Genomic DNA, 52,704 nt, shown 5'->3' with positions numbered 1-52,704 from the left:
TCCATAAATTCATATTTACATAAATCATGTAATCTAATAGAATGTTTGCGTCAAGCCTATGACGGCGGCATGGATTTGCGGATGAAAGACTATGGCTATGAGTGAGACAATCGACACCGGCGAACGGCCGCTACGCATCGGGGAGACTGCGCCATCCTTCAGCGCGCGCTCGACCAAGGGGCCAGTGAAGCTCGCCGACTATCGCGGGCGGTGGCTGGTGTTCTTCTCGCACCCGGCCGATTTCACGCCGGTCTGCACGACCGAGTTTATCGCTTTCGCCAAACGGCAGGCCGACTTCGATGCGCTCGATTGCGCGCTGCTCGGATTGTCGGTCGATAGCCTTTATTCGCATCTGGCGTGGGTGCGGGCGATCGAGGCGCAGTTCGGCGTCGCGATCGATTTCCCGATCGTCGAAGATCCAAGCATGGCGGTCGGCCGCGCCTATGGCATGATCGATGCGGCGGCGGAGGACAGCTCGGCGGTGCGCGCGACCTATATCATCGACCCCGAGGGCATTGTTCGCGCGATCAATGTCTATCCGCACACGGTCGGCCGCTCGGTCGACGAAATATTGCGCACGGTTGCGGCGCTCCAGCGCACCGCCGACGGCAGCGTGCTGGCCCCCGAAGGCTGGCAACCGGGCCAGCCGCTGCTCGCCCCGGCGCCCGAGCGGATGATGGAAGGCGGCGACCTTGGCTGGTTCTGCCGCACCGTCGAGGCGTCATGACCGCGATTTACGAAGACCGCGCGCTGGCCGACAAGGCGGTCGAAAAGCTGCGCGTCTATGCCCAGCCGCAGCGGCTGATGATCCTCTCGTGCCTGCTGCGCGGTGGCCGGACCGTCGGCGAAATCGAAGCGGCGACCGGCATCGGGCAGCCGGCGCTCAGCCAGCAGCTCGCCGAATTGCGCCGCGCCGAGATGGTCGTCACGCGGCGCGCGGCGAAGCAGGTCCATTACGACCTGGCCGACGAGGGCGTCGGATTGTGCGTCCGCAGCATGGAAGCCATTTTCGCCGGTGCCGCGACGACCGGGGAATTGCTGGCAGCGGCGATCGGTGCGCAGGATACCCCGAGGAAACCTCATGGAAGTTTATCGGGCACCGCGGCTTTTGCACGCATTGAGTAAGTCGCCATTATAGGCGGTACGACTGCCGGGATCTTGGGGCATCGCAAACAAGCCGGTCCGATGTTGCGATCAGAAAGGGCGACCTAATCTACCTCGAACAATGGCATCGAACTGCGCGGCGCTATTGCGCGTGCTTGATCGGAAGTTCGCGATCGATGGTGGGTGTTGGCCAGCGTGCTATGTCCGGTCGGTGATCGCCGGATTGGAAACGCGGTTCGGCTCAGCCGACTACCGCGTTGCCGCTCGATCAAATTGCGGAGGCTTTCAGTGAGGACGAGCGTGGCGGCGCCCATCTTGACGATCTCGACCTCTCCCCTAGCGATAAGCAGATAGAGTGAGCTGCGACTGATCCCGGTGAACCGGCAAGCATCGGGAATGCGCATGCTGATTGGCTCGATCGCCAAGGGCGACGAAGGCGGCGGGGAAGACGGCAGAGCGGGCATAGACACCAACTTTCGTTGAGAGTGGTGACAGGATGGCCGAGAAAGAGAGGGCAGCCACCCCGTCGCATACGATTATCTGAAATTGCGTCGCAAGTTACCACCCGACGTTTCTTACCCAACGTAGCCGTTTCTACGACTGCAGCCCGTTTGCCGTTCGGTCGGACGTCGCCAGACCGTTGAGGATGCATCCGAATGTTTCGAGACGCGCGGCGATCCGACCTCCTCCTTACCGTTTGATGACTCGACAATAGGCGACTGACTACCTTTCCACCGGCCGTCATATGCCGTCTGAGAAACCAATATTTACAAGCGGCTGATCGGCGGCTCGCGATAAGTCCGTCCGCCATATTCGCGTCCGACGAGAGTACGATGCGCAGCCGCCAAACGTCGCAGAAAACCGTTCTTTTGCACCCACCGAGGCAGCGGTGTAGTCGGATCGCACCCTCGAAAAGTGGCAGAAAAGCGTTATGCACCCGTGCGTAGGGTGTGTGATTATAATATGTGGGGCCGATGCGAAGCATCGCGTCCCGGCAACATCGCGGTTTCAGGCAGCGTGTCAGACGGGCGCTGACCGGTGTCAACGATCGGTGGGAAGCCTCTCGCAAGAAATGCTAACCGCTCATGCTAGGAGTCAATGCGGCACCATCCCGATCTCCACGCCGGTTTTGTCATGCAACGCGAACTTATCGATAATATCAGCACTTGCGCGGTTATACCCCACGACCTCAACGCTTCGGCCTTCGCGCCTGAGCTTTGCGACGATTTTATCGAGCGCACCGACGCCTGAAATATCCCAGAAATGCGCTGCCGAGACATCGATAAGGATGTTGCTGACTTGATCCTCTGTTTGGAAAGCGCGCGTGAAGCGATCCACCGAAGCGAAGAAAATCTGCCCGGTGACTCGATAGGTTGCCGTTCTCCCATCTGCCGTGACGTCGCGCTCGACGCCAAACATGCTACGCACCTTCCCGGCAAAAAACACCCCCGACAGCAGCACGCCCGCCAAGATTCCCAGCGAAAGGTCATGCGTCGCCACGACGACAATCACGGTCGTCAGCATGACGATGGACGATGTCGGCGGATGACGGCGCAAATTGGGAATCGAATTCCAGCTGAACGTCCCGATCGACACCATGATCATCACGGCAACAAGCGCGGGCATCGGCACCTGACCGACGAAGGGGCCGAGAACTGCCAACAGGAACAAAAGGAATGCCCCTGCGGTGAAGGTCGATAAACGCCCCCGTCCGCCTGACGTCACGTTGATCACCGATTGCCCGATCATCGCGCAGCCGCCCATGCCGCCAAAGAAGGCCGCGACGATATTGGCTCCGCCCTGTCCGGCGCACTCGCGCTGCTTGTCGCTGTCCGTATCGGTCATGTCATCGACGATCTGCGCCGTGAGCAGACTTTCGAGCAGCCCGACTGCCGCCATGGTGAGCGAATAGGGCAGGATGATCTGAAGCGTTTCCCACGTCAGCGGCACATTCGGCAACGCGAAGGTCGGCAGCCCCTCGGGCAATTTGCCCATGTCGCCCACCGTATTGACCGGCAAGCCGAAACCGATGCTGATCGCCGACAGGATCAGGATTGCGACCAGCGGCGACGGCACCGCTTTGGTCAGGCGCGGTAACAGATAGATGATTGCCAGCCCGCCCGCGACCATCGCATAGGTTTCCCAGCCGACGTTGGTCAGCTGCGGCAACTGCGCCATGAAGATCAGGATGGCCAGTGCGTTGACGAAACCGGTAATCACCGACCGCGACACGAACTGCATCAACAGGTCGAGCCGGAGCAGCCCCGCGACGATCTGGATTAGCCCCATTAGTATGGTCGCCGCGAACAGATATTCGACGCCATGATCGCGCACCAGCGGGATCACCAGCACCGCGACCGCAGCCGTAGCGGCAGAGATCATGCCCGTGCGGCCGCCGGTAAAGGCAACGACCATCGCGATCGCGACCGACGCGTACAACCCGACGCGCGGATCGACCCCGGCGATGATCGAAAAGCCGATCGCTTCAGGAATCAGCGCCAGCGCGACGACGATCCCGGCGAGGATCTCGCGGCGCAGCGACGCGCCGTCGGTGAACCACTGTTGGCGATAGGAAGACAGGGAAACTGACATTGGAATTCCACAACAAGGCACATGGCGCCAGCTTGGGCGCGAACAGGATTTCATGTGTGATGTCGTCCGGCGGATCGGCGGCCGGAATAGCCACCCGGATTTGCACCGGGTCCATGCGAGTAGAGCGCGCCCTAGCTATTTGTCACTAGCAAGGCAAGCGAGGCAGAGGGAAGCAGAAAGAACAAACCTCAGAACTCGGCAATTCGCCGTTTACTGACGTTCGCTCCAGCGGCGAGCAGTGGCCCAATGCTTCCCATGAAGGAGGGGTGGCATTGGGAAATACTTCGAAAATCAGGGAGCCAAATAAGAGGGCAAGATAAAAGCCGTGCCAGCTTCGGGCACGCGATGGTCGGTTTTCTGCGGCTTTGAGCGTATGGCACGTCGCAAAATTGCCATACAGGGCGAGTGAACGCCGCGCGTAACCGCACAGTTTTCGTATGGCTTTGGGATAATTAGGGGTGGACCGATGCTTTGGCTTCGAGTTCGGCGATCCGCTCCGAGCAGATAGCGTGGACGGCGCGACCGAGTTCCTCGACGCAACCGCCGAGCCAGCTCAGTTCGTCCTCGGTGATACGGTAGTGTTTCGAATAGCGGGCCTTCACATAAGCCTCTTTCAGCTTCTCGAACCGCGCCCGATCCTCGCGACGCTCACGCGGCCAAGCGTCAACGAGACGCATGTCGATCCGCTCGGCCTGGGTCCGCAGGAAGGCAAGGTTATGGACGTGCGGGGTGTAGAAGGTGCTGACGAGAAGAACGGTATGGTACAAACGCTCAGCGGATTGATGAAGATCGAACGCGGCCTTTTTTAGGTCGCCGTCATCGACCGCGTGTTTGTAGCCACGATGAAAGCTTTGGGCGCTCGGCAGCCATTCCTCGAAATATTCTCGCGCCATCGCGAGCGCTTGCTCGAGCGTTTTCGGCTTTGGCGTGTGCAGTGGTTTCTCGTCAAACTCGTGCAGCGCGATTCCGTCTTTGGCGACGTCCATGAAGAAATATCGGCCATGCGCCAGTCCGTCGTTAACCTCTTGCAAGGTGTGGACGATGAAATTGACCGGCGTGTGGAGCGTCTTGTCGATCGCCAGCTCACGAATGAGCCGGTCGTCCAGCTTGCCCCAGAAATCGACCTTCTCGGTAAGCCGCTTGTCATTGACGATGATGAGAAGATCGAAGTCCGACCGATAACCTTTGGCGGTGTGCGGCTCATCGACCCAGCCGCCGCGCGCATAGCTGCCGTACAGGATGATTTTGTCGATCCGGCCCTTCTTCTTCCAGCCCATCGTGCCAAGTGCGATGGCATCCTCGAACTCTTCGAAGACGATGGCTTTCACGCGTTCGAGTTCGCGTTGCTTGTTGGCCGGAAGATGATCGAGGTCGGTTTTCATCGCTGGCGGCACCCTGTCGTCGCGGCGGCTGATTGGCAAGATCGAAGCGGCTTCATCGCCGCCAGAATTGCCACCGCCTGCGGTTCTTTCTATCGACCGTTTGCGCAATCACGCGCAGGCTGCGGATCATCGCCTGCTCGATCTCGTGGACGCTCACGCCATGCCGCTTGGCAAGCTGGCGATAGCTCAGCTCTTCCACCCGATGGCCGAGAAAGACCTGGCGGTCGAACTTGTCCAGTCGATCGACGGCGCGCTCGTAGAGGCGTAGCAGTTGGCGCCTGGCGCGGGTGAAGCGGTTCACCGCTTTTTCCCTTCGCAGAAGTTGGCCCAATCCTCCATCATCACGCGGCGCTTTTCGAGCAGATTGCCGCGGCGGTAGGCGGCCTCCGTCTTGTTCGCGACCGTGTGGGCGAGGGCTGCTTCGGCGACATCGCTTTGATGATCGGTTTCTTCGCTCACCCAATCGCGGAATGATGAACGGAATCCGTGCGCCGTAAACGGCTCCCCCAACTCTTTGACCAGCTTCGAAAGCGTCATGTCGGACAGCGCCCGGTTTCTGCGGATGCCGGGGAATACCAACTCGCAGCCCGCGATACGGAGCCGCGCGCAGCGCTGAACGATGCGGAGCGGGCGACGGCTGAGCGGGACGACATGCTCGCGGAAGGCCTTCATGCGATCCTTCGATAGCGTCCACAGGCCTTTCTCAAGGTCGAACTCATCCCAAGTCGCGCCGCGCACTTCGCCGGATCGTGCAGCAGTGAAGATCGCGAACTCCAGCGCCAGCCGACTGAAAGATTCCTTCTCGCGCAGCGTCTGGACGAACGCTGGCACGTCTTCATAGGGCATGGCGGCAAAATGATTGTCGCGGCGTGGCTGGCGCGGCAATCCCTTTGTGATCGCTCGCATGGGCGCTTCGGTGTCGCGGTAACCCGACGCATAAGCCCAATCGAGAACGGCGCCGACCCGCTGCCGCACGCGGCGTGCCGTCTCTGGCTTCTCAAGCCAGATTTCTTCAAGCAGGTCGCGGATCATCGGACCTGTGATCTGATCGACCCGGAACTTCCCGATGTGCGGGAAAGCGTAAAGCTCAAGCGTCCGGGTCCATTGCGCATGGTGCTTGCCGTTGCGCCACGTTTTCGAATGGACCTCGTAGACCCTCGCTGCCGCGTCCTTGAAGGTCGGCACCGCCTGCCGCTTGCGCCGTTCGAATTGCGGATCGATCCCCAACTCGATCTGGCTGCGAATTTCGCGTGCCAGCTCGCGCGCTTGCGCCAAGCTCACCTTCTGACAGCTACCCAGGCCGAAGTCGCGGCGGTTGCCGTGCTTCTGCACCCGGCACACCCAACTGCTTGTGCCTCCCGGCCGATCCAATCGGACGAGCCCGTCACCGTAGCTAACCCGGCTCGACTTGCCCTTGGACTTCGCAGCCTCGTTTTGAGCATTTTTCATCGTGGTAATCATAATTTTCCGTCCCACATTGGCAAAAATGTCGGGCTGGATCCTGTGGGACACACAGGGACCCGAATCGTCTCTCAAACCCGCAGCAAAGCTGGGATGTGAAAAACGGATCGGGAGAATGTGGGATTAGAACTTGGCGGAGCGGGTGCCTGTTGAATTGGACCCCTTCGCACCTTGAAAAATAACGATTAAATTTCCGCGCTTCTGGATTATACCATGGATTATACCATGGCGTTAATTTCTGCCCCCTGATTGGCGCGTCCGACGCCCTTGCGATACCATATCCAGCCGCGCCGCAAAACGATTTGGCTCCCGATCTATCGGCGAGCTGAACCCGCCTTGCGCGCTTGTTCTCATAATGTTCTAATACGGCGCGATGCGAATCGGGAAGGATCAGCTGATCGTAAAAGCGCTTCATGCCATCGAGGATGTTTGCTGGGCAGCGCAGAGCGGGCCGGTGGCGCCGACCTATGCGCTGCGCTTCGTCCTGGCCTTCCTGTTCGAGCATGGCGACGGCCGGCGAGAGGCGTTCGACGAGTTTTGGCGCGTCGTGACCGACGCCGTTGATCGTCCGCACACCAGCGAAAGCATTGCCAACACCGTCCGCGGGAACAATGCCAACCGGGAAGCATATCGGATTTACCGGGCCGTCGGCGTCAATCGATCGACCGAAATGATGTTCTTCCCCGCCGTGCGCGGGAAGCTGGGAGCGAAGAAGCAATGAACCGAGAGCCGATCCGGTGGCAGCGTCGCAACGCGCTCGAATATCGCTGGCGGTGCGGCTTGCGCTCCGGAAACTGGCGCGCGACCCATGCCGAGGCCGGGGAGGCGGCGGTGCGCGCCGGACTGGCGAGCTGGGAAGGCAAAACGCTCTTTCTGGGGCCGCTTGTCGAGATCGAGACCCGGCGCGCGCGGAACACAAAAAAAGCGGGGCAGGCCTAGGCCCACCCCGCTTCCAGTCACCCCCACGGTGAGACGGTGTCAGTCGCCGCGCAGCCCCGCGATCGTGTCGTCGAAATGCTCGAGGATCTTGGCGCGGATCGCTTCGCGGGTTTCGGCGCTTGCGGACTGGTCGCCGGGCGTGCCGATATCCTTGGCCGCGTCGAGCGCGTCGACAATGCCCTTGCCGATCTGGATTGCCACGGCGGCGCCGGGGACGATCGCGGGCAGGATTGACTTGCCCGCCTCGATCAGAAGTTTGAGGGTATCGTTCATGGCCTAGCGCTCCAATGCTTTGAGAATGAGGGAATAGGCGGCCGCTGCCTTGTTGTACGCGCCGTCGGCCTTCAGCACATCGCCCGCGCGCTGCGCCGTGTCGGCGACGACAAGCCAGCCCTTCAGCTTCTCGGCGGCGTCGGCCAGGGCGATGGCCTTGGGGCTGCCGTCGGTGATCCAGCCAACCGACCGCATGAAGTCGACGACGTAGAGCGCCGCGTCGGACGCCGCGAAGGCGAGATCGATCGCCTCGGCCGTGACGTGGTTCCCGGCAAGCGGTGCGAGGATCGGCGCGAGTTGCTCGATCGGGCTGGGCGGGGCAGGCGGTTTGCCGGTGCCGCTCGTGGCGCACGCGGACAGGCAGAGCGCCGCGAGCGCGGCGATCATCATCTTACGCATCTTCATTCTCCTTTTGGGGGACGGGTGGCATTACGCTGAAGTCGAGCGAGCAGGTGCTTTCGCCGCACCATACTGAAATGATCCGGGCCAACCGGCCGTGCGGCTTTTCGGTCCAACCCTGCTCGCGATGGCAGCGGCCGGTGATGCCGCAGATGACGCCCTGCAAGATCGTCATCAAGCGGTCCGGATCGGCGACGTTGTGCTCGCGCCATGGGATGGCGACCAGATCTACGTCGCGATTGAGGGAGCCGTGCACCGTGATGGCGTACCCGACGTCCTTGGCCGCGATGCGCATCGGTTCGAGGATCATATCGAGCAACGCGCGGTTGTAGGCGCCCTGCACGATGTCATCTGCGGCGGTGCGCTCGCGCATCAGTGCTGCTCTTCGACAGGCACGGCCGCCCCGGCCGGCTGCTGGATCTCCACCGGCACCGGCCGATCTTCCCCGGCGCTCTTGCCGAAGTAGAATCCGACCACGAGGCCCGCGAGCGTGTTCACGCCGCCGACGAGCTGGATGATGGCGTCGCGGTTCACATCGGGCACGACAATGAACGTCAGGACAACAATCGACCCGCCGAACAGGGCGAGGATCAGCAGCGCCACGAGGAACCGCTGCAGGTCGCGCGACAGCCAGGTCATTTCACGCCAGTCCACCACGAGGCAACGTCGAAGCACGGGCAGTCTTTCAGCCATTCGTGCTTTTCGACGACGCCGTCGCCGTCTTTGTCCGGGCTCGCATCGCGGTGCCCCATGAACCGAGGCTGCTTATATGCGGCGTCGAGCGCACGGCAGAGCCGCGCCATGGATGCCTTCTGCGCCTCGGTTCGCGTGTCTTTGGGTTTGCCCTGGGCATCGAGGCCGCCGACATAGACCACGCCGATCGATCCGGTGTTGAAACCGGCAACGTGACTGCCGACGACATGCTCGGCCCGGCCGGTCTCGATCGTGCCGTCGATCCGGATCACGAAATGATAGCCGATATCTTTCCAGCCCTGCGCGAGGTGCCATTTCTTGATGGTCGCGGCGTCTATGTCCTGCCCCTCGCGCGTCGCTGAGCAATGCAGGAACACCCGCTTGATGTTGACCCCGGTGCCTTTCACGAGCGAGCCGGATTCGGCCGGGAGCGGCGACAGGCCGAGCAGGGCGAGCAGCTTGTCGGCCGTGGCGTTGCCATAAATCCCATCTTGTGCGGCGCCGACCTTGGCCTGGATCATCTTCGTCTTTTCGAGGAGGTTCATCGTTTCGTTTCCTTCCGGCTCAATCTGATCAGGCTGCGCAGCAGCCGGGGCGGGACGCGCTCGCCGAGCAGCTGCGCGGTGGGCAGGGCGATCGACATTTCCAGCGGCCCGACGATCTCGGTGCAGGCCAGCGTCAGTTGTGACGCGGCGCGTTGCACGGCTAGGATCGCTTCGAGGTTGGGGGCGGTCATGTCAGCCGCCGGTCGATATGTTGAATTGTGACGGTCAACGCGGTCAGCGCCTTGGCGAGCTCGATGTCGCTCGCGGCGCGGGCCCGCTCCAGCTCGCCGCGCTTTTCCGCGCCGACCTTCTCGCGCCAGACCAGATATCCGATCATGAGGCCGAGCGGCCCGAAACTCTGGCCCAAGGCAACAAACTGATCGAGCGTCATCAGCGAGCTCCCCGATTATCGAACCACGCGAAGAGCGCGATCGCGCCCATGAGGAGAAAGGCCAGGGCGGCAAGAATGCCGCCCACGACCTCTTGCGCCGCTTCGTCCACCGCTAGTCGGCGACAGGAACGCAATCACCCGCCTGCGTCTCATATTTGCAGTCGGGGTTGGTGCCGGGATGGTCAGGATTGACCGGAACCGGCTGCGCGGGCTTGTCGGTGCAGGCCGTGAGCGCACACGCGCTGACGGCGAGCGCAAGGGCTAGACGCTTCATCATCACTTCTCTCCTTCGGGTTAAACGGGGTTCAGATCGGCCAGGCGACGGCCGCGATGTCTTCGGCGGTCTCGGCAGCATCGATCGCGGTCTTCAGCGCCGTGGCCTCGTCGTGCACCGCAGAAACGTGCGCCAGCACGGCCAGCCCCATGCCGATCGTCGACGGCGCATCGAGCGCGACCGTGCTGTTGTCGGCGAGGGTCCAATTGATCTCGAACGGAGCGGCTGCGGCCTGCGCGATCATCGCGGCGGTTGCGGCGCCGGTGACATTGGCGCGGCTCGCCGGGTCGCTGTCGACGCGGCCAATTGCAGTGTCGCAGCCAGCATCCTTACGCGCCTCGCGCTCGGTGTTGATCCGCTGACGTGCGCGGGCTCGCAGCAAGTCGAGCGGGGGCTGCAACTGGCCATCGCTATAGTTGAGCGGAAAACCTTGCTCGGCCAGCTCGAGCGCAATCCCGTCAAGCTCGACCAGCTCACAACCAGCAAGGTCGTAGTGCTCAGCATCGGCGCTATTGATGCAATTTAGGATGACTTCGCCATCAGAAGTCCGGACGATCGCGACCTTCGTCACAGCTGGTTCACCGTGAGCGTGCCGAAAATATAATCGAGCGCGGTCCCGCTGCCGCTGCTCTTCACGATTGCGCAGCCGACCTCGTAGTTGGTGTTTGCGGACAAGCCCGTCTGGCTCTGGCTGATGTTGAGCTGGCCCTCGACCTTGTTCAACTCGCCGTCGGGAATGGTCCATGTGGCGCCGGACGATCCCCCGGTCACGACGCCCCCGGAAAAGGTGCTCCACGATCCTCCGCTGCCCGCCAGCCGATAGAACAGTTGCCCCTTCATGGTGACAGTACGGCCAGCGGAATAAGCCGCCTCCGTGACCTGATAGCGCGACGCCAGAACGCCTTGCAGCGAACCCGACGCGTCCGTCCCCATCGTCACCACGTTGCTGGTGGGCGCCGTCGGCATCGTCGTCGTGCCGATATTCCCGCCGATGTTGCTCGTCGTGATCGATGTACCCGATTGGGGCGGCGCAGTGTCTTTGACGATTTCGACGGCTATGCGCTTGGTGATGGGCGTGCCGCTATAAGTGCCGGTGACGTCGACGTAACCGTTGCCCGCCACCGCGGTGATCGTCACCAGCCCGCTTGAGCCGATGGAGGATGTCGTATTGTTATCGGTCTTGCCCCAAGTCGTGGTGGCCGAGACGTCGGTCCCGCCATCGGTGAAGGTGGCCTTGCAGGTGACCGGAAGCTGACCCGCTTTGATCGTGCCGTCATAGTCGGCGAGGATTTGCAGGACGGGTTTGGCGATGTCGAGCGAGCGGCCGTTGACGCCGTCCGCTCCAGGATTTCCGTCGGTCCCGGCCGGGCCGACCGCGGTGAATGCTAGGATCTTGCCGAACTGCACACCGCTGGTCAGGAAACTGGTGTCGAGGAACAGCACCAGGTCGGCCGGCACCGCGACCGCGCTAGTGTAAAAGATGGTGCCGTTCTTCGAATAAGTGACCGATTTGCCGTTATAGGTGACCGCGAACCGATCGTTGAGCGCGACGAACCCGAACAGGCTGTGCGACAGCCCGCCGCTTTCATAAACCTGCAGCGTGGTCCCAGCGATGTAGATCGCGAAATCCATGCTGAGATAGCTGGCATCGGTCGTCGGGTCGGTGTTGAGGCCGACCATGAAGCTATGCGGGCCGCTGTCCACGACGAAGCTGACCGTCGCGCCGCCCTTGTAGCTCTCGGTCGAATGGATGCTGGCGTTCCACGACGAACCGCCCGCGACCTTGATCAGTTTGTTGGCCGCGACGATCGCGTTGCTGTTGAGTGCGGTGAGACCGAAATTCGGGGGGCCGACATAGGGCGACCAGACATAATCAGCGGGGTTGGTGCTTTCCGTTGCGGTCGTTTTGCCCGTGGCGACGCCTTGATAGACCCGAGTGCCGGGGCTGCCGGTCGTGAAGTTGAAGGTGCCGTCCGGCGCGTCGGCATAGGCGTACCAGGTGTAATAGGTGACACCGGGAGCGCCGGGAGCGCCGGGAGCGCCAGCCGTGCCTGGCGCGCCTGGCGCTCCGTCGTTGCCTGCGGTGCCCGCGGCGGTGAATGACAGGATGCGGCCAAAGGGAACGCTGGGCTTGTTAATAAAGGACGAATCGAGAAAGAGCGCCAGATCCGGCGCAGGCGAATTGTTGGTGAAGAAGGGAGCGCCATTTTTCGAATAGACGACTGTCTTATTGTTGTAGGTTAAGGTGAAGACATCGCCGACCGCCGCGGCGGGATAGACTCCGCCGACATTCGCGCCATTCTCGAAAACGAGAACACTTGACCCGCCTTGCACATAAATTGCAAAATCCAACGACGTGTAGTTCGCATCGGTCGTCGGATCGGTGTTGAGCCCGACCATGAAAACATCGATATAATCAACGACAAAGCTGACCGAGGCGCCGCCGGTATAGCTCTCGGTAGAATGGATCGATGCATCCCATAGACCAGGTGTCCCGCCCGTCTTCTGGATCTTTGCTCCCGCCAGCTGCGTGTTTATCGCTGCAAGCCCAAAATTTGGCGGCCCCGCATACTGCGACCAGGCATAATCGGCGGGGTTGGTGCTTTCGGTCGCCGTCGTCTTACCTGTCGCGATGCCCTGATAGACGCGATTGCCCGGATTGCCGGTGGTGAAGTTGAATGTGCCGTCTGGCGCGTCGGCATAGGCGTACCAGGTGTACAGCGTGACCCCGTCGATTCCGTCCGTGCCGTCCGTGCCGGGCGCACCATCGGCGCCGTTGGCGATCGTCAGCACCGGCTCCGACCATGCCCCGAAATCGGCGCTGCCGCCCATGCCCGGCTTGAATGCGATCGCGGTGGCGGAATAGGCCGGATCTGACCCGGCCGGAATCGTCGCGCTCCACCCGGCCGGCGGCGTCGTGACCTGCGTGGTAAAGTCGAAGCTGCCCCCGGTCGGTGTTGCTGGCGCCGCCGCGCTCCGCTTCCAGATCGTCTTTTCGATGATCGAGGAGCCTTCGAACGGGTCGGCTAGCGGCGTCGCCTGCGAAAGGCCCTCGACGGTCAGCAATAGCGTGCTGACATTCTCGCCGACCTCGATGCTGAAATCCTTGAAGAAACCGTAGAGCGTCAGGCTGTCGGTGCCGTCGTCGGCGATCCAGAGCGACGGCACGGCGCGCACCGATGCGATGCGGTTCGCGACGTCGTCAAGCGCCTCGGTGCGGATCAGCGCGCGGGTGCTCATGCGCTTCGCCCAGGCGCGCGGCACGACGGTCACCTCGCCGAATTCGTCGACATCCTTGCGGCTGAAATCATCGATGCTGGCCGTGGGCGATTCCCCGGTGACGCCCAGAGTGACCAGCGTGCCGACCAGCAAGGTGCCGACCGATACCGGACCGGATCCGCTCACCGTGACCGTGATGTTGCCGCCCGTCCCGGGCAGGTCCAGGAAGGTGATTGGCCCGGGTCCGACCGCGACCATTTCGTCATAGCCCGTGGCTTGCACCCGTACCGTGGAGCCGATCACGTCGAGCAGCGCGACCGAATCGACCGCGCCCGGATTGATGGTCACCGCCATCCCGTCATTGCGCGTGGTTACCGTGCCGAGCGCCTGGTCGAACATGGCCCAGCGGTTGGTCGGGCCGACATCGATCCAGCGCCCAGACGTGCCGGCGGGATCATCGGCGATGTTGCCCTCGACCGCGCTTTCATAGATCCGGTGCGTCGCGGCTTTGATCACGCGTCCGCCAAGAGGGTAGGACGTGGCGCCCGACCATTCCGGATAGTCGGTTTCAGGGACGTTGTGCGCCACCAGCATCGCGGTGGTGACCGCCACGGGCTGCACCAGCAGCAGCGTCGACGCGCCCCCGTTCGGCGCCGGATCGGTACCGCTGTCCGTCCCGGCCTCGGTCTCGGCCAGCCCTTCGACGGTCAGGGTGCAATAGCTGATCGGCGGCACCGCAAGATCGATGCTGAAATCCTTGTAAAACCCCTCGAAGTTCAGCCAGGTAAAGTCTTCATCCGCGACCCATTGCGCCGGAACGGCGCGCAGGTCGGCAAGGGCGCGCTGCAGCGCATCGACATCCTCGAAGGGCAGGGCGAGCCGCACAGACATGCGCCGCGCGAAACTGCGAGGCACCACCGTCGTCACGCCGAAATCATCGGTAACGCGGCGGCTGTAATCGATGATGCCGATCGACGGCGCGGCCTCGAGCGTCCCCAGTTCGATCTCGATGTCGCCCGGCGCAATTACCTTCATGCCGCGGCGCTCACCGTAGCGATCGCGTCGCCGCCGGACTGGCTGGTGACGTCATCCATCTTTTTCGCCACGCGCCCCGTGTTGGCCGCGATCGTCGCCAGCGCGGCGGTCAGGTCGCGGCGCATCTGCTCCGTTTCCGCGCGCAGATCCTCGAACCGGGCCGCGGCCTCGGCGTTATTGTCATTCACGGCGAGGGTTTCGGGCTGGCTGTTGGCGCCGGCATTCAGCAGCGCGGCGTTGGTCGCGGCAGGGCTGCCGCTGATCGCGCCGATCAGACCGTTCGTGGCTTCAAGGCTGGCCGCTATCTGCGCCCGGATCCGGTCGAGCTCCTGTCGGCTGGTCGCAGCGGCCGACGCGGCATCGAGCAGGGCTTTCGACAGGCCGGGCAGGCTCTTCGCCGCGTCCATATCACCGCCGCGCGCCGCGTCAGTCGCGGCGTTGAACTGACCCTGCAGCTGGGCGAAGCTGTTGCCGCCCCCCGCATCGGAGAGACCGCGGATCCGGCGAACTTCATCCATAATCGAATCGCCCACCGACGCCCACGCCTTGCGCAGCTCGTCGGCGGCCTTGGCCGCGGCCTGCGCGTCCTGAATGGCCCAGATCTCTTGCTGCAGGGCGCGGTTACTCGCGTCGAGCTTGGCGAGCTGCAGCGCGCGCAGCGCCGCGGTGTCGCCGCGCAGCTCGAGCAGCTGGCGTTCGAGATCCTGTCGCTCGGTCGCGATATCGGCCGCGCTCTTCGCGCCCGACATCGCGGCCTGCAATTCGGCGAAGGCCGGGGCGAGCTGGAGCAGGGTGGCATAGGCCGCTTGGCCCGCCGCAGTGTTGAGGTTCTGCGCCTCGACCAGCTGGCGGAACCCGGCCAGCGTCGTGGGCATCGTCAGGTTAAGGCTCTGAAACACCGAAGCCATCTGGGCGGTGCGCGCCGCGGCCTGCTCCTCGCGGGTGTAAAACGCCGAGAAATAGCTATCGACCGCGTTCGACAGGTCCGAAATGCTATCGAACTGATCCGCCAGCGCGACCTTGGCGTCGAGGCTCATGCCCGTCGCGGCCTGGCCGAGCAGCGTGAACGCCGCGGTCACCGATTCGGCCACCGACGCCACGCGCACGATGGTTTCGAACAGGCCTTCGCCGGCGCGCTGGAAGCGCTCCATGCCGGGGAAGGCGGCGCGCGCCATGTTGTCGGCCGCCGCGCCGAAGACCGCGGTCAGCTTCTCCTCGATCTCGGCGCCGGTCAGGCCCTTCAGATCGATCTTGCCCAGGTTGACGACGAAACCGTTCAGACGCTGCTGGATATCGGTCGTCGCCGCGCCGAGTGGCCCGGCGGCCGCAACGATCGCGTTGTTGAACTCGCGCAGGATCAGGGCGAACTGGTTTTCGAGCGTTGGATCGGCGGCGGAGAAGGTGGTCGACGTCTTGTTGCTGGTCGTGAAGCCAAGGAACTTCTTCTTTTTCTGGACCGTGGAAAATAGCTCGGCTTGGAAGCCGCTGGTGAGAATGTCGCCCAGCGTCTGCGCCCCTGCCGACAGGCCGCTGCCGAGCAGCGTCGTCTTCGTCCCGAACAGGCCGCCCAGGATACCACCGATTAGCGGGATCTTGCTCAGTACCGAACCGATGCCGGATGTCTTGAAGCCTTCGGCGATGCCGCCGCCGTCGGTGATCCCGCCTGCGTCGCGCACGATCAGGCTGGCAAAGCCGCCGATCTGGCTTTCGATGCTGCGCAGCGACGCCGCCATCTGGCGGGAATAGTTCAGCATCAGCGTGTCGACCTCTTTCAGAGCGTCGATGCTGTTCTTGATGCTCTCGCTCTGCGCGGAGCTGTCGCCCAGCACGGTGCCGGTCCCGGCGTTGGTCTGCGGCGCGGTACCGCTACCGCCGCCCGACCCGCCCAGGAGCGCGATGCCGGCGGCGACAAGCGCGGCACCCGTCGCGGCCATCGCAGCGATGTTGTAGGGGAAGGGCAGCTTTGCCTGGGCGGCGATGCCCTCGGCCCCGGCAGCGGTGGCGCGCGCCGCGCTGTTCGATACCGACGATACCGTCTCGGCGATATCCTGCACGATCGCCTTCACCGACATGGCGAACTCGAAGGCGCGGAACACCTTCTCGGCCGTCATCAGGGCTTTGTAGCCCGCGCTCTTTTCCTTGAAGAAGCCCTTCGCCGCCGACGCCATATCGCCGTACAGCCCGACCTGCGCCGTTGACGTCGCGAGCTGGAATTTGGCGATTTCGCGCTGGCGGCCCGCGTCGCTTGTCTGCGCCGCCATATTGGCGCGGTGGATCTCGGCTGCGCGCTCTTCCTGCGCCCGGAAATTGGCATAGATGGCGGTGACGTCGCCCAGCGCCGCCCCGACGTCGCCGAACGCGTCAGACAGCCCAGAGGCGGCGTTCTGGACGTTCTGCGCGATCAAGTCCCATTTGTCGGCCGTGAAGCTGAGAGCGTCGTTCAGATCGCGCTGCGCCGCGGCGCTCGCCTCGGTCGCGGCGGCGATTTCGATCTGCTGCGCAATATAGGCTTCGCGGCGCGACGGGTCGCTGAACTTGGCCTCGGCTTCCTGCGTCGCCTTCAGCAGCGCCAGCGCCTCGACGCGCTCCGCATTGGTCGCGCCGATCAGGCGCAGTTCCTCGCGCAGCTCGGCAAGGCGGTTCGCGCCCGCGCCGGTGTCGCGGTTGAATTGAGCGGCTTCCTCGGCCTGCCGCATGCGCTCGCGCTCCGCCTGCTGGTCGGCAAGAGCGTCCATGGCCTTGCGAGCCTCCTCGGCCAGCCCACGCTGCTGCGCGGCCTGTGCGGCGGCGAGGAGGGGTAGGTCGGCGATCTGATCCTTGACCAGTTCGGCGGCGCGCTCGGCCGTCACGTTCCCCGCTGCGACCAGCGCGTTCGCCTCTTCCTGGATCGCGGCCTGCTCGCGCATCGCGGCGGTCGACTTGGCAGCGCTCGACACGCGCTCGGCGATCGCCAGGCGCACCTGCCGGTTGACCATTTCCTCGATGTCGCCGCGTTTCTTGATCGCGTCCGATTCCGCCTTCACGCGCGCCTCGGCGATCAGCGCCGCAGCGCCCGACACCTTGTAGGCATCGGCCAGCGCGTAGAGGTTGCGAATCTGTGCCTCGACGGCCTCGGCTTCGCGCGCGAGACGCGCTGCGCGATCGTTCCCGGCATTCGAGCCGCTTTCGGGATCGAGATAGCCCTTTTCCTCGGCCTGCGCGCGGATGCGATCGCGGGCGTTCTGAGCGGCCTGGTCACTGATCGCACCCCCGATGCGACCGAGATAGTCGACCCCCATCGCCTTGTTCATCTGGGCGCGCGCAGTTTTGCCGAATTTGGCGTAGGCGCCGGCGTACTGATTATTGACCTGCGAGATTTGCGGCGCGTCGAGCTGCGGGATCTGCAGCGCCTCGGGCAGGATGCGGTTCGCCTGCGACGCGACATAGTTCATGCCCTCGATTGCCTTGGCGATCAGCTGGTTGATGGCGGTGATCGCCGAATTCACCGCGCTAAAGAACACGTCGCCGATCGCGGCGGGGAATGCCTCCCACTGTTTCGTGATGACGTTATACGCCCCGACGAAGCCGCCGATCATGAAGTTGACCGCGCCCTTCACCCCGGTGAAGATCCAGCTCGTCCATTCTTTCATCACCGACCAGACGCTCGAAACCGACGGCCCGATCGAATCCCAGATCGCGCGGCCCGCGACCTGAAACACGGCCTTCGCCGTATCGCCCCAGGTGACCGTCACATTTTCGAGGTTTCGGATTTCCTTGGCGGTCAGGCCCAGCGAGCGAGCATATTCTTCCATATCAGCGCTGCTGTTCGCCGCGTTCTGGAGGAGCTTCACCGCGCCGGCAAAGGTGCCGATGACAGCAGCGATGCCAAGGATGATCGGATTCGTGGCCGCAGCGACCAATATGTCGCGCGACATCGCGAGGAACGCCGCGCCGACGGCGCGGATCCCGACTCCGGCCTGCGCCATGATGCCTTGGATCTGCGCGCCCTGCTGCATCAACGCCATGAAGGTCATTTTCAGCGGCGCCGAACTCCCGGCGGCGGCGACCATCTGGACGCCAAGATCCTGAAACTGGAACGCAAGGTTCTGCATGTGATGCCCGGCGAGGCGGCCTGTCGCTCCCGCGGTGCCCATGCTGCGGTTCACGACGGCGTGCTGCTGCTCGACGTCGCGCAGACGCCCGACCAGCACTTCCTGCTGCCGCGCATATTCCGCCGGTGCCGTGGCGCCGACCTGATAAAGCCGCGTGCTCTCGGCGATTTCTGCGTTCAAGCGGCTGGTCGCGGCATAGAGCGGGTCGGTCGACATGCGCAGCCGCTCGGCGGCGGCAGCGTCGGCCTCCATCGCGGCCTGCGACCCGCGCACGCGGGCAGCTAGCTCTGCATGCTCGCGCGCCGCGCGCGCCGTGGCGCTGGCCTCGGCGTTCATCGCGGCAGCGGTTTGCTGCGCAGCGGCCTGCAAAGCGGCTTCCTGCGCGCGCAGGCGGCCCGACAGTTCGGTAAGGCCCTGTTGCTCCGCAGCCAGCGCTGCGGCGTCGACCTTCATCGCGCGGATCTCGGCCCGCGTCTTGCCCATGGTCGATGCATCGCGCTCGAGCTGGCGCGACAGCGCCTCGCCAGCTCGCTCGACCCGGTTGAGCTCGCGCGCCGCGAGCTGCGCCTCACGCGTCGCTGCGCTGCCGAAGCTGCGCATCGACGCCGTGGCGCCGCCCAGATCCAGCATGCCCGACGTCGCGCGCTCGATCGCTGCGGCATCGCGGACGATTTGAGCCTCGGTCGAATCCATGATCTTCTGAAGCTCGAGCAGCGCGTCGTAGGAGCTGCCGGTGTCGATCGCGAAACCGACCTCAAGGGTAGGCGTGCCGTCGTTCATCGAAACGCCCCTCTATCCCAGAACCATCCGGAGCCGCGCATTCGCGGCGTCGATCTCGCGCTGCGACGCCTTGGCATGCCAGGGTGCAGGGCAATTCTCGCTCTCGGCCTTGGCCGACTCGCTCATGTAGGCAACGGAGAGCTTACGGATCACTCCGGCCTCCCACGGCGACAGCTCGATGGCTGTGCTGCGCTGCCAGGCGTCGATTTCGCGCCATGACAGCGGCGCCGGGCCCATTCCGGTCGCTTCGGTGATCCCCATGTCGATCAGCCATTCGACGACATGAGGCAGCGGGTTGGACGGCATCGCAGGTTCGATGCCGTCCTTTTTCATTCGATCCCGCCGCGAGATCTGCGGCACCTCGACCTTCGCCTCGGCCCGCTTCGATCCCTTCGCCGGCTTCGGCACGGCATAGAGCCACGCCATCTGCCGGATGTAGAGGGTCAGCTCACCGACGACCCGGGCCGAAAGTTTCCCCAGTCGGCCAGATGCTTCGTGACCTGGTTGGTGATGTAGCCCAGCTCGGGATCGGCGTAGAACGCCTCAAACAGCTCGGCGCCGACCTTGTCCCCATAGGTCAGGTTTTCGAACGCGATCGTCACCAGTGCCAGATCCTCGGCGACCTCGAGCCGCGCTTCGTCGGCCGTCGGGGCGGTGATCTTGCCCTCGTTTTCGTTCATGCGCTTGAGCGCGCGCGCCGTCTGCCGCGACTTCACCGTGCCAAAGGCCCGGCTGCCGGGGCTGTGCACGATGATGCGGACCGGCTTGTCGCCGTCGAACAGGGGTTCGCCCGAGGCGTTCTTGACGTGGATGGCGCCGGTTGCGGCAGCCTTCAATGCAGTTGCGTCCATGATATTTGACCTTTCGCGGTAAGGATGCACCGACCCGCCCGCGCGACCGCGACGGCGGGCGGGCCGATGCCAGGGAACCGGCTCACGCCGGGAGGTGGTTAGGGTGCAGCGACCTTGACGACGGCGGTGTCGATTTCGATCGTCGGCGTCGCCATCAGGATGGTGTCGGCGCCGTCGACGCTCTCCGGATAACCGAAGACGCGGCCCTCAAAATAACGCTTCGCGCCATCGGCGAGGGTGACCTCGAACGAATAGAGCGTCGAGGTGGCGTCGGCGCCGGCGGTGCGGAGCAGGGTCTGACCCGCGTCTTCATCGTCATGCGCCATGGTCGGCTGCAGCGAGCCATAGTCGACCGAACCCTTATGCTTCTGTTTCGGACCCTTCAGCGGGGTGAATTCCACCTTGTTGAAGGTCGCACCGAAAGCGCCGATCTTCTCGATCTGACCGATCTCGGTATAGGTCAGTGCTTCATAGCCAGCCTCATTCTGGGTTGCAGGATGGGCAGCCGAAATGGCGAGCGTCGAGCCCGCCGCGGTAGTCGAAGTCATGTCATTTTCTCCATGAGGCGAGCCGGACGGTGCCGGCGGTTATTCGGCCCGGACGGGCGGAATGGGGTTAAGCGGCGGGCTTGCTCGCATCGGCTGCGTCAGCCTTGCCCTTCGCAGCGGGGCGATCGCCGATCAGGCCGGCGGCCAGATAGTTCTGATACGCGCCGGGATCGAACGAATGTTCCTTGCCGCCCTCGAAGATCTCGCCGGTGCCGGCATCCTTGAAGCGCGTCGGCACAAAGCCTTTCTTCTTTTCGTCACTCACTGCTTTTCTCCTGATTATGCGTCGTAACTGACGCGGAAATCTTGCGTCGCCTCGAAGCTGTTGCCCGGGCCGCGCAGATCGGGCCCGGTGCCCGCGTCGAGGATCGACACCCGCAGGCCTCCGCCGATGTCGCCGGTCTTCCCGGTGCAAAAGGCCTCGACCATCGTGATGATGTCGTCCTGGTCGCGGTAATTCCCCGCCCGCACCGTCACCGATATCCGCTCAACCCGGCGGGCCGTGGCGCCTGGCTTCAACGGCGCGTTCGTGCGCCTCTTGCTGATGCGCCTGATCAGTAGGGCGGGAAGGTCCGCATCGTCGGGCAGGGCGCCGGGTTTGATGTTCGGAACCGGCACCTTCGCGACCAGGTCTGGATAATCTCGGAGCAGCGCGCCGATGATCTTTGCGCCCGTGATCATTCGGCATCTCCTCCCGGGCCGCCAATGATGCCGGCACGGGTCACGCGGGTGTTGATGTACGCCTGCGCCGCGGCGATCGCCTCGGCTTCCTTGACGTCGAGCGCGGGCCGCAGGAACGGATGCGGTCGCGCGCCGGGGTGCCATACAGTCGATCCGACGAAGGTGCCGCCGATTACCAGCGACCGATTGCCACCTTGCTCGGCGACCTGGCGGTTGATGCGCGAAACACTGCGCCCGCCGCGCTGGCTTTCGTCAACGCTGATGAAGTGCGGCGCCGTGCCATACTCTGCCCAGGGCGCCAGATACGCTCCGCGGCCCACGACCTGCACCTTCGCGATCATCCGACCGTCTTCGCGCTTCGTGGCGACCTTGATCGCGCCGCGGATCTCGCTCGAGTTCGTTCGGTCTTTCGCTTCTTCGGCAACGACGGTCGCAGCGGCGCGCGCCGCGCCTCGCAGAACCTTGGTTTCCATCTCGGCCGGGATGCCGGCGATGAACTGTCTCACCGCCTGCTTGCCGCGGACCGTGGGCATCAGGCCGTATTTCCGGCCGTGCTGTAATTCTCGACCATGAACTCCAGCGCCTCGCGCCCCAGCTTGGCCGGCCGGGTAACGATCTGCAGGATCCGGCCGTCCATATCGTTGCCGTTTCCGTCGGACAGGATCTCGACCACGCGCATGCTCGACGTGATGTCGGTGCGGTACCTGACGCGCACGCGGGCTGGCCCGGCGGTGACGTTGATGCCGTTCGCGATGCGCTCGCCCCGGCTGGGCAGCATATCCTCGATCTCGGCTGCGACCCCGTCCTGCACCAGCTCCCACGCGCCGGAACCGGCGCCGTCGAGGCTGTCGTCTGCTACGGGCCGCTCTATGCGGATCCGGTCTCTAAGGCGGCTCGCCAGCGAGCGGGTGTCCTTCATAGCGTGCGCCGGCGGTGGTTGCCGCGGTTGCACAGCGCCATGGCGGCCTTTTCAGAGGCTGCGAACATCTCGCCGCCCTCGCGATCCTCATAGAAGGCGGTCAGCATGGTCAGCATGGCGCGCTTCAGGATCATCGGCACGTCGGCCGGATTGGCAAAGCCCGCGGTAAGGGTGACCTCGATGTCGCCGAACACGGTATGAGGCGATGGCCAGCGGGCAGCGGCAGCGGGATAGATTCGCGCAGGACGGCTCGCCGCGCTCATCTGCGCGTCGGCAATAGCCTGCGTGACGCCCGCGGTGTCGCGATAGACCAGCGTCAGCGGCTGGCCCGCAGCGATCGGCCAGGCGCGCAGCTTGGTATGGTCGGCGAAGGCGCTGATCCGCTCGGTGACGACGCGGCGCGTCAGCAGCAGCCCGGTATAGCCCTCCACCCACTCGCGTGACGACACGATCGCGTCTTCGATCAGCGCGTTGTCGGCGCTGGAATCGACGCGCAGGTGCTTCTTCGCTTCGGCGAGCGTGATCGGTTCGACCGATGGTCCGGGGTCGACTTCGGGCGCGGCAAGGATCGTCGCGAGGTAGAGTGCGATCATCGCTAACTCCCATCGGAAGGCCGGAGCAGCGTCCGGGTGGAACAATCAGCTGGGAAGCGAGGGGCACCGGCGCCAAGCGCCGGACACCTATCGAAGTATGGGCGCGGCCGCGGCGGCAATCTGCCGTGCCAGCACTTCCTGACCTTCGGCAGTCAGATGGCATTTGTCGCGCTGGCGCAGGGGCAGCGGCAACAGGTCAAGGTCCGGCCCTATCGTGACATTGGGATTTTCGGCAGCTAGTTGATCTCGGGCTTCATCGAGCGGCTTCCACTTTGTCTGCTTTCCATAGCAGACGCTCTCGCGCATGATCAGCCAGCGGTGCTTCGGCGCGGTCGCAAATAGCTTGGTCAGCTCTGCATGGTACGTCGTGGTATCGGTCGATTTTGCAGCATCTGTTTCGCCCTGCATCCAAATGATCAGGGGGTCAGGAAAGCCCGATCGGTCCAAATCGGTGATAGCTTGCCGAATTTTCGCGCGCTGAGTGTCTGCGGTCCACTGGGATATAGCCGAGCCAGAAATTGCGAGGTTCGAAATAACGACTGGTTTGCGCAAAAACTCGGCGAACTTGGGCCATATCGATCCCCCTTCGCCAGCGGTGCCTGGCATGGGATCGCGGAGATAATAGCACGCGCCGCCGTCAAAAGAATATGATCGAGACCATGAAATATGACGTTTCGGCCCGGTGTTTGACGCGTGAGACTGGCCGATCACCAGAATTGCATCGGTGCCTTCGGGGCATTTCGCTTCGATTTGAGGAAGCGCAGTGACCGTATGTTCCCATCCCCGCACCGAGATCAGCGCGAACACCAGCAGCGCGGCCGTGAGAATGATTGTTCGCTTCATCCCGTTCGAATATCAACGCCGGTGCGATGCATCAACATCTGGCGGCTAGAGCACCGCCAGCACCGCGACCAACCCCCACGCCATCAAGGCAGCGCGCCACTGCATCAAACGGCCGTCACAGACGACAGGATTTGCAGCGAGCCGATGTAACTGTCATCGGCGTAAAGACCGTGCACCCACGAAGATGCGTTCGGCAAATCGCCCGACAGATTGCGGATTTTCACGGTGCCGGTGAAGCCAGCAGCGGATGACAGATGCACCTTGTTGCCGACAATCTGCGCGCCCGTGAGCGTGATCGATGTTGCAAAATTGTCGTTCGACGCTTCCCACGATGTCAGCGCGTTGCCATCGGCTGCTGACGTATAATCGCCGCCGTTGCGAGCGACCAGCGACGACGCGCCATTGAGATCATAATCGACCTCGATCAGGCTGGCGCTGACCTTGGTCGCGCCGGTTACGAACGGCCCTTTACCGATCAGCGCCGTGCCGTTGAAGTAGCCGAGGATCGACTTTTCGATCCGGCGGACCATTTCGCCATAGCCGTTGGTGATCGATTTCTCGTAGTGGACCTCGTCCCCCGACGCCCGCTTGCACCCGAGGGTGTTGAACGCCAGATGCACATTGGCCTGTGATTGAAGGTTCTCTTGACTGGCATAAAGCGCGCGTTGCGATGCGGCCCAACCGGGCTCTGCACTGCCAGAAGATCGATAACCGGTGATCCCGTAGAATACTGGAATTACCGTGCCGGGGGGCTGCCCGTGCATGTAGGGCGCCTGATATTCGGCAAGATTGACGATCCATCGATCATCCCACAGGTCGCCCCCGGAAACGTGCTCGTTTTCACCCTGAAAGAGAATGAGGAGATCGTAGGCACCACCGGCATAGGCGTGATGATTCTGGATATAGGTCCAGTCTTCGCTCGTCGGGCCAAGCGCCGCGGCGCCGCGCGCTGCAATCGCCAGTACCTCAAACGAAACCGGAATGTCCCAATATGCCGACAACGCATCGCCAAGCCGGGCGATGCAGCGAGCGACTGTGCTTTCGCTCGTGCTGTTCCAGTACCCCGTGGTTTCGTTGAAGAAAGTCGAAGTCGGCGGCATGGCGGGCGGATCAGCTTTTTCGTATACGATTGAGCCTTCGAAGTCCGGCCAGTCGCCGCTCAATGCCGACAGCACCATTCCGCCCGAATTGCTCTGACCGATTAGACCAGCGTTGAGCGACACATAGAAATGCTTGATGCTGCAAACCGACGCACCAAGGTTCGCTTTGCCATCCGCTCCGGCTGGCACCAGCCTGATGCCGTAGGCTTTTCGGCCAGCCAAACCGATCGGAACATCAACAGTGATAGTGCCGACACCTCCGCCAATAGTCTGATCGGCTAAGGCAACGCGCGCCAATGCCTTGACCTCGGCACCTGTTTCGGTGTTGACCAAGCCCCAGAACATGCGCGTGGGTGCAGCACCGAGGTAGCTGAACGCAAAGGTAATGCGAGCGCTGCCGGTGTTGATCGCGGCCCCGGCGGAAGCGCGCTTCTTGGGGTAGAAGCCCTTGATAGCCGTTTCATCGACGATGATCGTGGTCGAAACAGGACCGACTTCGATAGATGAAACCGGATTGAAATTGGCGTCATAATTCGGGACACCAAAATTCGTCCCGCCTGGGTCCGTAAAGACGACACCAAGCGGGTCACCGATAGGAAATCCCAGACCTCGCCGCTGAAAAGCCCTTTTGTTGCCGCCGTCCGTCACAACAATCGTCGTGAACCGACTGTCGTTAGCATCGCGAAATAGCTTGGGTGTGCCGTTAAATTGCCCGCCCAGCTTTCGCGATGTTGCACCGGCTGCAACGCTGATAACATTGGTTGATGAACCGCTGACCACCCGCTTCAGCGTGATCGAAGCTCCGTTATTATTCAGCAGCGCCAGTCGATTGAGATAGTTTACCCCAAGAAGGCAGACCTCCGCGCGCGTGTTCGACGCAACCGGCAGGTCGGCGGTGATGTATTGGTCACCAGATTGAGTTCCCGGCGAAAGCAGGAAGGAATTGGCTTCGCTGTCGCCCCAGTAATTTGCCGTGCGCGATCTGATCGCTCCGTCGTGAACAATGGCGTTGAACCTGCCCGGGTTTACTGTGCCGGTTCCCAATGCAGACCAGCCCAAATGGCCGGGGTTTCCGGTGCCGAGCCCATAATTGGCGCTTGGGTCGCCGGGGCCGAACAGGCGGGTCCCGTTGGCAATGGCGTTGAAGTTTTCCGAATATGTCGGGGCGATAAATTCTATGGGCGGCTCGGAGGTGCCGCCAGTGGCAACCCGCCGCCCGCCACGAGTGATCAAAGACTGTCCAGGCAGCGCGAACATCTTACCAGCTCACCACCGTCAGATCGCCAGCAGAGGCGCCGACCGCTCGGATGCCGCCGACGGGCCGATATGGCGATTCCCATTGCCCCGGCACGCCGGACGCTGCCGCAGGGACATAATCCGACCCGCCGCCACTCGGGGGCGTCCCAGCGGTGCCCGGCGCCAGGTAAACCGGCGCCGCGGTGAAATTCAGGATCCGGCAGCCGACGCGGTTCGCATCGGCCGTAAGGATTGTTTGAGCGGTCGCGGCGACAAGCGTCTTGGTCTCATGCGTCGGCGCGCTCTGCGCGCTCGTGACGGTCGCGGTGATATTTTCCAGCGCGGCGAGGGTGCTGGGGCCTAGTTCCGAAGTGGCAAGCGCAGCAACGGTGGCTGCGCCGAGCTCGACCGCGCCGCTCAGCACGGCCGTGATGCTCTCGAGCGCAGCGAGGCTGGCAGCGCCGAGCTCCGTCGTCTCAAGGGCTGCGAGCGACGTCGCGCCCAGCTCCACCGTGCCGGTCATGCCGATATTCTCCAGCGCGGCAAGCGTGGCGGCGCCGAGTTCGGTTGTTTCGAGCGCGGTCAGTGTCGCGCTGCTCAAGCTGACTTCGCCGTCGACCGTGATGGTTGCGATCAGGGCAGCGAGAAGATTTGCGAGGATAGCGGTCTGCTCGTCCTGATTGGCAGCCGTGGCATCGCCGCCACCGGCGCCGGCACCGATGATCTCGACGGGAAGGGGAGCGGCATCCGACACGTCGGTCGCCACGCCATTGGCGCCAAAGACGACCTTGCTGCGGGGATAGTGAATGCCGCCGATGTCGTCGGTGGCAAGAGATACGCCCGTCGCAGGCGCTACAATGTTATCGGCCATCGGGCGCTATCCTTCGAATATGCGGGAATGAATGGCGCCGGCGAGGGGACCGCCGGCGCCAGCCAGGTCAGTCGGCCTTTTTCTCGGCCGCTTGGAGGTTCCTCTGAACAAGGTTCTGCTCGACCTGCTCGGACAGGGTCAGCGTCGGATCGTTGAAATCGATCTGATTGCTTTCGACGCTGGCGCCCTTGCGGGGCTCGTTGTCGACAGCGGGATGCGACGTGTCGATGCGATCGACGATCGTCGGCTCGATCAATGCACCCGACGCGGCGACATAGGTCGCGGGTTCGAGGTTGTCGGCAGTGATGCCCGCGGTGTCGGGCTTGCCCGGGACGTCCGAAAGCGGAACCTTGGTGGTGTCGACGGTCTTCGCACCGCCAGTATTCTTCGAAACAGCCATGTTGGCCTCCTATGTTGGCCCAGGCGTGTTGCCCGGGCCGTGGTTGATCACGCCTGCTTGATGAAGCGCATATATTCGGGGTTCTGGACGCCGCCGCCGACGCGCTTCGTGGTGTAGAAGTGCACGAAGGGCTTGTTGGTGAAGGGGTCGCGCAGCACGCGGATGCCCACGCGATCGATCACCAGGTAGCTTGCGGCCATGTCGCCGAACAGGATCGACACGAGACCGGTCGTCATGTTCGGCATGCCCGGAACCTCGACGACAGGGTAACCCTGCAGCGTCGACGGCTGACCGGCGACATAGGTCGGCTGCCAGATATAGTTGCCCTGGCCATCCTTGAGCTTGCGAACCTTACCGAGGCTGGTGCGATTGAGGTAGAACTTGGCGTTCGCCACGCGCTCGCTCGGGATCGAATAGACTAGGTCGACAATTTCGTCCGTCGTCACCGCGGCGGCGCCGGCAACGGTGGTGCCGATGATTGCGCCGAACGGATGCTTCGCGGCGTTTGCAGCGCCGGTCACATAGGTCAGGATCCCGTGCGGCTTGTTGGTTCCGTTGCCGCTGAGAAACGCCACGTTTTCCTGAATGGCGAATTCGCCTTCGACTTCGTTGGCGAGCCATTCCTCAAGATCGATCGCGACGTCGTCGAGCGCGATCTGCGTGATCGCCGGGTTCGCGTACAGCTCGCCCGTTTCGAAGGCGAGCGAAGTCAGCCCCGGCGTGCTGGTCGCCGGTCGCGCCGCGGTTTCCCCGACCCAGCCGGATCCGATTACGCCATCGTTATAGACCCGGCTGAAGCCGTTCCCGCTGATCGTGATCACCTGTGCATTCTCGCGGATCGGCGAGCGCTGCTTGAGCTTGTTGGTGATCGTTCGATCCCACTCGACCGGTGCAAGATAGCCGCCCTCAGCGGCGGTGCCGACCGACATGGCGGCCGAAACGTCGCCGCGGCGCATGTGAGCCTTGAAATCGGCCACATATTCCGGGTTCGTCGGATCCATATCGCCGGGGGTGTTGCCGCCGAGGCGGGCCGCGGCGATCAGCTTGGCCTGTTCGTCGAGCGAAGCTTCGAGCGTCGACATCGTCGCATTGAGCGCGGTCAGCTTTTCGTTGAACAGCACGTCGTCGACCTTGGCCGAGACCTGCGTCTCGTGGGTCTTCTTGAATTCTTCAAAGGCAGCGTTGAGCTGTGCGATCAGCGCCTTAGGGTCGCTGGCGTCGGCGCGAACGCTGACAACAGCGCGCGGGCGCACGAGGGCGGTTGCCGCGGCGAACGCGGCAGGCTTGAGCATGTTCATTCTGGATTCCTTAGGCTTGGATGGTGTTGAGAAGGCCGGCCATCAGGCCCGCCAGTTCGGTGTCACCAGCGCCCGGCGTGGTGTCGTCATCGGCAGCGCCTGGCGTGCCTTTGATCTTATTGATGCGGGCGCGCGCCTCGGTGCGCGAATGGCCCGCATGGACAAGCGCGAGTTCCATGGCTCGCACCTCATTGACCTGCTTGTCAGATGCCTTTGCATCCTCGTCGACCGTGACCTCGTCGGCGGCGAGCAAGGCGTCGGCGAACCCGCGATCGACGGCCGTACTGCCCGACATGTAAGTTTCGGCATCCATCCACCGGGCGATCGCCTTGGCGTCCTGACCGGTCCGAGCTGCGTAAACGTCCGTCATGGCGCTATCGAACGGCTCCAGCCATTCCGCCGTTTCGGCCATGTCATGGCGGTTGCCGATCGCCACGACCCAGCAATTGTGTATCATGATGAAGGACGCGGTCCCGATCTCGATGCGGTCGCCAGCCATCGCAATAATCGATGCCGCCGACGCTGCCATGCCCATGATCTTAACCGTCACTGTCTGGGAATGCTCGCGCAGGACATTGTAAATCGCGATGCCCTCGAACATGTCGCCGCCGGGCGAATTGATCTGCACCTCGACTTCGCGGTCACCGATCGCGCGCAGCTGCGCCGCAACCTTTTTCGCCGTGATGCCACCGCCTGACCAGAAATCCTCGCCGATGATGTCGAACATCGTGATTACATTGTCGCCGGTGGCGAGCGCGCGCACGCCTGCGGCTTCATCGCTCCAGCGATCCAGTACGTCGCCTTTCGTGAACGCAGAAACGCGGTTTTCAGCGGGCAGGGGCAGCGCCGCAGGACGAGCCATAGCGTTCACGCGAATGTCGGGTTTACGCACCATTTTCGGAGCCTTCCTTGTCATCAGGCTTGTCGGCCTGCGCGATCGCCGCGGCGGTGGTGCCGGAGCGGGGCAGGCCTTCGCCACCCTCGATCGGATTGCGGTCGAAACTTTCGCGGACTTCGTTCGGCTCGAGCCAGGCGCCATTCGGGCCGAGCGCTGCCTTGAAGAAATCCGCCTGATCTTTGAGCGAACCGCGCAGCAGCGCGCCCTCATTGAACTTGGCGTAAAAGGTTTTTTGCTCTTCAGGGGTCAGCAGCCACATCCAAATGGCCTCTTCCCAGATGACGAACCAATCCATCAGGCAATAGGTGACCAGAAACAGGCCAAGCTCACGCACGCCGCTGCCCCAGCTGGTTTCGTCGAACATGAGCAGCGGCCGCGGCGCGCCGGTGAAGCGCGAAACTTCCTCGGCCTCCCTCTTCATCAGCTCAATCAGCTGCGAATCCTTGGCGTTGTAGCCAAACGCATTCGCTTTCAGGCCCTCCTCGAGGATCAGCCAGTCGTGTTCGGCATTGGCACCGGCATAACCTTCGGCGAGGCTTTGCTTCAGATGCGCGATCGCCTCTTCGCCGAGCGTCGCCTCGGTTTGAAGCGCACCGCGCGCCATAGTCCCCTTCGTGAGCAGACGAGCGGCCGCTTGCTGCGCCTTGATGGTCAGGCCGAGCGTGTCGGCGGCGACATCGAGGAGCGACACCCCATTCAGGCCATCAAGCGACAGCGGCGTGCTGAAGTGAAACACATCGTCGGCCTGCAAGGTGACGACGGTGCCGTTCGGACGGGTATATCGAAACGTCAGAACAAAGTCGTCGGACAGCTGCGGCTTAACTGAACGGCGGGCGAGGGGGATGAGCTGGCGCACCGCGCCCCGAGACTTGATCTTGAGCGCGTAGGCTGAGCCATCGAGCAGCGCCGCCAGCTGCATATAACTTTTGAACCGGCTGGCGGTCTGATAATCGTTAGGCTTTCGGTGCAAGACGTTGAAAAGCGGGTGTTCCGATGCCTTTTCGGTGAGCTTCCCGTTGCGGCGCATTAGATGGATCGGAAGCTTCCCGATCGAACCGGCAATGAGATTCATGGCGCGAAAAAAGGTGCTGTTTCGGAGCGCCTGGCGCTCATTTACCGACAGTCCAGAAACGCCAATTCGCCCGTCGCGCATCATTTCGAGCAAGCCCGGGTCGCTTAGATCGAGGGCGTTATAGGCCATGATCGGGCCGACCGGCGCCGGACGGGAAGCGATTGGCGGTGCGGACGCCGAGGCGATGCCTATCGCTTCGAGAAGGCGGACGAAAATGCTCATGCGCCCTCCCTCAGAGCCGGATCACGCCGCGCGACGCATAGACCGACTTCTTTTTCGGCTTTTCGTTGGCAGTAGCGCCGCCGACCGCCATCGTGGCCGTAACCATGCCGTCGATGCGACCGCGCGACCGTTTCTTGTTGAACATGCGGTTCCCGAGCCCGTCGGCCTCGACAACAGCGTTCGCCGCGCAGCTGTATGTCACGGGTGACGCGTCGATCACGATGCGCTCTTCGAGGATCCGGTCTTCGATGCGCGTGATCGAATGCGGCATGCACAATTGCTTGTCTTCGAACACGATGCGCTGCCCCTGCGCGTGCTTGATGATCTTGAGCCCGCGGCCGTCCGGCTTTCCCGGGCCGTCGTAGATCCAGTATTGCAGCCCGACCTGGTCGCACGCGTCCGTGAACGCTGTCAGGAAGGCGGCGTCGACCAGCAGCGCCTCGACTTCCTGGTCGGAACAGAATTCGAGCAGCCACTGCGCGACATAGGTGTAATCGATCGTCGGTCCCGGCGTGGCGGTCAGGTAACCGTCTTCGACCCAGTCCAGATATGGCGCCTTGTCAGTGTCGGCCCGATCCTCGAGCCCTTCGCGCGCGGTCCAATACCAAGTTTTGACCGCGAGCAGCTCGTCGGCGAGATCCCAAGCGGCCGACGCCGCGGTAAGGTCATTCTTCTGCGAAAGATCGAGCGAAACCCAGCATTTGCGGCCCTTCATGGCGCGACTGTCGACCGCGCCCTGCACCGCTGACCACTTGTCTTCGTTGATCCAGAAGTCGGCGGATGCGGTGTCGATGCCGAAATAGAGCCGCTTCACGCTCGATTTCGTCGACGGCCGCAGCTTCGCGGAGTTCACGGTCTCCCGGATATTCTCGATCGGGAAGGTTTCGCCGAGGGCGGGCAGGGATTTCTGCCAGCACTTTTCGTTCTCAAAGACGGTTTCGCGGTCGGCGCGGTCGATCCGCGCCACAAAAGCGAAGGCCGTGTCGTCGCGCGCCTCGCCCTTGGCGATCGACTGGTACATCTCCGAATAGGAATTGCCGACATGCTGCGTCTTCGCCGGCGTGTTCGTGCCGAGGAGCATCATGGCGTTGCCGGCGACCTTGTCGATCGCGGCTTTCCACGTCAGCAGCGACGACTCCGATTTGAATTCGTGGATCTCGTCGCCCGCCACATAGGAGGGGCGCGGACCGGACTGCGATTCTCCGCTGGCGATCGGCATGAAGAACGAACCGCTGTCCGGGTGCTCGATCTTCCACGCGTTTTCCAGCTCGCCGCGGATGATGACTTCGCCCAGGCCTTCGAGGCTTTCGCCTTCGTCCATGCCCGGTACGTCGGCGCGGCACATGGCCGCCGCGTCACGGAACAGGACGTTCGCCGTCGCCTTGTCTTCCCCGATCGCATAGCATTGCGCGCGCGGGATATCCGACCAGCCCATGATATAGACGCCGATCGCGCCCATGAGCGGCGATTTCGCTTGCCCCTTGCCGGTTTCCAGCCAGCCAGAGCGGAAGCGCCAGCGATTGTTGGCGGTGCGCCAGCCGAATAGGCTTCCGCCAACGAACGTGTGCCACTCCAGCGGATAAAACGGCTCGCCGGCGGCGGGGCCGTCGGTCACCTGAAACACCGCGGGCAGGAAATTCAGGAAATGCGCCGCCGATTCCGGACGCCAAAAAATCCCACGCCGCTCGCCGTCCTTCAGATCGCGTAGATGCCGCTCGGCCGCGTGCCGCACGAGCTCGCCGACGGTGAACAATTTGCCATCCACCGCGGCCTTCGCCCAGGCGGTCGTCGGATCCGGGTCCGACAGGAATCGGTTAGCCACCGCGCTTTTTCAGATAGTTGTCGGCGCCGGTGCGCCGCGTTGATTTCTTCTCGATCTTCGCACCATTGCCTCGCTCGCGCGGGCTGATGCAAAGTTCCTTCTCGATCGCCTGCGCCTGGCTGGCGGCGTTCGACATCGTGGTCCACCACGGATTGTATGTCGGCACCTTCGTTTTCTTCGCCAGGATCACCGGCCCGGACTTAAGCACCTCCCGCGCGCTGATGTCGTATGTGACATATGCGACGACAAGCCGAACGATGGCGTGGGAATTCGCGACGGCAAGCTTCTCGGCAGCGCGCATCTCGGAAATGATGCTGCGCCAATAAGCGGCAGCGGCTTCGCGATCAGCCGCACGCCCGAAGGTCTTTCGCCAATTGGGTTCGGGCGGAACTCCTTCGCCGCCTTGGATTTCAACCAAGTCGGCCATTTGTGGATCTCCAGCGGGGGCGGCGGAAACCCTCCCCCCTCAAAAACTGCTCTCAGTGCGCATGCATGGGCCGATGGGTGTCCGCTGGCGCGGCCGTTCAGACTTTCGACCGGGGGGGTGGCCTTCGCCGCTGCCCGTGCGGCAGCGCGTCGCCGCTGCCTCGTCATGGATCCGGGCGGCAAAGGCCGCGTGGAAGCGCCACTCAAAAGGCCTCTATACTCGACGCCCGGTAGACCGAACAGGAACTCGGCGTAGTCCTGATCATCCATGCTCAGCCGCGGTTCCATGGATGGTCGGGGCTGGTCGGCCTGCCATCACGACCGACGCCGCGCGCTTTGATCGGTGCGGCATGGTTGAATTGCTCCGCGGTCACCTCGGCGTGGCACTCGTCGCATAGGTTGCGGGTGTTGCTGTCGACATCCTCGCCGTCGAGGGCGAGCGGCTTGATGTGGTCGACCTTGGTGGCGAGGCGAACGATGTCACGATCGAGGCAGTGTTCGCAAAGCCCGTCGGTGCGGGCGAGGCGACGGGCTCGCATCTTCTGGCCTGCTCGGCCCCGAACGCGCTCACCCATGATATGCTGAATTGCGTTGCACCCCGACGAAAGCAGAGCTTCCTGCGTGTGGTGCGAGGGCGCCGATGCGGCGTGTCCAATGATCTCGCGAGCTGCTCTGGCAGCGACGCAGGGAAGGGGTCGCGACCTCCCCCGCTAGGCTACCCATATGACATGACCGATTCGCGCACGCAAGAGTCATGCAGCGATACCAACGGATTGCGCCTGCGCTTCCTCCATCAGCAGCATGCTGGTGAACCGGATCGGCTGCGAGAAGCCCGGGATATCGACCCATACGTAACGCCCGCGGCCTGTCTTCACGATGCCAGGCAGGCCAGCCCACGCGCCATCGAGCACGCGCACAGGATCGCCCTTCTCGTACTGCCGAGCCTTCTTGGGTGGAATGGCGCGCCGCTCCTCGACGCGCAGCGCATCGAGCTGCCGATCGGATATGGTTGGGATCTTGCCCGCCCAGCGCGCGATTGTGAAATTGGGATGATCCGTTGCCGGGTTCGATGCCTCGGAGAATAGCGCCGGCAGCTGATCAGCACGGGCAAAGACATATGAAGGCATGATCGGCACGGTGATCTCGCGGTGCAGCTTTGACCGAGGCCGGCGGCGCTTCACTGTGGCGACCGGCGTCCACACATGGAAGCCCGACTTTGCCAAGCTTTCGGCCAGCGCGATCGTCCGCTGGCTGCCCACGCGCAGGATGCACCAAAGATCGCTGTTCGTGCCCATGCCCGACCTCATACCACCTGCGCCATGTTCTCGGAATCACCTTTTGTTCCACATGGAACGGGACGCGCCCGATAGACGCCATCATCGTGAAGCCGCAAAAAGCCGCGTTCCGCAGCGATCGAACGGATATTCGCCGTCAGGGCATCGATAGCGGCCTGATCGAATTCGCGCTGCTCGAGCGTCCGCATGATGTCGTCAAAGCGCGCGCGCCGCTCGGCCCGCGCCAAGTTCGCGGCAGAGGCCCGGCGCTGCACCGCGCCGTCATCCCGCTTCCATCGTTCGAGGATCGCTTTGCACTGCGCGATGGTCGGAAACCAATCGAGCTCGTCGAGCACGGTCGACACCATGAACTGCAACGCCTCTTTCGAATAGCCGCCGAGCTTCCGGTGATAGATGCTGACCCGCAGCTTTCCGGTCACGTCATCATCGGATCGCCGAGGAAGAGTGGTCAGCGCGCGGATCAGCTCGACGAAGTCGCCATCAGGGCAGGGCAGCAGGGGCGGCAAGGGCGCGTTGGCTATCTCCTCGACCTTCGCCAGCGCCTGATCGTCCAGGCGCACCGCCGCGAGCGCGCTCGATCTGCTCGTCGAGCGCTCTGGCAAGTCCGTCCCGATTGTCACGCCCGCCAGCAGATCGCCGCTGAGTGCTTCGCTGATTGCCACCGTTCCCATTCGCATTGATCGCCGCCTTCATTTCGTCGGTTTCGTAAATCGCGCCCCAATTCTTTTCGACGCATGCCCGGAAGATCTCGCCCGGTGGCCAGCCGGAGCGGGCGGCCAGTGCGGCGACGTCGCGCAGCAGCTTGTCATGGGCCGCCTTCGTGCTCGGCAGATCCTTGCGCTTCCGGTTCGTCAGGAAATCGGCCCATAGCTCGTCGGTGGCCCAATGCGGTCGAGGGAACGGGTGCTTGACCCGCCAGCCCCACCACGCCGCAACATGGGCCTCGGCCTTCGCGCGGGGAGAATTAACCCGGGTAGGGGTATGGGGGTTTGAGTTATTATCTTTGGGGGAAAGGGGAAGGGGCGTCCCGTTACGCTTTTCGTCACATGTGACGTTATCAGCGTCACCCGTTACCGTTTGTGACGATTTGTGACGCTCGCGGTAACGTGCCTGCCGCTCCGCTCCCTTCGAGCGCCGCGGCTCTACAGGCTGCGCCAAGGGCAAAGCGGCTTCCATCTCGGCGACCGCGTCGACGATCGCCTCTGCCGACATCCCGGCCGCGAGCATGTGCTTCAAGGCGGTGGCGATGACGGTCACCGCAGCGGGTCTGCCAGGTCCGGGCGCCCGATCTTCTCGGCCAGCGCAATGGTGGCGGCGCGGATCTTGGCGCGCTCGCGGTCGTGGCGCACGATATTTCCGCTCCGGCCGGCTTCGGCGCAGGTGACGGGCGCCGACGCGCTCCATGCAGCGGCCAAGCCCTGCGCAACACCGTCAGGCACGGCGTCGGACGTCACGAGCGCAAAGCGACCGTGGCCGATAGGCTGGATCGTGAATACCGGCTCGCGGCGGCGGAACAGGGCGCGCAGGTTCATAGCGATATCTCCCGGCTGCGTTGAAACTGGGGCGGCACGCCCGTCGCGACTTTCCGCCCGGCGCCAGCCGCGATCTCGCGTTCTGTGATGGCGCGCGCCTCGGCGGCGGGAAGGCGCTTGACGCGGGTCAGGTGAAAATAGCCGTCGTGATGCTCGGCGGGGCACCATGCGAGATGCGTGCGAGCGGTGTAGGCGCGCATGCTCGCGGCGCGCTTGGCCAGCGCTTCGGGCGCGTTCCCGAGATCGCGGGCGTGGCGGCGGCATAGGCCGCTGACGTTCCGGCCGCGGCGGTCGAGGGGCTGGGCGCAGCCGGGGGCGGTGCAGGTTGTGGGCGTCACGCTGACAATCTCCGCCGCGCTTTGCCCGCTTGATGCCGCAGCTTCGCCTGGGCGAGCACGAGCGGTTTCAACTCGTCTGCGGCGTCTTCGAATGCAAGGCGGCGAGGAGTGCGGCGACCGTTGAGGATCGGTAGCAGCCCGCGCTCAACGGCTTCCCAGTTCGCCGGGTCGCAGTTCTCTTTGTTATCGGAGAGGCATTTCAGCACCATCCCGCTGGGCAGTGGGCCGTTGGCCTGTTCCCAGAGCACGCGATGCTTGAAGACATATCGTCGCGGCGCGCCGGTATAGGGGTTACGCTCCGCAACCATGATTTCGACATAGCCATCGGAGCGAACGCGCTCGTCGCCAATATCGTGGGCGTTCGGCGCGGCCTGACCCTTTTTGAACTGTGTGCGGCGCGCATTCGGGTGGCGACCACTGACGCCCTCGGGGCACGGCCTGCCTTTGTTCGGCGACACGTGGCCCTGTTCGAACTGACCGGTGCGGCCGGTGCGGAACTTGTGGCGCTTCCGCAGGCCATGCAGCGCGCCAGCCGTGACGTCGGTGCGATCGAAGGCTTCGCAGAACCTGCGGTGGTAATCGGCTATGGGTAGTGCACGATTTTCCTCGAGCCACGCCATCTCTGCGGCGGTGTATTTGCGCAGGCGGCCGACGTACCGGCCCGGTGCGCGGCCAACCTTCCAGCCTTTGCGCTTCCGCAGGGAGTGGAGATTGACCAGCGCGACGTCTGTCCGGCCGAAGGCGTCGACGAACGCGCGGTGATAGTCGGAAATGACCAACGTCCTGTTCGCTTCGAGCCACGCCATCTCGTCGGCACTGTAGGATATCGCGCGGCCCTTCATTCCGCGGGCGCCTCGATCATGGGCAGCGACTTTTTGAATCGGTCGCCGTGGTTGGCGATCAGCGTTGCGGCTTTGAGGTGGAAATTGGCATTGCCGAGGATCTGGTCGGACACCGCGACGATCGCGTCGGTGCGCTTTACCTCCGCCTCGATCTGTTCCGGCGTCAGCTCCTCGTCTGACAACCGCTCGATCTGGGCGAACAGGTGGTCGTTGAGATCCTTCAATCGATTCTTGGTCATGCTGCCTTCTCCAGCTCGAGCAGGTCGAAGAGCGAGGGCACCGCGATCTCGCGCTCGGCTTCACCCAGATAAATGCAGCTGTGCCGGAAATAGTCCGGGTTAAGTTCACTGCCCCGGCCGCGCCGCCCTTTCATGATCGCGCGCATCGGAACGGTGCCAAGCCCGCAGAAGGGATCATAGACAAGGTCGCCCTTCATGCTGAACCGCTCGATCAGTCGGTCAACGATATCGAACTGGAGCGGGCAGACGTGCTTCTCGCGGCCCTTCTGCACTTGGTCGGCGTTCAGCGTCCGCATGCGCGCGACATCGTCCCACACATCGGGGTGATGGCTCCCAGGGGCAAGCGACATGAAGGTGCGCGGCAAGTGGCCGCGGCCGTCATTCTGGGCCCGTGCCTCGATCGTCTCGCCGATGGCGACATGCGCGGAGGCGTCATAGATCAGGTCGCGGCTCTCGGTGGTGAACGTCTTGACCAGCGGCCCGACGCCCATTTCCGCGAAGCGGGGCGCGACTTCGCCCAGCTCGGCAGGGTTGAGCATCCGGTCCCCCGACGATCGCCAGAAGGCGTGCGCGTCGATCTGCCACTGCGCCAGGCTGTAATCCGTCGCGCTCTTCGCAACGGGTGTGTCGGCATAGCCGCGGCTGCGGTCGCTCTGGGGCTTGCGCATCAGCAGGATGTACTCGGGGCTCCCGGCGCCCATCTTGGTGCCGTCCTTCAACATCTCCGAGTAGCTGAGGCGGTAAGTCTGGTTATTCTCCCGCACGACGTCGGTGATGACGGTGATCATCCCCATGAACTGGAAACCGTGCTGCTGATAATGGAACAGCGTCTTGGCATGGAAGGGGTTGACCGTCGGCACACCCTCGCCGGTGACCGCGCCGAACAGGATCCGGTCCTTCACATGGATGCAGGCGAGGCGACCGGGTTTGAGCGCGCGGTAAAGCTCGGGTGTGAGGTAATCCATCTGCGCGAAGAAATGCGCGTCGTCGTCGGTGTGGCCGAAATCGTTATAGCTCGGCGTATATTCGTAGTGGTTGCTGAAGGGGATCGACGTCACGATCAGGTCGAGGCTGTCGCTTTCGAGGATACGGGCCTCTTCGACGCAGTCGTTATGCGCCAGCATCCAGCCCTGGCCGCTCTGCTCGGCCCGCTCGCAACCGATGCTGCGACTGGCAATGTCGGCCGCGGCGGCGTGGTTGAGGCCGTATTTGCGGATGATCGCGCTCATCTTGGCGGTCAGCTCTTCGTGCAGCGCCCACTTTTCGAGCAGGACGCGGCGGACCTCCTCTTCGGTTTCGGCATAGATCGCGTCGATGATCACCGGCTCGGTCTGGCCGAAGCGCTGCACGCGGAAGATCGCCTGAATGAAGTCGTTGAACTTGTGCCCGATGCCCGCGAAGATTTCGCGGTGGCAGTGGCGTTGCAGGTTGGTGCCGGAGCCGAGCATCACCGGCTTCGCCGCCAGATCCTTGATCCGGCCGTCGCTGAAATCGCCGACGATGGTTTCGCGCGCGTCCAGATCCTGCGATCCGAACACGGCGGCGATGCGGTCCCGGCCGGGAATGTCGAGCGCTTCAATGGCGCGGCGCTCGTCTTCGAGATCGTGCCAGATCAGGAAGTGGTCATCAGGATCGGCCGCCATGATGTCAGCGACCTTGGCGATGCGGGCGTCAAGGGTGCGCCGCTTCTCCCGGCTGGCCTCGACTATGCCGACCGCATTGTCGCGGATCAGGCGGCCTTGCCCATTGCTTTCGGCGCCTGCGTCGCTGATGTCGGTCTCGACGCAGTGCCAGCGAACCTCGATCGGCGGCAGGTCATAGCCCTCGTCGCTGAAACCCAGATCCGACGGCCGCTGCAGGAAGACGGCCCAGCTGTTGAGCCACAGCCAGAATTCCTCCTCCTTGTGCGGGTACAGCTTCAGGTCGTTGGCCTGCTCCGGGTTGCGCTGGAAAAAGCGAGTCAGCGCCTGGCCGGTGTCCATGACGCCGAGGAAGCCGGCGTAGTGGATCAGTTCCTTGTACCGGTTCGGTGAGGGGGTGGCAGTTGCGACGAAGCGATAGGGCACTGCCTCGAACAGGGGCAGAAACTCCTGAAACGTCTTGCTGCCATAACTGCGCAGCACGCTGGCTTCATCGAGGCAAGCGACGTTGAACCGGCTGACGTCGACCTTGCCCTCGCGGACGCTCTCGTAATTGGTCAGGTGGATGGCGCAGTAATCGGCCTTGGCGTCGATCTCGGCGTCGCTGCGCACGAAATGGACGGTGATGCCCAGCTTGGCTGCGTCGGCCATGAATTCGCGGCGCACGCCGAGCGGGCAGACGATCAGGCCCATGTTTGGCGCGCCCGGTACCCGGCCGGGGTCTGCCTCGAGCTTGTCGAGGATGATATTGGCGATCAGCAGCTGCTGGATCGATTTGCCCAGGCCGAACGCCTCGAACATGGCACGGCGCCCCCCCTCGACCGCCCAGCGCACGATATGGCGCTGGTGATCCTTCAGCGGCCGGCCGTCGCGCAGATGCGTCGGGATCTCGTCGAGGGTGCAGGGCAGGCCGGCGAGCGGAGCGGCGGGCATCTTGGCTTCAAGGAAGCTGCGGTAGTTCTCGGCGGTCATGATCAAGCCGCCAAGGCGAGCGGAAGATCGAGCTGCAGCCCGACGGCATCGCAATAGACCGACAGCACCGCCTCAATCTCGGCCCGGTCATGCGGCGCCATCTTGCGCAGCTTCAGCAGCTTTTTGACGATCTTGGGATCATATCCCTGCGACTTCATTTCGTTGAATGTGTCGCGGATGTCGTCGCTGATGCCCTTCTTCTCCTCTTCGAGGCGCTCCACGCGCTCGACAAAAAGGCGCAGTTGTTCGTCCGAAACCGTGGCTTCGCTCATAGCTTTCGCTCCTTAGGCTGCCCCGCGGGGCTGAATGATTGGGGATTGGCGCCGCTATCGGGGCGTTGTTCCGGCCCCCACGACGGAATGGATGCTGGACATTTCGGTAAGGATCACGTCGACAATGCCGCCCAGCTCGGTGTGGCTGACGTGGCCGTCTTCGTTGGCGTCAGCGACGACCGCGGCGATTCGGGCGGCGGCAGCCCCGGCGCGGCGCACCGATGCGGCCTCGTCGACCTCCATCGGCGCCACGCTGAACCCCATGCGGGTCGCGACGCGCTGGAAAGCTTGCGGGGGCAGGGCGGTGAACACGCGCAGGAAGACGTCGAGCGGCATCGCCGACCCGTCGGCCTCGACATAGCTGCGCAGGCGGCGCTCCCATGTTTGGAGCGCGCCGGGATCATCGCACGTCGCAGCGGCCAGCTCCGGCCAGGTGAAGCGCTTGCCGTACCCGCCGACGTACATGCGCAGCGTGTCGCCGATCAGCATTTTTACAGCCGGAGCGGAAAACTGCCCTGCTATTTCCATGGGTTAGCCCTCGCAGTTGACGCATTGATGCGGTGTTGAACAGGAGAATTCGAGATGAAGAACATGTTACGCCGCCTCGCGCTGGCGCAGGCCGCAGTCGCTGCGGATGCAGCTGGCGCATTCCGGATCCTCGGAGCGTCGGTCGCAGACCCCGCACGACGCGACGAACTCGGTAATGAAGCCGCGCGCCTTGGCCTCGGTGGTCGGCCAGATGCGGCGACCGTTCTTGAGGTCGCGCACGAAATGAGGGTCGCCCATCGCCTTCCGGCCGAATGTGATCTCAGACATGTCGGCATCACTGACAAAGTCTTCGATCGCTTTGATCAGGTCGGCGTGGGGCGGGTCGGCGTCCGCTTCGGGAGGGGATTGCGTCATGCTTGAGGCAACTAGCGTAGGAATGATCCTACCGTCAACTAGAAAAAGTAGGACACGTCCTAGCATGGCGCGCGCGTCGGTGTTGTGGGAAGCGTCCCACATGGATAGCGCATTGCAACGATTCATCCGCAAAGCGGTCGAACTGGGCGGAAAAGCCCGCGATCACTATGACAAGGAAATCCAGAGGGCCGCCGGCACCACCGGAAAGGTGCTCTACGATATTGATCGCGGGAAGAGCAAAAATCCGAACACGACGACGCTGCACGCGATCGCCAAGGCGCTCGGCCAGCCGTTTGATTTGCTCCAGCGCGCGGTCGCCGGAGAAGAGGTGGTGCCGGTCGAGCCTGGCAGCGAGCCCAGCGCCGCGGTTCCTGCGACGACGAACACGGCCGATGTCGTGGTGCTCGATTTGACGCTCTCCATGGGTGCGGGCACCAACATCGACGAGTATATCGAAGAAACCACCTATCAGTTCGACGTCGATTTCATCCGGTCGTTTACCCGCACGGCGCCGCACCGGCTGCGCATTGCGACCGGCATCGGCGACAGCATGTTTCCAACGCTGATGCCGTCCGATGCGGTGTGGTTCGACACGACGCAGACGATGCTGAAGCTGCAGGACAAGATCTGGGCCTGCTCGATTCGCGGCGGCGGAGCGATCAAGCGCCTGCGCATCGGCGACAACCGAAAGATCATTGTGCTTTCGGATAACCCTGCGGTACCAGACGACATCGTCGACGAAGAGGATGTTCGGATCTTCGGCCGCGTCCTTCGATTGATGCGTGACCTATAGGGGGCGTGAATGAGCGACCTGATTTGGTTCATCGTTCTGGGGCTAGGGGCGCTCGGCGGCTTCATATTTTACCTGATCCAGGACGCCAAGAAGTCGCAGGAACTCGCCGGGATGCATCAGCCTGCCCAGCCGCTTGAGCAGACCGGACAAGCCGGAGTTACAGCACCAGGCGTTGCCGGCGGAGGTTGGCTCGTCGCGGGGTGGGTGCTGGCAGCTGCGGGGGTGATCGGGCTGGTAGTGGGGCTTTTGCTCGACACGTCGGTCGCTGCATACAGCCCGACGATGTTTGGCGGGCCGACCGAGGTCGTCAACCTCGACCTGCTTTTTCGGAAGGGCGTTGTCGTGGCTTGCGGCATCGCTGCAATCGCCGCCGGCATCTTCTGTCTCGCTGTGGCCGCAATCCTTCGGGCGATTCATTCCCGCGCTGCCTGATGCCAGCTCAGATCACCTTGCCGATCGTCGGCGTCGACTATCCCAACAAGCGCGGCGTGACGCGCCGCTTTGCGGTCGATCTGCTTGCGCCTGGCGATCCCGTCGAGCTGCGGGCCGAGCCCCAGAACCCAGCCGATGAAAACGCGGTGGCGGTATATTCGATCGAGGGCGTGCAGATGGGATACATTCCAGCGCAGCGGGCGCCCTATGTCGGGAAACATATGAAAAATGGCGACGTGACGGCTATTTTTCAGGGGAAGGGCGGGCGAGGGGCCTTCATCCGGATCGCCTTTGGCGACGAAGAGCCGGTGCTGCCGCCACCTCCGGAAAAGAACGGGTCCGAGCCCGATTGGTGGCCGGACGACGCGCCCGAAGACGATTGGGCGCAATAGCCGCGACGCGAAAAGTAGGAACTATCCCACTTTTCATTTGACAGCGTAGGAATGGTCCTACATATCCGGGTCCGTCACCAAGACGGAGCCCCTGATGATCCCCGCCCACGAACATCCCGACACCGCTGAAACCGTCATCGACACGGTGTTCGCGCGCATTGCCGTGGCATTCGCAGCTCTGACGATAATCGTTCCCGCTATCGTGGCGGTGGTCCGGTGAGCGGCTCGGCGACCAATCTCAACGCCAACGCGATTGCACTGTTGCGCGGCGCGCAACAGCTGATCGACGAGCCGAACCGGTGGACCCAAGCCGTGATGGCGCGCGATCAATTTGGCGAACCCGTTTCTCCCCGCAGCGTCGATGCCCGATGCTTCTGCATTATCGGTGCGCTGGAGGCTGTGGCACCGTCGTGTCGAATATCCCTGGAGGGAGAGCTCCAGAAAGATTTGCCCAAAGGCGCGCAGTACGTCCCCGTGTTCAACGATTCCTGCGGGCACGCGGACGTCATGGCGCTTTTCGATCGCACAGTCGCAAGACTGGAGAGCGCGCGGTGACATTCAACCTTTCCCCAGATCCGGTGCACCCCCCCGTGCCGGATGCCCCGACCGCTACCGCCCCTCTTGGCGGTCGGGGCACCTATCATTTTGAGCGCGGTCGCTATGTTTCGCCGATCCCGGCGAAGATCCTGATCGATTATCGCGACCGGCTGCGCGGCCCGTTCGAGCAGCGCATGCACCTGTTCCCCAAGCCAAATGGCAGCAGCCTGCCGTGCAACCCGTCCATGTGCCGCGAATGCTGGCGCGAGGAGCATTGGCGCGAGCACGGCGCAGGGGATGCGTCATGACGCTCGCCGAGATCCGCGCCCTCGACTTCATCCGCGCCCGCATCGTTGCGACGCAGACCGCGCCGACCCTGTCGGAGCTTTGTGCCGGGATGGGCTGGGCCAGCCGCAGCACCGCGCACCGCGTCGTCACGTCGCTGGTGCGGCAGGGCGCGCTGACCCGCAAGCCCGGGTCGCTGCGCGGCCTCGCTCTCGCCGACGCGCCGTTACTGACCGTCGTGCCCACCGCTGACCTGCGGGCCGAGCTGGCGCGGCGCGGGCAGGGGGCTGTGCAGTGATTGGAACCGACACCCTCGCGATCAGCGCGCGCACCTGGGCGGCCTGCGTCGCATCCGCCGAGCACGAGCGGGGCGAGGTGGCCTTCGATCTTTCGCACCTGACCGGAGAAACCATCATGGCAGTCGAGCAGCACCCTCACGGCTGGCGCCTGCGCTGCGGCAGCGGCGCGAGCGTCGTCGTCGAGCGCGGCCACACCTTCGACAGTGCGGGCCTTGCGGTGATCGAGCCATGAGCGCCGCCAACCGCCTCTACGCGATCGACCTGCTCAACCGCGCGGGCATCGAGCTTACGCCGCGGGCGATCGCGGACGCCGCGGCCATCGTGCCGCTGCTCGAGCATGACGTGCTCGAAGCGGTCGGCGAGCCGGTCGACGGCGTTTTCTTCACCGCGCAGGCCATCGTCCGCGCCCGCATCGCCGAGGGCCGCCACCGGCCGTCGGGCGCGGCGGAAACCAATACTCCCGGGTTCCTTGCGCCCCCGCAGCCGGGAGATCCTGCCGCCGCCTCTTTGCCCATCGGAGGGGCGGCGGCCTTTCTTGAAAGCACCGCCGAATGACCCAAGCGTTTCCCCTGCAATGGCCGGACGGAATGCCGCGCACGCAGCGCCATCAGGCGTCGACCTTTCGCTCGACCCTCGCCAGCGCGCTGAAAAACGTGCGCACGTCGATCATCGCCTTTGGCCGCGACAGCGGCAAGCAGGTGACCGACGTCATCATATCGTCGAACGTGTCGCTCGGCATGGAGCGCCCCGCAGATCCCGGCGTCTCGCTCTGGTTTACATGGGACGATTCCCAGCGCTGCATCGCCGTCGATCGCTATCCGAAGCCCGAAGACAATTTGCAGGCCATCCACCACATCCTTGAAGCGCGTCGTACCGAGGTGCGGCACGGCGGGCTCCATATCGTGCGGCAGACCTTCAAGGGCTTCCTCGCGCTGCCGTCTCCTGATGCGGTCGACTGGCGCGCGGTGCTTGGTTTCAAACCCGGCGAGCTGGTGACTCCGGCCGCGATCGACGTTGCCTATCGCGATCGCGCGAAAGACGCCCACCCCGACAAGCAGGGTGGTGACGAAAACGCCATGGCTATCCTGAATTTGGCGCGGGCCGCGGCGAAGGAGGCGGTGACCGCATGATAATCGAAAATTCAACGAAGAGGAGGGCGTCCGTGCCGAAGAAAATATACAGACTCGTGGAGCATCCGGAGCACGAAGCGCGCCTCCCGGAGTGGCGTGACCGCTGGATCGCGAACGCCATGTCGACAGCCGCGATGACCGAAGATGATCGGCAGGCCTGCATTGCGGCTGTGAACGGCATGTACGCTGCGGCCAAACTGCCGCCGCCGAAGCATATCGTTTTCGTGCCGTCGCCGTTCGTGCTGTCATTTGCGGCGGGCTTCGCGGCGTCGATCTGGTACCGTAGCAAAAATCCGGATTTCAGGCCTGCGGCGACCCGTGCGGCGACCTATGCGGCGACCGATGCGGTGACCGATGCGGTGACCGATGCGGCGACCCGTGCGGCGACCGATGCGGCGACCCGTGCGGCGACCGATGCGGCGACCGATGCGGCGACCGATGCGGCGACCCGTGCGGCGACCTATGCGGCGACCGGTGCGGTGACCGATGCGGTGACCGATGCGGTGACCGGTGCGGTGACCGATGCGGCGACCGATGCGGCGACCGATGCGGCGACCGGTGCGGTGACCCGTGCGGCGACCTATGCGGCGACCGATGCGGCGACCGATGCGGCGACCGATGCGGCGACCCGTGCGGTGACCCGTGCGGTGACCTATGCGGCGACCGATGCGGCGACCGATGCGGCGACCCGTGCGGTGACCGATGCGGTGACCGATGCGGCGACCCGTGCGGCGACCCGTGCGGCGACCCGTGCGGCGACCCGTGCGGCGACCGATCTCTCTAAATGGTATGTTGTCCCAGCGGACATGCGCCGCATCGCCGACGATCTGGGTGTCGGTGACTTCGGGCTGCGCTGCGCTGCCATGGCGTGGCAGATGTACTCCGGGGGCAATCAGTGGTCGGCTTACGACAGCTACCTGACATTCTTTCAGGACGTGGCCGAGCTGCCGCTCGATTACACCGCCTATAATCACTGGCGTACCCTCGCCGAGCGCAGCGGCCCGCGAATGATGCATCCGGATTTCTGCATGATCTCCGACCGGCCGGAACTGCTGACTGTCGATGACAACGACCAGCCGCACGGCGAAGACGGGCCGTTCTGTCGCTGGCGTGACGGATCGGCGCTTTATTCGTGGCATGGCGCGCGCGTACCGGCTCGTTGGATCGAAGATCGCGCCACGCTCGACCCCGCCGAAGTGATCTGCGCCGAGAATGTCGAACACCGGGCAGCCGGGGCAAGCATTGTCGGCTGGCCGCGCATGTTGTCCGTTCTGAAAAGCCGCGTGATCGACGACAGCGGGTCAGCGGATATTGGCGAGCTGATCGAGCTTGAACTGCCCGGCCTCCCACGGCCCGGCCGGTTTCTCAAGGCCGCATGCCCTCGAAACGGCATTATCGTCGAAGGCGTCCCTTACGTCTCTGACATCGACAATCTCCCGATCGACACCGCGCTTGCCGCGCAGGCCTGGCGGATCGGCGACCCTCAATCAGAATATGCGCACCCGTCGGTGCGCACCTGATGCTGCAGCAAGAAAAGGAACCGACATGAAGAAAATTATCGGCGCCCAGGGCGAGATCACGATCATCCGGATCGATGCACTCCCCGAGGGCATGGAAACAGTCCCGGCCGAGCGTGTCGCGAAGGGCTGGATCGTCAGCCACAGCGAAAGCGGCAATCACCACCTGCTGACCGGCGGCACCGTCATGGAACGCACCGACAATCTGCCCGAAGGGATGCGCAAGCTTTATGCGCTGCTCGACGAGCCTGCATCGCTGATTCAGGACGCGGCGACACCGCACGGCAGTTTTGACCTCGAACCGGGCGCCTATGAGTTCCGGATCAGCCGGGAATATGACCCCTTCGCCGAACAGGCGCGGCAGGTCGCGGATTGATCCGGTGAGCAGGAACTCGGGAACATTTGCCACTGAGGCGGATCTCGTTGCCGAGTTCCTGCGCCGCCTCGCCGTCATGGACCCCAGCCAGAAATGGAAGGTCTATCCGGAAAGTTGCGGTTGGGATCTGCTGCTTGTGCATGAGGCCGGTTACCAGCTTGGTATCGAGGCGAAGCTGCTGCTCAACCCGAAGGTTATCGACCAAGCGCTGGTCGGCGCGTTCATCACCCGTCCGGCGTGGGACGGTCCGGATTATCGCGCCGTGCTGGTGCCGTCCGAGGGGCGGCAGCAGCACCTGGCCAATATCTGCAAGGCGATCGGGGTCGGGGTCATTACGGTCCGCCCCGAGGGTGATGGTGGATTCCACTGGTTCGACCTGCCCAGCAACAGCGAATATTGTACCTGGCCGAACTGGGGGCCGGTGCACCGCTGTCCGGTGCCGGATTATGTCCCGCGTGTCGCTGCGGGCGTGAAATCGCCTACACTGCTCTCCGATTGGAAGGTCCGGGCGATCAAGCTGTTGATCGTGATGGAGCGCAAGGGCTGGATCGACCGCGGCGACTTGAAGGTCCTCGGCCTCAGTCCGACCCGCTGGACCTGCCACTATAACGGATTTCTGACCCGCGTTGCTGGCAAGCCGGTGCGGTACGTCGCCGGGCCACTGACCCCGGACTATCGGGCGCAGATGCCTGAAAACTTCGCCGAGATCGAGGCGGATATCTCCGCCTGGGCAATCGAACATTACAAAGAGCGGCCCGACTGGCTCGGCACCGCTGAAACGGAAAAGGCCGCATGACCGTCATCCCCCTCCCGATACGCCGCCGGGCCCCCAGCAAACCCGACCCCGGCGACTGCGTCCTCTGCGACGGCCCGCTCGTGCCCGTGCCGATGCTCGGCAGCATGGGCTGCGCCGACTGCGGCTCGACCTTCACCCTCGATGGTTTGGCCGCGCAACGACGCCGCCAGAACGCCGCCCCACCACCCGAAACCAAGGAACCGACATGACGCCCCCCGCCAACGACCGCCTGATCGCGCTGCCCGAGGTGAAGGACATCGTCGGGCTGGGCAAGACGATGATCTACCGCCTCGAGAAAGAGGGGAAGTTCCCGCCGCATTGCAAGCCGGGCGGCCACGCTACGCGCTGGAGCGAGGCCGAGGTGCGCGCCTGGCAGGAAGAGCAGAAAGCGAAGAGGGCGGCATAATGGCTGACGCAGTGGATTTCGCGACCGACCTGGTCGCCGAGAAGCTCGATCAACAGATCCGCACCGCGCGGGCGCCGATTCCGGTCGGCGTGGCGGGCGAGTGCGAAGGTTGCTTCGAGCAGATGCCGCGCCTGGTCAACGGCAGGTGCGGGTACTGCCGCGACGGGCGCGGGCCGCGGGGGATTCGGTCGTGAGCGCCTGGGACACATACGCCGTCTGCCCCGGCTGCGACCGCAAGTATATCGCACCGTTCGGCAACAGCTTTCATCTACCCTTCGAGATCTGCCCGCACTGCGGCGAGGGCAACGCTCGGCGCTCGGGATTTGCCGCGGGGTCCGGTTGGCGGGTCGCGGCGTTCCGCGTGATCGGTGGCCGCTATTTCGAGCGCGGCGTCGCGACGCCTGACGAAATCGCCGCTGCGGAGCAAATGGAAGCGGCGAGGTCGCGCCGCGGCTGTTTGATCAGCCTCGCCACTGTTGCCGCCATCATCGCTGCCGTCCTTTGGGGCGGCTTGGATTTCACGCTGTGACGGTCGGCCTCGAAGACCCGCCGGCGGATTTCACCTGTGCGATCTGCGAACGGGAAGCGTCGAACCGATTTCACTGGTCGCCGCGCGATTATGAGCGGCCGCCCGTCTGCAAATCTTGCGAGAGTTTGACAGGTTACAGTTGGACCGGCGCTGCGCGGCGGCGCACGGCGCCTACCGGCGGGACCGCTCGCGACAAACGAGATGCCATGCGCATCGGCGCGCTGGCAGACGCGATCGGCCAATTGGCTGCGCGACAACAGTGGGAGGTGCAGCATGGCATCACGTGATTACACTTCGGCGCCAATATCCGACCAGCTGGGTATTCCGACGATCATTTCGGGCCTTTGCGCGGATCTCGAGCAGCTCCGCAAGGGCGAGATTAGCGTAAACGATGCGATGGCCCGGTCGATGCTAGCCAAGCAAATCTTCAATGGCGTTCGCCTCTACATGAACGGCACCAAGATCCTCGCTGACAGCGCGCGGCCCACGATCGCGATTGAAGGAGAGCAGGCAGGTGGCTGATTGGTCGGCCCTTTCCGCTCCGCAGATCCGCTGCATCGCCGCGCTCGATTTCGCCGTGCCGCTGCATCACTCGCACCTGACCCGCCGACACGACGTGCGCGGGCCGACCATCGTCTCGCTCGTGCATCGCGGCCTCGTGCGCCGCGCCTCGCTATTCGAGGAGGGTTCGACGATCCCGATGCCGTTCTACACCCTGACGCAGGCTGGGCTGGCCTATAAGCGCGATTGGCGAGGGTGGAACGCGGCGGTCGCGCGTAAGCTGGGCGAGTTGCTAGCATGACAAAAGCTGTCACCCCCACCGATGATGTCTTCGACGAATACGACGAATACGACTGTTGGAACTGCGGCGGCGAGGGCTTTGTCTACGGCTGCTCGTGGGATTGGCAGTGCGACACTTGGGACGGCGATAGCTGCCTTTGCCCCCGACCCTGCCACATTTGCCACCCCCCGAAAGACGATCCGGGAATGCGCAAGATCATGGCAGAATCCCTCGACGCACAACAGCCCTCAGCATGACAAAAGTTGTCACCCTCAGCCTGAGGATCGAGATCGACGTATCGGAGCGGGTCACGGTCTCCGAAGCGAAGCGGCGCATCGCTGCACGCCTGCACGGCGCGCCAGAAGCGATTGAATGGCAGAAGGGGTTGTTGCCAGATCCCGAGACCATTTACCGCGGCGTCATCTTCTGGGATTCGATCGCCGTGAAACAAAAGCGCGCTCGGTGACCGGCGTCATCGGCTATTGCGAATGCGGCAACACGCCCTGCGACGGGCTCGACTGCGGCGTTTATCTCCCAGGGCGCGCGCCGCGGAAAAAGACCGCGCCGAAGCCGCCGGCCGTCGTGCGCGAAATGAAGTTGCGCGGCTGGGCCACGAGGCGCGCGAAATATGGACCGCGAGGGCATCGCTGATGGGGTGCGAGCACGTCACCCTCCCGGGCGGCGGGACCGCGATCATATGCGGACCGCGTCAGCCGCACCAGAAATGTCCGTGCGGGCGGCGCGCGACGTTGCTTTGCGACTGGAAGATGGCCGAACCCATCACGTTCCGGAAAAGCCAGACCTGCGACAAGCCATTATGCGACCGCTGCACGTCGTCACCCGCCCCGGGGAAGGATCTATGTTCGAAGCATGCGGCGGAATGGGCGGCAAAGCTGGCCGCGCGGGATGAAACGCAAAAAGGCCCCGCCGCATAGCGACGAAGCCTTTCGCTCAAGCCCGGCCTCAAAGCGGGCGCCACTGGACTAGCGCATCGGTCGCGTGCACAAAAGCGCAATTGCACCCATTTTGAATGGAACCACGATGCCGACCTATGAAGTTCACGGCCCAGATCCCGACGGCGATTTCTTCATCGTCCGCATCGAGACAAAGGGCGAGGCGCACAGCGAAACCTCGCTCGACGAGGTTTACGTGACCCGCGAAGCTGCCCAGGCGGCGGCAGACAAGTTGAACGGCAAATGACCGACGAAGACCGAGCGCAGGTTCTGGCTCTAGCCGATGCCGTCGAAGACGCGGAGGCGACGGCGAGTGCAGTTCGCCAGCTTTTCGGCCACTATTTCGGTTTGAACGAAGACTTCGACGCAATCGAGGTGGATGGCCTCGTGTCGGGCTTCGCTCGTCTGCGCTCTCTCGCGGACCGGCCGCAGTGACGCCGCTCGAACGCGTGGCTCGCGCAATAGTGGACGCCGAACGCGAGTTCCGAGGTAGCGACCCGATCGGGGATGACGAGTGGCATAACTATTGGTCGCCAGGCGGGCCTACTGCGATGCCGTCCCTGATCGCGATGCGCGCGAAAGCTGCGCTGTTGGCTATCAGCGAGGCTTTGGATGAAAGCGGCATGGTCGAGGGCGCTCGGCAGGCAGCGGAGATCGACGGCAGCGAGGCCGCCACCCAAGCTTCGCGCACCTTTTTTGACGTTATCATTTGGCTCGAAGAACAGGTGCCCGAATAACCGGCCTATTCAGCCGCTGCCCGCGCCCTCGGCCCCTTCGGCGCCTTATCCGCGTTCCGCATCGGCAGCCCCAGAAATTCCACCGGATCCGGCATCCCGTCGAGCAACATGTCGGCCCATTCCTGCGCCAGCTCGCGCCGCCGCGGCATGTACGAGGCGCGGTTATAGGCGCCCTCAACCTTGTCCTTGGGGACGTGCGCCAGCATCAGATCGATCACCGCCCGATCGCCGTCGGCCCGGTCCGGCCGTTCGTTCATGATGGTGCTGAAGGTCGCGCGAAACCCGTGCGGGACGTGCTTTTGATAATATCCGGCGCGGATCAGCACGGCGCGGATCGTATTTTCGCTGATCGGGCGGTGCGAATGCCGCTCGCTGGGGAACAGCAGGGGGAGGTGGCCGCTGATCTGGCGAAGCGCGCGCAGGATCTCGACCGACTGACGAGCCAGCGGCACCAGGTGATCCCCGGCCTCCTCGAGCTTGCGCTCCGCGTCGCCCTTCATGCGCGCCGCGGGGATGCGCCATAGCGGCTCGGTCCCGTCCAGATCCTCGAACTCGGCCCAGCGCGCGCCGCCCAGCTCTCCCGGCCGCACCGCGGTCAACGCGAGCAGTCGCAGCGCGAACTTGGTCCCGGCCCGGGTCCGCTCCGCCTCGCAATCCTTGACTAGCTGGCGCGCTAGGCGCAGCCGCTCGTCATTGTCATGCACCCGGTCGATGATCGCGGCCTGTTTCTTGGCGGGCGGGACGCGGGGCAGGGCTTTCGACATGCTCGCCGCGGGGTTGTGGCGCGCGAGCCCGGCCGGGATGGCGTAGATGTAAACATCGCTGATCCGCTGGCAGACCCGGTGCGCCGTCTCGATCGCGCCGCGCTGCACGATGATATTGAGCACGTCGAGCACCTTGGGGCTTTCGATGCCGGTGATCGGCAGATCTCCAATTTCAGGGAAGACGTCGCGCTCGAGCGATCGCAGCACGTCACCGGCATGGATCGGCGACCAGCCCGCGCGCGGCCGATCGACCCAATGGCTGGCATCGCGCGGCGACCAGGCGCCCTCGCGCGAATCCCGCCAGGCGCGGAACTTCGCCACGGACCAGCCCGATTTGAGCTCGAACCACTTAATCGCGACGGCTTCGAAGGTGTTGGCATTGTCGAGCGCCTTGGCGCGCGCCGCGACGCGCTTCTCGACCGCGGGATCCTGATCCGCGCGCAGCGTCGCCTTCGCCGCGTCGCGACGGGCGCGCGCATCGAGCAGGGTGACCGCGGGGTAGGAACCGAGCGCGAGCGTCTTCTGCGCGGGCTTCCCCTTGGCGTTGCGGCCATAGGTATAATTCATCCGCCAGTGCTTTCCGCCGGCGGTCGTGACGAACAAATAAAGCTGTTCCGCGTCGGCGAGCTTGTACGCCGAGTCCCGGGGCTTCGCTGCCTTGATTTTCGCATCGTTCAGCATCGCTCGCCCCATACCATGGATTGCCGATCCGATACCATGGGATATGCCATGGCAGGGTGTGAACGCTGGTGAACGTCCCCGAACCGGCCGAATATCCGATATGCCCTAAAACCGGCAGAAAACAAGGGTGAGTGAACCGTTACGAACGCTGGCGGAAGGCCAGTTGGCGGAGCGGGTGGGATTCGAACCCACGATAGGCTTTTGACCTATACTCACTTTCCAGGCGAGCGCCTTCGACCACTCGGCCACCGCTCCGCATGCTTGGAACGCGCGCCCTAATCGCTGGGCGGGGCTTTCGCAAGTCG

74 protein-coding genes, 1 tRNA gene and 1 other annotated feature (1 of these 76 only partly in view) are annotated in these 52,704 nt (G+C 63.7%); of the genes, 28 read left to right on the top strand and 47 right to left on the bottom strand.

Features of this window, described 5'->3' with window-relative positions; all coding sequences use genetic code 11:
- On the bottom strand, nt 1–5 hold the beginning of the coding sequence (locus tag VGN68_RS04605; protein ID WP_414713006.1) for an MBL fold metallo-hydrolase. It extends 925 nt beyond the left edge of the window; 5 of the gene's 930 nt are visible here — the first part of the coding sequence; its start codon is at nt 3–5; its stop codon lies off the left edge, out of view.
- Between the two features lie 92 nt (nt 6–97).
- On the opposite strand from VGN68_RS04605, the gene VGN68_RS04600 reads away from it, so the two are divergent.
- Nucleotides 98–727 carry a peroxiredoxin gene (locus VGN68_RS04600; RefSeq protein ID WP_414713005.1) on the top strand — a complete coding sequence of 210 codons (630 nt, stop codon included), beginning with the start codon at nt 98–100 and terminating at the stop codon, nt 725–727.
- The gene (locus tag VGN68_RS04595; protein ID WP_327474317.1) at nt 724–1,125 is read left to right on the top strand and encodes a metalloregulator ArsR/SmtB family transcription factor; all 402 of its coding nucleotides are present in this window, start codon (nt 724–726) and stop codon (nt 1,123–1,125) included. Before VGN68_RS04600 ends, VGN68_RS04595 begins: the two co-directional genes overlap by 4 nt.
- A gap of 1,074 nt (nt 1,126–2,199) precedes the next feature.
- Here the strand turns inward: VGN68_RS04595 and VGN68_RS04590 are convergent.
- From VGN68_RS04590 to VGN68_RS04575, 4 genes are all read right to left on the bottom strand, one after another.
- Nucleotides 2,200–3,696 carry a SulP family inorganic anion transporter gene (locus tag VGN68_RS04590; protein WP_327474315.1) on the bottom strand — a complete coding sequence of 499 codons (1,497 nt, stop codon included), beginning with the start codon at nt 3,694–3,696 and terminating at the stop codon, nt 2,200–2,202.
- 60 nt (nt 3,697–3,756) lie between these two features.
- Nucleotides 3,757–3,812 (bottom strand) — a sequence feature (sul1 is cis-regulatory element that is thought to sense ions involved in sulfur or methionine metabolism; They are found in Alphaproteobacteria).
- Nucleotides 3,813–4,148: 336 nt separating this feature from the next.
- Nucleotides 4,149–5,078 (bottom strand): HEPN domain-containing protein, encoded by a 930-nt coding sequence (locus VGN68_RS04585; RefSeq protein WP_327474313.1) that lies wholly within the window; start codon nt 5,076–5,078, stop codon nt 4,149–4,151.
- Nucleotides 5,079–5,130: 52 nt separating this feature from the next.
- A complete protein-coding gene (locus VGN68_RS04580; protein WP_327474311.1) occupies nt 5,131–5,379 on the bottom strand; it encodes a sigma factor-like helix-turn-helix DNA-binding protein in 249 nt (82 codons plus the stop codon).
- On the bottom strand, nt 5,376–6,527 hold the full coding sequence (locus VGN68_RS04575; protein ID WP_327474309.1) for a tyrosine-type recombinase/integrase: 1,152 nt from the start codon (nt 6,525–6,527) through the stop codon (nt 5,376–5,378). Before VGN68_RS04575 ends, VGN68_RS04580 begins: the two co-directional genes overlap by 4 nt.
- 385 nt (nt 6,528–6,912) lie before the next feature.
- Here VGN68_RS04575 and VGN68_RS04570 point away from each other — a divergent pair, with 385 nt between their 5' ends.
- Together VGN68_RS04570 and VGN68_RS04565 are read left to right on the top strand one after the other, a co-directional pair.
- A complete protein-coding gene (locus tag VGN68_RS04570) occupies nt 6,913–7,260 on the top strand; it encodes a hypothetical protein (protein WP_327474307.1) in 348 nt (115 codons plus the stop codon).
- Complete coding sequence (locus VGN68_RS04565; RefSeq protein ID WP_327474305.1) at nt 7,257–7,478, top strand: hypothetical protein; 222 nt, start codon at nt 7,257–7,259, stop codon at nt 7,476–7,478. Before VGN68_RS04570 ends, VGN68_RS04565 begins: the two co-directional genes overlap by 4 nt.
- 39 nt (nt 7,479–7,517) lie before the next feature.
- Here VGN68_RS04565 and VGN68_RS04560 read toward each other — a convergent pair whose 3' ends face one another.
- The 40 genes from VGN68_RS04560 to VGN68_RS04365 all read right to left on the bottom strand — a co-directional run bounded on the left by VGN68_RS04560 (nt 7,518) and on the right by VGN68_RS04365 (nt 40,991).
- Entirely contained in the window at nt 7,518–7,751 is a 234-nt protein-coding gene (locus VGN68_RS04560; RefSeq protein WP_327474303.1) for a hypothetical protein, read from the bottom strand.
- A gap of 3 nt (nt 7,752–7,754) precedes the next feature.
- On the bottom strand, nt 7,755–8,141 hold the full coding sequence (locus VGN68_RS04555; RefSeq protein WP_327474301.1) for a hypothetical protein: 387 nt from the start codon (nt 8,139–8,141) through the stop codon (nt 7,755–7,757).
- Nucleotide 8,142: 1 nt separating this feature from the next.
- Nucleotides 8,143–8,523, bottom strand: a complete 381-nt coding sequence (locus tag VGN68_RS04550) for a hypothetical protein (protein ID WP_327474299.1) — start codon at nt 8,521–8,523, stop codon at nt 8,143–8,145.
- Nucleotides 8,523–8,789 (bottom strand): hypothetical protein, encoded by a 267-nt coding sequence (locus VGN68_RS04545; RefSeq protein WP_327474297.1) that lies wholly within the window; start codon nt 8,787–8,789, stop codon nt 8,523–8,525. Before VGN68_RS04545 ends, VGN68_RS04550 begins: the two co-directional genes overlap by 1 nt.
- The gene (locus VGN68_RS04540) at nt 8,786–9,388 is read right to left on the bottom strand and encodes an N-acetylmuramoyl-L-alanine amidase (RefSeq protein WP_327474295.1); all 603 of its coding nucleotides are present in this window, start codon (nt 9,386–9,388) and stop codon (nt 8,786–8,788) included. Before VGN68_RS04540 ends, VGN68_RS04545 begins: the two co-directional genes overlap by 4 nt.
- Entirely contained in the window at nt 9,385–9,579 is a 195-nt protein-coding gene (locus VGN68_RS04535; RefSeq protein WP_327474293.1) for a hypothetical protein, read from the bottom strand. Before VGN68_RS04535 ends, VGN68_RS04540 begins: the two co-directional genes overlap by 4 nt.
- On the bottom strand, nt 9,576–9,779 hold the full coding sequence (locus VGN68_RS04530) for a hypothetical protein (RefSeq protein ID WP_327474291.1): 204 nt from the start codon (nt 9,777–9,779) through the stop codon (nt 9,576–9,578). Before VGN68_RS04530 ends, VGN68_RS04535 begins: the two co-directional genes overlap by 4 nt.
- A gap of 112 nt (nt 9,780–9,891) precedes the next feature.
- On the bottom strand, nt 9,892–10,056 hold the full coding sequence (locus tag VGN68_RS04525) for a hypothetical protein (RefSeq protein ID WP_327474289.1): 165 nt from the start codon (nt 10,054–10,056) through the stop codon (nt 9,892–9,894).
- 28 nt (nt 10,057–10,084) lie between these two features.
- A complete protein-coding gene (locus VGN68_RS04520) occupies nt 10,085–10,624 on the bottom strand; it encodes a DUF4376 domain-containing protein (RefSeq protein ID WP_327474287.1) in 540 nt (179 codons plus the stop codon).
- Entirely contained in the window at nt 10,621–14,307 is a 3,687-nt protein-coding gene (locus tag VGN68_RS04515; protein ID WP_327474285.1) for a hypothetical protein, read from the bottom strand. The genes VGN68_RS04520 and VGN68_RS04515 overlap by 4 nt, the downstream gene beginning before the upstream one ends.
- Nucleotides 14,304–19,178 (bottom strand): hypothetical protein, encoded by a 4,875-nt coding sequence (locus tag VGN68_RS04510; RefSeq protein WP_327474283.1) that lies wholly within the window; start codon nt 19,176–19,178, stop codon nt 14,304–14,306. The genes VGN68_RS04515 and VGN68_RS04510 overlap by 4 nt, the downstream gene beginning before the upstream one ends.
- Nucleotides 19,179–19,190: 12 nt before the next feature.
- Nucleotides 19,191–19,604 (bottom strand): phage tail assembly chaperone, encoded by a 414-nt coding sequence (locus VGN68_RS04505; protein ID WP_327474280.1) that lies wholly within the window; start codon nt 19,602–19,604, stop codon nt 19,191–19,193.
- 17 nt (nt 19,605–19,621) lie between these two features.
- Nucleotides 19,622–20,029 carry a hypothetical protein gene (locus tag VGN68_RS04500; RefSeq protein WP_327474278.1) on the bottom strand — a complete coding sequence of 136 codons (408 nt, stop codon included), beginning with the start codon at nt 20,027–20,029 and terminating at the stop codon, nt 19,622–19,624.
- A gap of 98 nt (nt 20,030–20,127) precedes the next feature.
- Nucleotides 20,128–20,577, bottom strand: coding sequence for a hypothetical protein (locus tag VGN68_RS04495; RefSeq protein WP_327474276.1), 450 nt, complete (start codon nt 20,575–20,577; stop codon nt 20,128–20,130).
- A 67-nt stretch (nt 20,578–20,644) separates the two neighbouring features.
- Complete coding sequence (locus tag VGN68_RS04490; RefSeq protein ID WP_327474274.1) at nt 20,645–20,842, bottom strand: hypothetical protein; 198 nt, start codon at nt 20,840–20,842, stop codon at nt 20,645–20,647.
- A gap of 14 nt (nt 20,843–20,856) precedes the next feature.
- Entirely contained in the window at nt 20,857–21,258 is a 402-nt protein-coding gene (locus VGN68_RS04485) for a hypothetical protein (protein WP_327474272.1), read from the bottom strand.
- A complete protein-coding gene (locus VGN68_RS04480) occupies nt 21,255–21,791 on the bottom strand; it encodes an HK97 gp10 family phage protein (RefSeq protein WP_327474270.1) in 537 nt (178 codons plus the stop codon). Before VGN68_RS04480 ends, VGN68_RS04485 begins: the two co-directional genes overlap by 4 nt.
- Entirely contained in the window at nt 21,791–22,177 is a 387-nt protein-coding gene (locus tag VGN68_RS04475) for a head-tail adaptor protein (protein WP_327474268.1), read from the bottom strand. The genes VGN68_RS04480 and VGN68_RS04475 overlap by 1 nt, the downstream gene beginning before the upstream one ends.
- Nucleotides 22,174–22,770: a head-tail connector protein gene (locus VGN68_RS04470; RefSeq protein ID WP_327474266.1), complete on the bottom strand. Its 597-nt coding sequence runs from the start codon at nt 22,768–22,770 to the stop codon at nt 22,174–22,176. The genes VGN68_RS04475 and VGN68_RS04470 overlap by 4 nt, the downstream gene beginning before the upstream one ends.
- A gap of 87 nt (nt 22,771–22,857) precedes the next feature.
- Entirely contained in the window at nt 22,858–23,613 is a 756-nt protein-coding gene (locus tag VGN68_RS04465; protein ID WP_327474264.1) for a sialate O-acetylesterase, read from the bottom strand.
- A 104-nt stretch (nt 23,614–23,717) separates the two neighbouring features.
- Entirely contained in the window at nt 23,718–25,970 is a 2,253-nt protein-coding gene (locus tag VGN68_RS04460; RefSeq protein WP_327474262.1) for a hypothetical protein, read from the bottom strand.
- Between the two features lies 1 nt (nt 25,971).
- The gene (locus VGN68_RS04455; RefSeq protein ID WP_327474260.1) at nt 25,972–26,820 is read right to left on the bottom strand and encodes a hypothetical protein; all 849 of its coding nucleotides are present in this window, start codon (nt 26,818–26,820) and stop codon (nt 25,972–25,974) included.
- Nucleotides 26,821–26,887: 67 nt separating this feature from the next.
- Complete coding sequence (locus VGN68_RS04450) at nt 26,888–27,220, bottom strand: hypothetical protein (RefSeq protein WP_327474259.1); 333 nt, start codon at nt 27,218–27,220, stop codon at nt 26,888–26,890.
- Between the two features lie 47 nt (nt 27,221–27,267).
- Complete coding sequence (locus VGN68_RS04445) at nt 27,268–28,518, bottom strand: phage major capsid protein (RefSeq protein ID WP_327474257.1); 1,251 nt, start codon at nt 28,516–28,518, stop codon at nt 27,268–27,270.
- 10 nt (nt 28,519–28,528) lie between these two features.
- On the bottom strand, nt 28,529–29,413 hold the full coding sequence (locus VGN68_RS04440; protein WP_327474255.1) for a head maturation protease, ClpP-related: 885 nt from the start codon (nt 29,411–29,413) through the stop codon (nt 28,529–28,531).
- The gene (locus tag VGN68_RS04435) at nt 29,403–30,710 is read right to left on the bottom strand and encodes a phage portal protein (RefSeq protein WP_327474253.1); all 1,308 of its coding nucleotides are present in this window, start codon (nt 30,708–30,710) and stop codon (nt 29,403–29,405) included. The genes VGN68_RS04440 and VGN68_RS04435 overlap by 11 nt, the downstream gene beginning before the upstream one ends.
- Nucleotides 30,711–30,720: 10 nt before the next feature.
- Nucleotides 30,721–32,532 carry a terminase large subunit gene (locus VGN68_RS04430; RefSeq protein WP_327474251.1) on the bottom strand — a complete coding sequence of 604 codons (1,812 nt, stop codon included), beginning with the start codon at nt 32,530–32,532 and terminating at the stop codon, nt 30,721–30,723.
- On the bottom strand, nt 32,525–32,959 hold the full coding sequence (locus VGN68_RS04425; RefSeq protein WP_327474249.1) for a P27 family phage terminase small subunit: 435 nt from the start codon (nt 32,957–32,959) through the stop codon (nt 32,525–32,527). Before VGN68_RS04425 ends, VGN68_RS04430 begins: the two co-directional genes overlap by 8 nt.
- A gap of 271 nt (nt 32,960–33,230) precedes the next feature.
- A complete protein-coding gene (locus tag VGN68_RS04420) occupies nt 33,231–33,497 on the bottom strand; it encodes an HNH endonuclease (protein WP_327474246.1) in 267 nt (88 codons plus the stop codon).
- 213 nt (nt 33,498–33,710) lie between these two features.
- Complete coding sequence (nusG, locus tag VGN68_RS04415; protein ID WP_327474244.1) at nt 33,711–34,253, bottom strand: transcription termination/antitermination protein NusG; 543 nt, start codon at nt 34,251–34,253, stop codon at nt 33,711–33,713.
- An 8-nt stretch (nt 34,254–34,261) separates the two neighbouring features.
- Nucleotides 34,262–34,759, bottom strand: a complete 498-nt coding sequence (locus VGN68_RS04410; protein ID WP_327474242.1) for a hypothetical protein — start codon at nt 34,757–34,759, stop codon at nt 34,262–34,264.
- The gene (locus VGN68_RS04405; RefSeq protein WP_327474240.1) at nt 34,734–35,510 is read right to left on the bottom strand and encodes a hypothetical protein; all 777 of its coding nucleotides are present in this window, start codon (nt 35,508–35,510) and stop codon (nt 34,734–34,736) included. The genes VGN68_RS04410 and VGN68_RS04405 overlap by 26 nt, the downstream gene beginning before the upstream one ends.
- Complete coding sequence (locus tag VGN68_RS04400; RefSeq protein WP_327474238.1) at nt 35,507–35,785, bottom strand: hypothetical protein; 279 nt, start codon at nt 35,783–35,785, stop codon at nt 35,507–35,509. Before VGN68_RS04400 ends, VGN68_RS04405 begins: the two co-directional genes overlap by 4 nt.
- Nucleotides 35,782–36,123 (bottom strand): hypothetical protein, encoded by a 342-nt coding sequence (locus tag VGN68_RS04395; RefSeq protein WP_327474236.1) that lies wholly within the window; start codon nt 36,121–36,123, stop codon nt 35,782–35,784. Before VGN68_RS04395 ends, VGN68_RS04400 begins: the two co-directional genes overlap by 4 nt.
- Nucleotides 36,120–36,965 (bottom strand): HNH endonuclease signature motif containing protein, encoded by an 846-nt coding sequence (locus tag VGN68_RS04390; protein ID WP_327474234.1) that lies wholly within the window; start codon nt 36,963–36,965, stop codon nt 36,120–36,122. The genes VGN68_RS04395 and VGN68_RS04390 overlap by 4 nt, the downstream gene beginning before the upstream one ends.
- The gene (locus VGN68_RS04385; RefSeq protein WP_327474232.1) at nt 36,962–37,204 is read right to left on the bottom strand and encodes a hypothetical protein; all 243 of its coding nucleotides are present in this window, start codon (nt 37,202–37,204) and stop codon (nt 36,962–36,964) included. The genes VGN68_RS04390 and VGN68_RS04385 overlap by 4 nt, the downstream gene beginning before the upstream one ends.
- Nucleotides 37,201–39,816 carry a DNA methyltransferase gene (locus VGN68_RS04380; protein WP_327474230.1) on the bottom strand — a complete coding sequence of 872 codons (2,616 nt, stop codon included), beginning with the start codon at nt 39,814–39,816 and terminating at the stop codon, nt 37,201–37,203. The genes VGN68_RS04385 and VGN68_RS04380 overlap by 4 nt, the downstream gene beginning before the upstream one ends.
- 2 nt (nt 39,817–39,818) lie before the next feature.
- Nucleotides 39,819–40,088 (bottom strand): DUF2312 domain-containing protein, encoded by a 270-nt coding sequence (locus VGN68_RS04375; RefSeq protein WP_327474228.1) that lies wholly within the window; start codon nt 40,086–40,088, stop codon nt 39,819–39,821.
- 54 nt (nt 40,089–40,142) lie between these two features.
- The gene (locus tag VGN68_RS04370; RefSeq protein ID WP_327474226.1) at nt 40,143–40,616 is read right to left on the bottom strand and encodes a hypothetical protein; all 474 of its coding nucleotides are present in this window, start codon (nt 40,614–40,616) and stop codon (nt 40,143–40,145) included.
- A gap of 66 nt (nt 40,617–40,682) precedes the next feature.
- The gene (locus VGN68_RS04365) at nt 40,683–40,991 is read right to left on the bottom strand and encodes a hypothetical protein (RefSeq protein ID WP_327474224.1); all 309 of its coding nucleotides are present in this window, start codon (nt 40,989–40,991) and stop codon (nt 40,683–40,685) included.
- 64 nt (nt 40,992–41,055) lie between these two features.
- Between VGN68_RS04365 and VGN68_RS04360 the strand changes: the two genes are divergently transcribed.
- From VGN68_RS04360 to VGN68_RS04245, 24 genes are all read left to right on the top strand, one after another.
- Entirely contained in the window at nt 41,056–41,784 is a 729-nt protein-coding gene (locus VGN68_RS04360) for a S24 family peptidase (protein ID WP_327474222.1), read from the top strand.
- A 9-nt stretch (nt 41,785–41,793) separates the two neighbouring features.
- Nucleotides 41,794–42,216 carry a hypothetical protein gene (locus tag VGN68_RS04355; RefSeq protein WP_327474220.1) on the top strand — a complete coding sequence of 141 codons (423 nt, stop codon included), beginning with the start codon at nt 41,794–41,796 and terminating at the stop codon, nt 42,214–42,216.
- Nucleotides 42,216–42,608 carry an HIRAN domain-containing protein gene (locus tag VGN68_RS04350; protein ID WP_327474218.1) on the top strand — a complete coding sequence of 131 codons (393 nt, stop codon included), beginning with the start codon at nt 42,216–42,218 and terminating at the stop codon, nt 42,606–42,608. The genes VGN68_RS04355 and VGN68_RS04350 overlap by 1 nt, the downstream gene beginning before the upstream one ends.
- Nucleotides 42,609–42,702: 94 nt before the next feature.
- Nucleotides 42,703–42,828: a hypothetical protein gene (locus VGN68_RS04345; RefSeq protein ID WP_327474216.1), complete on the top strand. Its 126-nt coding sequence runs from the start codon at nt 42,703–42,705 to the stop codon at nt 42,826–42,828.
- A complete protein-coding gene (locus tag VGN68_RS04340) occupies nt 42,825–43,163 on the top strand; it encodes a DUF6197 family protein (RefSeq protein ID WP_327474214.1) in 339 nt (112 codons plus the stop codon). Before VGN68_RS04345 ends, VGN68_RS04340 begins: the two co-directional genes overlap by 4 nt.
- Nucleotides 43,164–43,198: 35 nt before the next feature.
- The gene (locus tag VGN68_RS04335; RefSeq protein WP_327474212.1) at nt 43,199–43,453 is read left to right on the top strand and encodes a hypothetical protein; all 255 of its coding nucleotides are present in this window, start codon (nt 43,199–43,201) and stop codon (nt 43,451–43,453) included.
- Nucleotides 43,450–43,728, top strand: coding sequence for a LexA family protein (locus VGN68_RS04330; protein WP_327474210.1), 279 nt, complete (start codon nt 43,450–43,452; stop codon nt 43,726–43,728). The genes VGN68_RS04335 and VGN68_RS04330 overlap by 4 nt, the downstream gene beginning before the upstream one ends.
- The gene (locus VGN68_RS04325) at nt 43,725–43,961 is read left to right on the top strand and encodes a hypothetical protein (RefSeq protein WP_327474208.1); all 237 of its coding nucleotides are present in this window, start codon (nt 43,725–43,727) and stop codon (nt 43,959–43,961) included. Before VGN68_RS04330 ends, VGN68_RS04325 begins: the two co-directional genes overlap by 4 nt.
- The gene (locus VGN68_RS04320; RefSeq protein ID WP_327474206.1) at nt 43,958–44,284 is read left to right on the top strand and encodes a hypothetical protein; all 327 of its coding nucleotides are present in this window, start codon (nt 43,958–43,960) and stop codon (nt 44,282–44,284) included. The genes VGN68_RS04325 and VGN68_RS04320 overlap by 4 nt, the downstream gene beginning before the upstream one ends.
- Nucleotides 44,281–44,859 (top strand): J domain-containing protein, encoded by a 579-nt coding sequence (locus VGN68_RS04315; protein WP_327474204.1) that lies wholly within the window; start codon nt 44,281–44,283, stop codon nt 44,857–44,859. Before VGN68_RS04320 ends, VGN68_RS04315 begins: the two co-directional genes overlap by 4 nt.
- Before the next feature lie 119 nt (nt 44,860–44,978).
- Nucleotides 44,979–46,379: a DUF6745 domain-containing protein gene (locus tag VGN68_RS04310; RefSeq protein WP_327474202.1), complete on the top strand. Its 1,401-nt coding sequence runs from the start codon at nt 44,979–44,981 to the stop codon at nt 46,377–46,379.
- Between the two features lie 25 nt (nt 46,380–46,404).
- On the top strand, nt 46,405–46,752 hold the full coding sequence (locus VGN68_RS04305; RefSeq protein ID WP_327474200.1) for a hypothetical protein: 348 nt from the start codon (nt 46,405–46,407) through the stop codon (nt 46,750–46,752).
- Nucleotides 46,753–46,756: 4 nt separating this feature from the next.
- Nucleotides 46,757–47,548, top strand: coding sequence for a hypothetical protein (locus VGN68_RS04300; RefSeq protein ID WP_327474198.1), 792 nt, complete (start codon nt 46,757–46,759; stop codon nt 47,546–47,548).
- Nucleotides 47,545–47,757: a hypothetical protein gene (locus VGN68_RS04295; protein ID WP_327474196.1), complete on the top strand. Its 213-nt coding sequence runs from the start codon at nt 47,545–47,547 to the stop codon at nt 47,755–47,757. Before VGN68_RS04300 ends, VGN68_RS04295 begins: the two co-directional genes overlap by 4 nt.
- Nucleotides 47,754–47,954 (top strand): helix-turn-helix transcriptional regulator, encoded by a 201-nt coding sequence (locus VGN68_RS04290; protein WP_327474194.1) that lies wholly within the window; start codon nt 47,754–47,756, stop codon nt 47,952–47,954. Before VGN68_RS04295 ends, VGN68_RS04290 begins: the two co-directional genes overlap by 4 nt.
- The gene (locus VGN68_RS04285; RefSeq protein ID WP_327474192.1) at nt 47,954–48,148 is read left to right on the top strand and encodes a conjugal transfer protein TraR; all 195 of its coding nucleotides are present in this window, start codon (nt 47,954–47,956) and stop codon (nt 48,146–48,148) included. Before VGN68_RS04290 ends, VGN68_RS04285 begins: the two co-directional genes overlap by 1 nt.
- Nucleotides 48,145–48,483, top strand: a complete 339-nt coding sequence (locus VGN68_RS04280) for a hypothetical protein (protein WP_327474190.1) — start codon at nt 48,145–48,147, stop codon at nt 48,481–48,483. The genes VGN68_RS04285 and VGN68_RS04280 overlap by 4 nt, the downstream gene beginning before the upstream one ends.
- Nucleotides 48,480–48,770, top strand: coding sequence for a hypothetical protein (locus VGN68_RS04275; protein WP_327474188.1), 291 nt, complete (start codon nt 48,480–48,482; stop codon nt 48,768–48,770). Before VGN68_RS04280 ends, VGN68_RS04275 begins: the two co-directional genes overlap by 4 nt.
- The gene (locus VGN68_RS04270) at nt 48,757–49,005 is read left to right on the top strand and encodes a hypothetical protein (protein WP_327474186.1); all 249 of its coding nucleotides are present in this window, start codon (nt 48,757–48,759) and stop codon (nt 49,003–49,005) included. The genes VGN68_RS04275 and VGN68_RS04270 overlap by 14 nt, the downstream gene beginning before the upstream one ends.
- A complete protein-coding gene (locus VGN68_RS04265; protein ID WP_327474184.1) occupies nt 48,998–49,285 on the top strand; it encodes a hypothetical protein in 288 nt (95 codons plus the stop codon). Before VGN68_RS04270 ends, VGN68_RS04265 begins: the two co-directional genes overlap by 8 nt.
- Before the next feature lie 232 nt (nt 49,286–49,517).
- Nucleotides 49,518–49,730 carry a hypothetical protein gene (locus tag VGN68_RS04260; RefSeq protein ID WP_327474182.1) on the top strand — a complete coding sequence of 71 codons (213 nt, stop codon included), beginning with the start codon at nt 49,518–49,520 and terminating at the stop codon, nt 49,728–49,730.
- Nucleotides 49,731–50,305: 575 nt separating this feature from the next.
- Nucleotides 50,306–50,464: a hypothetical protein gene (locus tag VGN68_RS04255; protein ID WP_327474180.1), complete on the top strand. Its 159-nt coding sequence runs from the start codon at nt 50,306–50,308 to the stop codon at nt 50,462–50,464.
- Nucleotides 50,461–50,652: a hypothetical protein gene (locus VGN68_RS04250; protein WP_327474178.1), complete on the top strand. Its 192-nt coding sequence runs from the start codon at nt 50,461–50,463 to the stop codon at nt 50,650–50,652. Before VGN68_RS04255 ends, VGN68_RS04250 begins: the two co-directional genes overlap by 4 nt.
- Nucleotides 50,653–50,768: 116 nt before the next feature.
- Nucleotides 50,769–50,954, top strand: a complete 186-nt coding sequence (locus VGN68_RS04245; RefSeq protein WP_327474176.1) for a hypothetical protein — start codon at nt 50,769–50,771, stop codon at nt 50,952–50,954.
- 5 nt (nt 50,955–50,959) lie between these two features.
- Here VGN68_RS04245 and VGN68_RS04240 read toward each other — a convergent pair whose 3' ends face one another.
- Nucleotides 50,960–52,399: a tyrosine-type recombinase/integrase gene (locus VGN68_RS04240; protein WP_327474174.1), complete on the bottom strand. Its 1,440-nt coding sequence runs from the start codon at nt 52,397–52,399 to the stop codon at nt 50,960–50,962.
- Between the two features lie 164 nt (nt 52,400–52,563).
- A tRNA-Ser gene (locus VGN68_RS04235) sits at nt 52,564–52,654 on the bottom strand.
- Nucleotides 52,655–52,704 lie beyond the last annotated feature (50 nt).

It is taken from the genome of Sphingopyxis sp. (assembly GCF_035998965.1).
Taxonomy (GTDB): Bacteria; Pseudomonadota; Alphaproteobacteria; order Sphingomonadales; family Sphingomonadaceae; genus Sphingopyxis.
Note: the sequence above shows the minus strand (reverse complement) of the source record. Positions and strands in the feature narration are given on the sequence as shown.

Coding starts and splice junctions, on each gene's coding strand:
- VGN68_RS04600 (WP_414713005.1), top strand. CDS start 98: ATGAGTGAGACAATCGACACCGGCGAACGGCCGCTACGCATCGGGGAG.
- VGN68_RS04595 (WP_327474317.1), top strand. CDS start 724: ATGACCGCGATTTACGAAGACCGCGCGCTGGCCGACAAGGCGGTCGAA.
- VGN68_RS04590 (WP_327474315.1), bottom strand. CDS start 3,696: ATGTCAGTTTCCCTGTCTTCCTATCGCCAACAGTGGTTCACCGACGGC.
- VGN68_RS04585 (WP_327474313.1), bottom strand. CDS start 5,078: ATGAAAACCGACCTCGATCATCTTCCGGCCAACAAGCAACGCGAACTC.
- VGN68_RS04575 (WP_327474309.1), bottom strand. CDS start 6,527: ATGAAAAATGCTCAAAACGAGGCTGCGAAGTCCAAGGGCAAGTCGAGC.
- VGN68_RS04570 (WP_327474307.1), top strand. CDS start 6,913: ATGCGAATCGGGAAGGATCAGCTGATCGTAAAAGCGCTTCATGCCATC.
- VGN68_RS04565 (WP_327474305.1), top strand. CDS start 7,257: ATGAACCGAGAGCCGATCCGGTGGCAGCGTCGCAACGCGCTCGAATAT.
- VGN68_RS04560 (WP_327474303.1), bottom strand. CDS start 7,751: ATGAACGATACCCTCAAACTTCTGATCGAGGCGGGCAAGTCAATCCTG.
- VGN68_RS04555 (WP_327474301.1), bottom strand. CDS start 8,141: ATGATGATCGCCGCGCTCGCGGCGCTCTGCCTGTCCGCGTGCGCCACG.
- VGN68_RS04550 (WP_327474299.1), bottom strand. CDS start 8,523: ATGCGCGAGCGCACCGCCGCAGATGACATCGTGCAGGGCGCCTACAAC.
- VGN68_RS04545 (WP_327474297.1), bottom strand. CDS start 8,789: ATGACCTGGCTGTCGCGCGACCTGCAGCGGTTCCTCGTGGCGCTGCTG.
- VGN68_RS04540 (WP_327474295.1), bottom strand. CDS start 9,388: ATGAACCTCCTCGAAAAGACGAAGATGATCCAGGCCAAGGTCGGCGCC.
- VGN68_RS04535 (WP_327474293.1), bottom strand. CDS start 9,579: ATGACCGCCCCCAACCTCGAAGCGATCCTAGCCGTGCAACGCGCCGCG.
- VGN68_RS04530 (WP_327474291.1), bottom strand. CDS start 9,779: ATGACGCTCGATCAGTTTGTTGCCTTGGGCCAGAGTTTCGGGCCGCTC.
- VGN68_RS04525 (WP_327474289.1), bottom strand. CDS start 10,056: ATGATGAAGCGTCTAGCCCTTGCGCTCGCCGTCAGCGCGTGTGCGCTC.
- VGN68_RS04515 (WP_327474285.1), bottom strand. CDS start 14,307: ATGAAGGTAATTGCGCCGGGCGACATCGAGATCGAACTGGGGACGCTC.
- VGN68_RS04510 (WP_327474283.1), bottom strand. CDS start 19,178: ATGAACGACGGCACGCCTACCCTTGAGGTCGGTTTCGCGATCGACACC.
- VGN68_RS04505 (WP_327474280.1), bottom strand. CDS start 19,604: ATGGCGTGGCTCTATGCCGTGCCGAAGCCGGCGAAGGGATCGAAGCGG.
- VGN68_RS04500 (WP_327474278.1), bottom strand. CDS start 20,029: ATGGACGCAACTGCATTGAAGGCTGCCGCAACCGGCGCCATCCACGTC.
- VGN68_RS04495 (WP_327474276.1), bottom strand. CDS start 20,577: ATGACTTCGACTACCGCGGCGGGCTCGACGCTCGCCATTTCGGCTGCC.
- VGN68_RS04485 (WP_327474272.1), bottom strand. CDS start 21,258: ATGATCACGGGCGCAAAGATCATCGGCGCGCTGCTCCGAGATTATCCA.
- VGN68_RS04480 (WP_327474270.1), bottom strand. CDS start 21,791: ATGCCCACGGTCCGCGGCAAGCAGGCGGTGAGACAGTTCATCGCCGGC.
- VGN68_RS04475 (WP_327474268.1), bottom strand. CDS start 22,177: ATGAAGGACACCCGCTCGCTGGCGAGCCGCCTTAGAGACCGGATCCGC.
- VGN68_RS04470 (WP_327474266.1), bottom strand. CDS start 22,770: ATGATCGCACTCTACCTCGCGACGATCCTTGCCGCGCCCGAAGTCGAC.
- VGN68_RS04465 (WP_327474264.1), bottom strand. CDS start 23,613: ATGAAGCGAACAATCATTCTCACGGCCGCGCTGCTGGTGTTCGCGCTG.
- VGN68_RS04460 (WP_327474262.1), bottom strand. CDS start 25,970: ATGTTCGCGCTGCCTGGACAGTCTTTGATCACTCGTGGCGGGCGGCGG.
- VGN68_RS04455 (WP_327474260.1), bottom strand. CDS start 26,820: ATGGCCGATAACATTGTAGCGCCTGCGACGGGCGTATCTCTTGCCACC.
- VGN68_RS04450 (WP_327474259.1), bottom strand. CDS start 27,220: ATGGCTGTTTCGAAGAATACTGGCGGTGCGAAGACCGTCGACACCACC.
- VGN68_RS04445 (WP_327474257.1), bottom strand. CDS start 28,518: ATGAACATGCTCAAGCCTGCCGCGTTCGCCGCGGCAACCGCCCTCGTG.
- VGN68_RS04440 (WP_327474255.1), bottom strand. CDS start 29,413: ATGGTGCGTAAACCCGACATTCGCGTGAACGCTATGGCTCGTCCTGCG.
- VGN68_RS04435 (WP_327474253.1), bottom strand. CDS start 30,710: ATGAGCATTTTCGTCCGCCTTCTCGAAGCGATAGGCATCGCCTCGGCG.
- VGN68_RS04425 (WP_327474249.1), bottom strand. CDS start 32,959: ATGGCCGACTTGGTTGAAATCCAAGGCGGCGAAGGAGTTCCGCCCGAA.
- VGN68_RS04420 (WP_327474246.1), bottom strand. CDS start 33,497: ATGCGAGCCCGTCGCCTCGCCCGCACCGACGGGCTTTGCGAACACTGC.
- nusG (WP_327474244.1), bottom strand. CDS start 34,253: ATGGGCACGAACAGCGATCTTTGGTGCATCCTGCGCGTGGGCAGCCAG.
- VGN68_RS04400 (WP_327474238.1), bottom strand. CDS start 35,785: ATGAACCTGCGCGCCCTGTTCCGCCGCCGCGAGCCGGTATTCACGATC.
- VGN68_RS04390 (WP_327474234.1), bottom strand. CDS start 36,965: ATGAAGGGCCGCGCGATATCCTACAGTGCCGACGAGATGGCGTGGCTC.
- VGN68_RS04385 (WP_327474232.1), bottom strand. CDS start 37,204: ATGACCAAGAATCGATTGAAGGATCTCAACGACCACCTGTTCGCCCAG.
- VGN68_RS04380 (WP_327474230.1), bottom strand. CDS start 39,816: ATGACCGCCGAGAACTACCGCAGCTTCCTTGAAGCCAAGATGCCCGCC.
- VGN68_RS04375 (WP_327474228.1), bottom strand. CDS start 40,088: ATGAGCGAAGCCACGGTTTCGGACGAACAACTGCGCCTTTTTGTCGAG.
- VGN68_RS04370 (WP_327474226.1), bottom strand. CDS start 40,616: ATGGAAATAGCAGGGCAGTTTTCCGCTCCGGCTGTAAAAATGCTGATC.
- VGN68_RS04365 (WP_327474224.1), bottom strand. CDS start 40,991: ATGACGCAATCCCCTCCCGAAGCGGACGCCGACCCGCCCCACGCCGAC.
- VGN68_RS04360 (WP_327474222.1), top strand. CDS start 41,056: ATGGCGCGCGCGTCGGTGTTGTGGGAAGCGTCCCACATGGATAGCGCA.
- VGN68_RS04355 (WP_327474220.1), top strand. CDS start 41,794: ATGAGCGACCTGATTTGGTTCATCGTTCTGGGGCTAGGGGCGCTCGGC.
- VGN68_RS04350 (WP_327474218.1), top strand. CDS start 42,216: ATGCCAGCTCAGATCACCTTGCCGATCGTCGGCGTCGACTATCCCAAC.
- VGN68_RS04345 (WP_327474216.1), top strand. CDS start 42,703: ATGATCCCCGCCCACGAACATCCCGACACCGCTGAAACCGTCATCGAC.
- VGN68_RS04330 (WP_327474210.1), top strand. CDS start 43,450: ATGACGCTCGCCGAGATCCGCGCCCTCGACTTCATCCGCGCCCGCATC.
- VGN68_RS04320 (WP_327474206.1), top strand. CDS start 43,958: ATGAGCGCCGCCAACCGCCTCTACGCGATCGACCTGCTCAACCGCGCG.
- VGN68_RS04315 (WP_327474204.1), top strand. CDS start 44,281: ATGACCCAAGCGTTTCCCCTGCAATGGCCGGACGGAATGCCGCGCACG.
- VGN68_RS04310 (WP_327474202.1), top strand. CDS start 44,979: ATGTCGACAGCCGCGATGACCGAAGATGATCGGCAGGCCTGCATTGCG.
- VGN68_RS04305 (WP_327474200.1), top strand. CDS start 46,405: ATGAAGAAAATTATCGGCGCCCAGGGCGAGATCACGATCATCCGGATC.
- VGN68_RS04295 (WP_327474196.1), top strand. CDS start 47,545: ATGACCGTCATCCCCCTCCCGATACGCCGCCGGGCCCCCAGCAAACCC.
- VGN68_RS04290 (WP_327474194.1), top strand. CDS start 47,754: ATGACGCCCCCCGCCAACGACCGCCTGATCGCGCTGCCCGAGGTGAAG.
- VGN68_RS04285 (WP_327474192.1), top strand. CDS start 47,954: ATGGCTGACGCAGTGGATTTCGCGACCGACCTGGTCGCCGAGAAGCTC.
- VGN68_RS04270 (WP_327474186.1), top strand. CDS start 48,757: ATGGCATCACGTGATTACACTTCGGCGCCAATATCCGACCAGCTGGGT.
- VGN68_RS04260 (WP_327474182.1), top strand. CDS start 49,518: ATGACAAAAGTTGTCACCCTCAGCCTGAGGATCGAGATCGACGTATCG.
- VGN68_RS04255 (WP_327474180.1), top strand. CDS start 50,306: ATGCCGACCTATGAAGTTCACGGCCCAGATCCCGACGGCGATTTCTTC.
- VGN68_RS04250 (WP_327474178.1), top strand. CDS start 50,461: ATGACCGACGAAGACCGAGCGCAGGTTCTGGCTCTAGCCGATGCCGTC.
- VGN68_RS04245 (WP_327474176.1), top strand. CDS start 50,769: ATGCCGTCCCTGATCGCGATGCGCGCGAAAGCTGCGCTGTTGGCTATC.
- VGN68_RS04240 (WP_327474174.1), bottom strand. CDS start 52,399: ATGCTGAACGATGCGAAAATCAAGGCAGCGAAGCCCCGGGACTCGGCG.